The organism is Sandaracinomonas limnophila, assembly GCF_004005965.1.
GTDB classification, from domain to species: Bacteria; Bacteroidota; Bacteroidia; order Cytophagales; family Spirosomataceae; genus Sandaracinomonas; species Sandaracinomonas limnophila.
Window position 1 is genome coordinate 749,730 of the sequence record NZ_SACY01000001.1, and the last position, 51,636, is coordinate 801,365.

Annotated in this window: 44 protein-coding genes and 1 rRNA gene (1 of these 45 cut by a window edge); 17 read left to right on the top strand and 28 right to left on the bottom strand. The window is 35.2% G+C overall.

The annotated features are described in order from the left end of the window. The 3 genes in view from lipA to metK are tightly spaced (at most 30 nt apart) and all read left to right on the top strand, a layout consistent with a single transcriptional unit that may run on beyond the window. On the top strand, positions 1–253 hold the final stretch of the coding sequence (gene lipA, locus EOJ36_RS03310) for a lipoyl synthase (RefSeq protein WP_127802589.1). It extends 617 nt beyond the left edge of the window; the window shows 253 of its 870 coding nt (coding positions 618–870); its start codon lies off the left edge, out of view; the stop codon is at positions 251–253. Positions 254–255: 2 nt separating this feature from the next. Beyond that, positions 256–1,437, top strand: a complete 1,182-nt coding sequence (locus EOJ36_RS03315; RefSeq protein ID WP_127802590.1) for a lycopene cyclase family protein — start codon at positions 256–258, stop codon at positions 1,435–1,437. 30 nt (positions 1,438–1,467) lie between these two features. Further along, on the top strand, positions 1,468–2,724 hold the full coding sequence (metK, locus tag EOJ36_RS03320) for a methionine adenosyltransferase (protein WP_127802591.1): 1,257 nt from the start codon (positions 1,468–1,470) through the stop codon (positions 2,722–2,724). 33 nt (positions 2,725–2,757) lie between these two features. Here the strand turns inward: metK and EOJ36_RS03325 are convergent, their stop codons facing one another. After that, positions 2,758–3,090 carry an HPF/RaiA family ribosome-associated protein gene (locus tag EOJ36_RS03325; RefSeq protein WP_127802592.1) on the bottom strand — a complete coding sequence of 111 codons (333 nt, stop codon included), beginning with the start codon at positions 3,088–3,090 and terminating at the stop codon, positions 2,758–2,760. Positions 3,091–3,173: 83 nt separating this feature from the next. Then, entirely contained in the window at positions 3,174–4,853 is a 1,680-nt protein-coding gene (locus EOJ36_RS03330; RefSeq protein WP_127802593.1) for a VRR-NUC domain-containing protein, read from the bottom strand. A gap of 130 nt (positions 4,854–4,983) precedes the next feature. Between EOJ36_RS03330 and EOJ36_RS03335 the strand changes: the two genes are divergently transcribed. The 4 genes from EOJ36_RS03335 (at position 4,984) to EOJ36_RS03350 (ending at position 9,994) form a co-directional block, all read left to right on the top strand. Further along, the gene (locus EOJ36_RS03335; protein WP_127802594.1) at positions 4,984–6,171 is read left to right on the top strand and encodes a phosphoglycerate kinase; all 1,188 of its coding nucleotides are present in this window, start codon (positions 4,984–4,986) and stop codon (positions 6,169–6,171) included. A gap of 240 nt (positions 6,172–6,411) precedes the next feature. Continuing rightward, positions 6,412–8,847 carry a bifunctional UDP-N-acetylmuramoyl-tripeptide:D-alanyl-D-alanine ligase/alanine racemase gene (locus EOJ36_RS03340; protein ID WP_127802595.1) on the top strand — a complete coding sequence of 812 codons (2,436 nt, stop codon included), beginning with the start codon at positions 6,412–6,414 and terminating at the stop codon, positions 8,845–8,847. Positions 8,848–9,281: 434 nt separating this feature from the next. Next, positions 9,282–9,638 (top strand): ArsR/SmtB family transcription factor, encoded by a 357-nt coding sequence (locus EOJ36_RS03345; protein WP_127802596.1) that lies wholly within the window; start codon positions 9,282–9,284, stop codon positions 9,636–9,638. Positions 9,639–9,658: 20 nt separating this feature from the next. Next, the gene (locus EOJ36_RS03350) at positions 9,659–9,994 is read left to right on the top strand and encodes a hypothetical protein (protein ID WP_127802597.1); all 336 of its coding nucleotides are present in this window, start codon (positions 9,659–9,661) and stop codon (positions 9,992–9,994) included. A gap of 76 nt (positions 9,995–10,070) precedes the next feature. Here EOJ36_RS03350 and fumC read toward each other — a convergent pair whose 3' ends face one another. Continuing rightward, positions 10,071–11,474 (bottom strand): class II fumarate hydratase, encoded by a 1,404-nt coding sequence (gene fumC, locus EOJ36_RS03355; RefSeq protein WP_127802598.1) that lies wholly within the window; start codon positions 11,472–11,474, stop codon positions 10,071–10,073. Positions 11,475–11,552: 78 nt separating this feature from the next. Between fumC and EOJ36_RS03360 the strand changes: the two genes are divergently transcribed. After that, positions 11,553–11,903: a Spx/MgsR family RNA polymerase-binding regulatory protein gene (locus tag EOJ36_RS03360; RefSeq protein ID WP_127802599.1), complete on the top strand. Its 351-nt coding sequence runs from the start codon at positions 11,553–11,555 to the stop codon at positions 11,901–11,903. On the opposite strand, the gene EOJ36_RS03365 is transcribed toward EOJ36_RS03360, so the two are convergent. From EOJ36_RS03365 to rsfS, 8 genes are all read right to left on the bottom strand, one after another. After that, the gene (locus tag EOJ36_RS03365) at positions 11,900–13,225 is read right to left on the bottom strand and encodes an ABC transporter permease (RefSeq protein ID WP_127802600.1); all 1,326 of its coding nucleotides are present in this window, start codon (positions 13,223–13,225) and stop codon (positions 11,900–11,902) included. The two genes, EOJ36_RS03360 and EOJ36_RS03365, sit on opposite strands and share 4 nt — an antisense overlap. Before the next feature lie 4 nt (positions 13,226–13,229). Next, positions 13,230–14,120 carry an ABC transporter ATP-binding protein gene (locus EOJ36_RS03370; protein WP_127802601.1) on the bottom strand — a complete coding sequence of 297 codons (891 nt, stop codon included), beginning with the start codon at positions 14,118–14,120 and terminating at the stop codon, positions 13,230–13,232. Between the two features lie 112 nt (positions 14,121–14,232). Further along, on the bottom strand, positions 14,233–14,571 hold the full coding sequence (locus tag EOJ36_RS03375; protein WP_127802602.1) for a hypothetical protein: 339 nt from the start codon (positions 14,569–14,571) through the stop codon (positions 14,233–14,235). Between the two features lie 93 nt (positions 14,572–14,664). Next, positions 14,665–15,207 (bottom strand): TrmH family RNA methyltransferase, encoded by a 543-nt coding sequence (locus EOJ36_RS03380; protein WP_127802603.1) that lies wholly within the window; start codon positions 15,205–15,207, stop codon positions 14,665–14,667. Continuing rightward, positions 15,204–16,721, bottom strand: coding sequence for a glycoside hydrolase family 32 protein (locus EOJ36_RS03385; RefSeq protein WP_127802604.1), 1,518 nt, complete (start codon positions 16,719–16,721; stop codon positions 15,204–15,206). Before EOJ36_RS03385 ends, EOJ36_RS03380 begins: the two co-directional genes overlap by 4 nt. Then, on the bottom strand, positions 16,684–17,490 hold the full coding sequence (locus EOJ36_RS03390) for a UDP-2,3-diacylglucosamine diphosphatase (RefSeq protein ID WP_127802605.1): 807 nt from the start codon (positions 17,488–17,490) through the stop codon (positions 16,684–16,686). Before EOJ36_RS03390 ends, EOJ36_RS03385 begins: the two co-directional genes overlap by 38 nt. Before the next feature lie 39 nt (positions 17,491–17,529). Continuing rightward, positions 17,530–19,647, bottom strand: coding sequence for an ATP-dependent zinc metalloprotease FtsH (ftsH, locus tag EOJ36_RS03395; protein WP_127802606.1), 2,118 nt, complete (start codon positions 19,645–19,647; stop codon positions 17,530–17,532). Between the two features lie 52 nt (positions 19,648–19,699). After that, the gene (gene rsfS, locus EOJ36_RS03400) at positions 19,700–20,083 is read right to left on the bottom strand and encodes a ribosome silencing factor (RefSeq protein WP_127802607.1); all 384 of its coding nucleotides are present in this window, start codon (positions 20,081–20,083) and stop codon (positions 19,700–19,702) included. 84 nt (positions 20,084–20,167) lie between these two features. Between rsfS and EOJ36_RS03405 the strand changes: the two genes are divergently transcribed. The 3 genes from EOJ36_RS03405 to EOJ36_RS03415 are packed head-to-tail and all read left to right on the top strand — an operon-like array spanning position 20,168 to position 24,045. Then, the gene (locus tag EOJ36_RS03405; RefSeq protein ID WP_127802608.1) at positions 20,168–20,944 is read left to right on the top strand and encodes a biotin--[acetyl-CoA-carboxylase] ligase; all 777 of its coding nucleotides are present in this window, start codon (positions 20,168–20,170) and stop codon (positions 20,942–20,944) included. A 17-nt stretch (positions 20,945–20,961) separates the two neighbouring features. Next, a complete protein-coding gene (locus EOJ36_RS03410) occupies positions 20,962–22,611 on the top strand; it encodes an AMP-binding protein (protein ID WP_127802609.1) in 1,650 nt (549 codons plus the stop codon). A 39-nt stretch (positions 22,612–22,650) separates the two neighbouring features. Next, positions 22,651–24,045, top strand: coding sequence for a BamA/TamA family outer membrane protein (locus EOJ36_RS03415; RefSeq protein WP_127802610.1), 1,395 nt, complete (start codon positions 22,651–22,653; stop codon positions 24,043–24,045). A 47-nt stretch (positions 24,046–24,092) separates the two neighbouring features. On the opposite strand, the gene lpdA is transcribed toward EOJ36_RS03415, so the two are convergent. From lpdA to EOJ36_RS03435, 4 genes are all read right to left on the bottom strand, one after another. Beyond that, entirely contained in the window at positions 24,093–25,499 is a 1,407-nt protein-coding gene (gene lpdA, locus EOJ36_RS03420; protein WP_127802611.1) for a dihydrolipoyl dehydrogenase, read from the bottom strand. 48 nt (positions 25,500–25,547) lie between these two features. Continuing rightward, positions 25,548–27,080, bottom strand: coding sequence for a 2-oxoglutarate dehydrogenase complex dihydrolipoyllysine-residue succinyltransferase (gene odhB / locus EOJ36_RS03425; RefSeq protein WP_127802612.1), 1,533 nt, complete (start codon positions 27,078–27,080; stop codon positions 25,548–25,550). Between the two features lie 12 nt (positions 27,081–27,092). Further along, positions 27,093–29,828, bottom strand: coding sequence for a 2-oxoglutarate dehydrogenase E1 component (locus tag EOJ36_RS03430; RefSeq protein WP_127802613.1), 2,736 nt, complete (start codon positions 29,826–29,828; stop codon positions 27,093–27,095). Between the two features lie 240 nt (positions 29,829–30,068). Then, on the bottom strand, positions 30,069–31,088 hold the full coding sequence (locus tag EOJ36_RS03435) for a type IX secretion system membrane protein PorP/SprF (protein ID WP_127802614.1): 1,020 nt from the start codon (positions 31,086–31,088) through the stop codon (positions 30,069–30,071). Between the two features lie 57 nt (positions 31,089–31,145). Here EOJ36_RS03435 and htpG point away from each other — a divergent pair, with 57 nt between their 5' ends. Beyond that, positions 31,146–32,957 (top strand): molecular chaperone HtpG, encoded by a 1,812-nt coding sequence (htpG, locus tag EOJ36_RS03440; RefSeq protein ID WP_127802615.1) that lies wholly within the window; start codon positions 31,146–31,148, stop codon positions 32,955–32,957. An 11-nt stretch (positions 32,958–32,968) separates the two neighbouring features. Here the strand turns inward: htpG and EOJ36_RS03445 are convergent, their stop codons facing one another. Then, entirely contained in the window at positions 32,969–33,400 is a 432-nt protein-coding gene (locus EOJ36_RS03445; protein ID WP_127802616.1) for a T9SS type A sorting domain-containing protein, read from the bottom strand. An 82-nt stretch (positions 33,401–33,482) separates the two neighbouring features. Beyond that, the gene (locus EOJ36_RS03450; protein ID WP_127802617.1) at positions 33,483–34,991 is read right to left on the bottom strand and encodes an OstA-like protein; all 1,509 of its coding nucleotides are present in this window, start codon (positions 34,989–34,991) and stop codon (positions 33,483–33,485) included. Positions 34,992–35,046: 55 nt separating this feature from the next. Between EOJ36_RS03450 and tilS the strand changes: the two genes are divergently transcribed. After that, positions 35,047–36,384: a tRNA lysidine(34) synthetase TilS gene (gene tilS / locus EOJ36_RS03455; RefSeq protein ID WP_127802618.1), complete on the top strand. Its 1,338-nt coding sequence runs from the start codon at positions 35,047–35,049 to the stop codon at positions 36,382–36,384. 67 nt (positions 36,385–36,451) lie between these two features. Here the strand turns inward: tilS and porD are convergent, their stop codons facing one another. The 8 genes from porD to EOJ36_RS03490 form a co-directional block, all read right to left on the bottom strand. After that, positions 36,452–37,354 (bottom strand): type IX secretion system protein PorD, encoded by a 903-nt coding sequence (gene porD, locus EOJ36_RS03460; RefSeq protein ID WP_127802619.1) that lies wholly within the window; start codon positions 37,352–37,354, stop codon positions 36,452–36,454. A 99-nt stretch (positions 37,355–37,453) separates the two neighbouring features. Further along, positions 37,454–37,768 carry a DNA-directed RNA polymerase subunit omega gene (locus EOJ36_RS03465; RefSeq protein ID WP_127802653.1) on the bottom strand — a complete coding sequence of 105 codons (315 nt, stop codon included), beginning with the start codon at positions 37,766–37,768 and terminating at the stop codon, positions 37,454–37,456. A 56-nt stretch (positions 37,769–37,824) separates the two neighbouring features. Next, positions 37,825–38,715, bottom strand: a complete 891-nt coding sequence (locus tag EOJ36_RS03470) for an outer membrane protein assembly factor BamD (RefSeq protein ID WP_127802620.1) — start codon at positions 38,713–38,715, stop codon at positions 37,825–37,827. 22 nt (positions 38,716–38,737) lie between these two features. Next, positions 38,738–40,507: an ABC transporter ATP-binding protein gene (locus EOJ36_RS03475; protein WP_127802621.1), complete on the bottom strand. Its 1,770-nt coding sequence runs from the start codon at positions 40,505–40,507 to the stop codon at positions 38,738–38,740. Continuing rightward, entirely contained in the window at positions 40,508–40,669 is a 162-nt protein-coding gene (locus EOJ36_RS11925) for a FeoB-associated Cys-rich membrane protein (RefSeq protein WP_164847828.1), read from the bottom strand. It lies immediately after the preceding gene. After that, positions 40,669–41,472 (bottom strand): inositol monophosphatase family protein, encoded by an 804-nt coding sequence (locus EOJ36_RS03480; RefSeq protein ID WP_127802622.1) that lies wholly within the window; start codon positions 41,470–41,472, stop codon positions 40,669–40,671. The genes EOJ36_RS11925 and EOJ36_RS03480 overlap by 1 nt, the downstream gene beginning before the upstream one ends. Next, positions 41,469–43,583, bottom strand: coding sequence for a carboxy terminal-processing peptidase (locus tag EOJ36_RS03485; RefSeq protein ID WP_127802623.1), 2,115 nt, complete (start codon positions 43,581–43,583; stop codon positions 41,469–41,471). The genes EOJ36_RS03480 and EOJ36_RS03485 overlap by 4 nt, the downstream gene beginning before the upstream one ends. A gap of 4 nt (positions 43,584–43,587) precedes the next feature. Further along, positions 43,588–44,346: an FKBP-type peptidyl-prolyl cis-trans isomerase gene (locus EOJ36_RS03490; RefSeq protein ID WP_317125894.1), complete on the bottom strand. Its 759-nt coding sequence runs from the start codon at positions 44,344–44,346 to the stop codon at positions 43,588–43,590. 231 nt (positions 44,347–44,577) lie between these two features. On the opposite strand from EOJ36_RS03490, the gene atpA reads away from it, so the two are divergent. The 4 genes from atpA (at position 44,578) to hflX (ending at position 49,198) form a co-directional block, all read left to right on the top strand. Further along, entirely contained in the window at positions 44,578–46,158 is a 1,581-nt protein-coding gene (atpA, locus tag EOJ36_RS03495) for a F0F1 ATP synthase subunit alpha (protein WP_127802624.1), read from the top strand. Between the two features lie 12 nt (positions 46,159–46,170). Continuing rightward, positions 46,171–47,052: an ATP synthase F1 subunit gamma gene (gene atpG, locus EOJ36_RS03500; protein ID WP_127802625.1), complete on the top strand. Its 882-nt coding sequence runs from the start codon at positions 46,171–46,173 to the stop codon at positions 47,050–47,052. 4 nt (positions 47,053–47,056) lie between these two features. Next, positions 47,057–47,881, top strand: coding sequence for a DUF2911 domain-containing protein (locus tag EOJ36_RS03505; RefSeq protein WP_127802626.1), 825 nt, complete (start codon positions 47,057–47,059; stop codon positions 47,879–47,881). A 63-nt stretch (positions 47,882–47,944) separates the two neighbouring features. After that, positions 47,945–49,198, top strand: a complete 1,254-nt coding sequence (gene hflX / locus EOJ36_RS03510; protein ID WP_127802627.1) for a GTPase HflX — start codon at positions 47,945–47,947, stop codon at positions 49,196–49,198. A gap of 65 nt (positions 49,199–49,263) precedes the next feature. Here hflX and EOJ36_RS03515 read toward each other — a convergent pair whose 3' ends face one another. From EOJ36_RS03515 to rrf, 3 genes are all read right to left on the bottom strand, one after another. After that, positions 49,264–49,842, bottom strand: a complete 579-nt coding sequence (locus tag EOJ36_RS03515; RefSeq protein WP_127802628.1) for a PepSY-associated TM helix domain-containing protein — start codon at positions 49,840–49,842, stop codon at positions 49,264–49,266. Between the two features lies 1 nt (position 49,843). Continuing rightward, on the bottom strand, positions 49,844–51,295 hold the full coding sequence (locus EOJ36_RS03520) for a DUF2271 domain-containing protein (protein ID WP_127802629.1): 1,452 nt from the start codon (positions 51,293–51,295) through the stop codon (positions 49,844–49,846). Between the two features lie 228 nt (positions 51,296–51,523). Then, positions 51,524–51,635, bottom strand: a 5S ribosomal RNA gene (gene rrf, locus EOJ36_RS03525). Between the last annotated feature and the right edge of the window lies 1 nt (position 51,636).

Sequence of the window (51,636 nt, forward strand, 5' to 3'; positions counted from 1 at the left end):
GGGATTAATGTTGGGACTTGGAGAAACGAAAGATGAGGTTTTGCAAGCTATGGACGATTTAGCAAAACATGGTTTGGATGTTTTGACATTAGGTCAATACTTACAACCGACTAAAATGCATCATGAGGTTATCGAATGGATACATCCAGATACTTTTGCATGGTACAAAGAAGAAGGGCTTAAAAGAGGATTTGATTACGTTGAATCAGGTGCATTGGTTCGTTCAAGTTACCATGCAGAAAGACATATTTAAAAATGAAAACAGGGAAAACTTCATTTGACTACATCATTGCAGGAGGCGGATTGGCTGGACTGAGCTTAGCTTATCACCTTTCTAATAGTCCCCTTAGTTCAAAGGACGTTCTGATAATTGATTCCTCAGCCAAAAATACAAATGATAAAACTTGGTGTTATTGGTCAGAAGAAGATGAAGATGATTTTTCCAAGATAGTTGAGAAGGAATGGTCGAAAATTGGCGTTCAAGGCCTAAATCAAGTCCAACAAGTTATTGAAATCGATCCCTACAAATACAAAAAAATCAAAAGTGAAGATTGGTATAAATTTATCAAAAACCATTTGAAAAATTTCCCTAATTTTCAATTTTTGCAAGCCGACATTGAAGACATTTTCTATGCTGGACTTGGCGTAATGGTCAATACAAGCAAGGGTAAATTTATGGCAAATCAAAAGGTTTTTGATAGCATAAGTCCCTTTCCTTTTGAAAATGAAAATCCAGATGATTTAAAACAACATTTTGTTGGATGGACGATAGAAAGTAATTTTCCTGCTTTCAAAGCAGATGTTGCCCAGATTTTTGATTTTAGAGTAGGTATGGGAATGGATGCAGAGTTCATCTATTTTTTACCAACCAATTCGCACACAGCATTGGTTGAACATACGCTGTTTTCAGGTGAATTGAAACCTAAAGATTATTATGAGGAAAAAATCAAAAATTATTTGTTGGCCAATTTTAATTTAGGAGAAGATGATTACCGTATCCTGGAAAAAGAGGAAGGAATTATCCCAATGATTGAATTGAATATTCCGCAAAATTTATACCAAAAATGGATTAAAATTGGAACTGCAGGTGGATTTGTTAAATCTTCAACTGGATATAGTTTCTATCAAACTCAACAAATTTTAAAAGAAATGGTTAAAAATTTAGCCTCGAAAAATTACAAGGCCGAACTTATTTCAAAACCTTTCTTTAAACGTTGGTTGGATGCTACCTTTTTAGACGTGATGGGAAATCCAACGATCGAATCTAATCCAATCCTTTTACAATTGTTTGAAAAAAATAATCCTCAGATACTTTTAAAATTTTTACAAGGAGATGGCGATAATTCAGACGACCTAAGCGTTATGCTGTCAGTTCCTAAACTAACTTTCATGAAAGCAGGTATATCCTCCCTTTTTAAAGTTTTAAAAAAAGCTTAAATTTGTAGCTTCTTAAAAAAATCACCTTATATGGCATATTTATTTACCTCTGAATCAGTTTCAGAAGGACATCCAGACAAAGTAGCAGATCAAATCTCTGATGCACTTATTGACCATTTCATGGCTTTTGACCCAAGTTCAAAAGTTGCTTGTGAAACTTTAGTGACAACCGGACAGGTTATTTTGGCAGGAGAAGTAAAAACGAATTCCTATTTAGACGTTCAAAATATCACACGTGAGGTAATTCGTAAAATTGGCTATACCAAATCTGAATATATGTTTGAGGCAAATTCTTGTGGAATTTTGTCGGCTATTCACGAACAATCTGCGGATATCAATCAAGGTGTAGAAAGAAAAAATCCAGAAGAGCAAGGTGCTGGTGACCAAGGAATGATGTTTGGTTTTGCAACTAAAGAAACTGACAACTATATGCCTTTGGCTTTAGATTTAGCTCATAAAATCTTACAAGAATTATCTTACATTCGTAACAACGAACCTAACTTAATTGGTTATTTGCGTCCAGATGCAAAGTCGCAGGTTACGATTGAATATTCTGATGACCACAAGCCTCAAAGAATTGATACCATCGTAGTTTCTACCCAACATGATGATTTCGGAACAGAAGCGGATATGTTGGCTAAGATCAACAAAGACATTGTTGAAATCGTTATTCCACGTGTAAAGGCAAAATTAAAGCCAGAATTACAAGGTTTATTCAATGATGCTATCACCTATCATATTAATCCTACTGGTAAATTTGTAATTGGTGGTCCACATGGAGATACCGGTCTAACTGGAAGAAAAATTATTGTGGATACTTATGGCGGAAAAGGCGCTCACGGTGGTGGAGCTTTCTCTGGAAAAGATCCTTCCAAAGTTGACCGTTCAGCAGCTTATGCAACTCGTCATATTGCTAAAAATTTGGTAGCTGCAGGTTTATGCGATCAAGTATTGGTTCAAGTTTCTTATGCAATTGGTGTGGCTAAACCATGTGGTTTGTTCATTGATACGTATGGAACAGCAAAAGTTGGCTTATCTGATGGAGAAATTGCTCGCAAAGTAGAAAGTATTTTCGACATGCGTCCATATTTCATCGAACAACGTTTGAAATTGAGAAACCCGATGTATGCGGAAACTGCTGCTTATGGACACATGGGAAGAAAGAACGAAGTAGTTACAAAAACCTTCCACGGTCCAAATGGCCAAAAAGTAACCAAGGAAGTTGAATTATTTACTTGGGAAAAACTAGATTATGTAGATGCTGTCAAATCAGCGTTTGGGATATAAAAGAAAAGGCTGCCAATTGGCAGCCTTTTTTATTTATTCTTCAATCAATTTCGTTCGAGATTTTGTTGATTGAATTACTTTTTCCTTGAATCGTTTAATTTGCTCAGCTAAGGCATTCAATGCCAAATCTAAGGCTTCTTCAAAGGATCTTGCTCTTTCTTTTACAAATAACACTGCACCTGGAACAGCCAATTTAATTTCTAATAATTTCTCTTTGACTTTCCCCTCTCCTTGCTCTAATTTTAAAAAAACATCCCCACCAGTGATTCGGTCGTAAAAAGTGTCTAATTTGTTCAATTTTGCTTGAATAACATCAATCAACTTAGAATCTGCACTAAAATGGATCGCATGAACTTGCACTTTCATAATATTAAAATTTAAATGGTGAAATAATTACGAAAATGTATAAATTAAAATTTGTCTTGTCAACTATTTTAACAAAATTTTAATCAGTTTTTAATCCATTTTATTCGAACAATTTTAGATTCAATTCCAACTTCATTCAAAAGTTCATTCCAAAAGAACTGTATGGGCGACAAATGGTCATTGGGCGACTTTACCTCTACAAAAAACAAATTGGTTTCACTCCAAACCATCAAATCAGGAAAACCTTTGGAATGGGTTGAAATATTTAACCACATTTGTTCTAAAATTGTAATTAATGCATCTGTTGGCAAACCTGTTAAAAATACTTTCAAAAGCTCCTCGTCCAAATCTTGCCAATCTAACAAAGGGTTTAAAGTACCTTCGTGCAAGGCTTTTAATTGATTGAAATCATCCCAAAAATGATTTAAATCTTGTAATAAATCCAATTTTTTGCGGAATTCGTGTAAAGAGTTCAATCCAAAATTCTCCAAACGATACTGAGAAGGTGCCATTTGAAATGGATGAGAAAAAGTTTGATTTTGCGCATCAAACAAAATATCCCATGCCAAAATTCCCATCAAGTTTTTCCAAATTCTGTTTTCTGTAAAGGCGGCTTGAAAACCTTCTGAAATGTAATAATTAGCAACCTGAGCCTCAACTGAAAGAGTAATATCTTGCTCAATTTCGACAATTTCAGCTTTTTTGAGTTTTTGAGTTACTTGTTTGATAACCTTTTCTTCTGAAAACTTTCCTAGAAAATCCTGATAAAAATGTCGATCATTTGGATGAGTAAACAATTCTAATCCCAATCGTGCATAGGTAATTGCCTCTTGAGTTCTTTTCAATTTCTGCAAAATACGAATTCTACGTTCCAAACTTTGGGAGCCTAGACCCCATTGATAAATTTCAAGTGCCTCTTCAGAAAATCCACTACGTTCTAAATTCCGACCCAAGGCCATTACAGAGCGCTCAAAACTGCCATAACTTAGTTCAGTCAATTCTTCCAAAAGAGGCAATATTTCTTCATTCCAGGACTGAATCCAGTAAATGGGATTAGCTTTTTGTTTAATGGCCAATAGGAAAGCCTCATTCCAATTGGATATTTTCCATTTTTCAATCGCCTCTTGTCGATTGGAAAAATAGGGAATTAAATCCTCCTCTTGAATTTCAAAAAATTGTCTGAATCCTAAATCTTTTACTACAAATTCGGTCAAATCTCTGGCCTTGCTACCGAAAAACAAGAATTGAAAGAAATCGAAATAAACTCTGTAATTCAACCTGAAAAGATCAGGAAACAGTTTTTCAAGTATTTTTTTGATGATATCAGATTCAATTTCAAGCAAAATTTGTAAAAAAGCCTCTTTGGAATAAGATTTTTTAACTCCTAAATCTTGTGGAAAATCTTTACAGATAAGAAACAATTCCTCCTTTGTCAATTCTTGAAATAATTGTTGTAAATCAATAGCATTTACATCCTTTATATATTGAATTAGATTCAAGGTCTTTAAATCCTCAAATGCTTGACTTAAATTTTCAATTTCGGAATAGTGTAATTTATTTTGCTGAAACCAATTCGGTTTCCGAGAGCCTAAACGAATCAGCAAGCATTGTGCAGTAAAAGGAAGACCTTCGTAAATTGATAAAAAATGAAGCTCATCTTCATTCAATAAATTGACATAATGCTTTTTAATAAAGTTTAATATGAAACCAAAATAATTCCAATAATAAAATTTTGGCAATTCATTCGGCTCAATTTTATCCATTATTTGTAAAAATTTGCATTATTTCAATATGCAATCGTTTAAATCGATACTAAAATTAGATTATTTTAATAATTACTGAAATTAATTTATATTTGTTAACATTAAATAATCCAAACGCAACAAAAATACTATGCAATCGGTTTCTAATTACAATTTTTCTGGCAAAAAAGCCTTAGTTCGTGTAGATTTCAATGTTCCATTAAACGATCGTTTCGAAATTACAGATGATACGCGTATTAAAGCTACTATTCCAACCATTGAGAAAATCTTAAAAGATGGTGGTTCAGTAATTTTAATGTCACATTTAGGCAGACCAAAAGATGGTCCAACTGAAAAATATTCATTGAAACACTTAGTTACTCCACTTTCTATTGTTTTTGGAGTACAGGTAAAATTTGCGACAGATTGTATTGGAGATGATGCAGTAGAATTAGCAGAAGCTTTAAAACCAGGAGAGATTCTTTTATTGGAAAACCTTCGTTTTTACAAAGAAGAAGAAAAAGGTGATGTTGATTTTGCTAAGAAATTAGCTCGTTTGGGAGATGTTTGGGTTAATGACGCATTTGGTACTGCACACCGTGCACACGCCTCTACGGCAGTAGTTGGACAATTCTTCAACGAAAAAGTTAGTGGTTATGTAATGCAAGCTGAACTTGACAATGCGAAGAAAATTTTAGAAAACGCAGAAAGACCATTTACAGCTATTATGGGAGGTTCTAAAATCTCAGATAAGATTTTAATTATTGAGCAGTTATTAGATAAAGTAGATAATTTAATCATTGGCGGAGGTATGACTTATACCTTTACTCTAGCCGAAGGTGGTAAAATTGGAAAATCAATTTGCGAGCCCGATAAGGTTGAATTAGCAAAATCATTACTAGAAAAAGCAAAAGCTAAAGGTGTAAAATTATATATGCCAGTTGATAATGTTTGCGCAGATGATTTCAACAACAATGCAAATCGCCAAACAGTTACTACAGGTGAAATTCCTGACGGATGGGAAGGTTTAGATATCGGTCCAAAATCAGTAGAATTATTCCAAAAAGTAGTTGCTGAGTCAAAAACAATCCTTTGGAATGGTCCAATGGGTGTTTTTGAATTCCCTAATTTCGCGATTGGAACCAACGCTATTGCAGATGCTGTAGTTAAAGCAACGGAAGAAAATGGCGCATTTAGCTTAATTGGTGGTGGCGACTCAGCTTCTGCAGTGAACAATGCTGGTTATGGCGACCGTGTTTCCTATGTTTCAACTGGCGGTGGTGCTTTATTGGAATACATGGAAGGTAAAGTATTGCCAGGGGTAGCAGCTTTGGAATAATTGTTAATGGTTAATGGTTAATTGTTAATTATTAATTGTTAATGGTTAATGGTTAATTGTTAATTATTAATTGTTAATGGTTAATGGTTTATAAAAAATAATTGTGAAAGTGGGGTATTTATGCTCCACTTTTTTTATTTACTATTAAATTAGGTAAATTGAATACCATAATTGTTAATTGAAATTCTTCAAAAACAATTAACAATTAACAATTAACAATTAACAATTAACAATTAGTAAATGCATCTCCTCTCCCGCTTCATAAGCTTAGATTCCCGACAAATAAATGACCCGGCACAAACGGCATTTTTTGCAATTAAGGGGATACATCACGATGGACATCAGTTTATTGAACAATTATACAAAAGAGGAGTTCGTGAGTTTGTGGTTGAGGAGGATTCATGGAATTCAAATCTGATCAAAAAGGCAGAAAAATGGCAAGGGGTTTCAATTTATGTAGTAGAAAATAGTATTCAAGCCCTACAACAAATTGCCAAAAATCATAGAGATCGTTTTCACATACCAATTGTAGGAATTACTGGATCTAATGGAAAAACCACAATTAAAGAGTGGTTAGGGCAAATTTTAGCCGTAAATTATTCGGTAATTAAAAATCCCAAAAGCTTTAATTCGCAAATTGGAGTTCCCTTATCTGTTTGGAATATTAAACCAGAACACAACATTGGGATTTTTGAGGCAGGTATTTCAAAACCTGGTGAAATGGCACATTTGGAAGAAATTTTACATCCGGAATGGGGAATTTTAAGCAATATTGGTGAAGCGCATGGCCAAAATTTCAAGTCTGAAAAAGAAAAACTTCAGGAAAAATTATTGTTGTTTACCAATTCAAAAAAATTAATCTTCCGAGATAAAAATGGCCTTAAAAACCAAATTAAAGACTTTTTCAAAGATAAAAATCCCGAATTAGAATTAATTAGTTGGAATACAGAAGATCCGCAAAATGGAATTTATGTCCATAGAAAATTAGAAAAAAATCTTTGTCATTTGCGCTTCAAAAAAGCCACTCAAACCGAGGTCTTTCTTGAACTGAGTATTCCATTTATAGATGAAGCATCCATTGAAAACTGCTGCCATTGTGCAATTTTGGCACATTATTTAGGATTAAATCAACAACAAATCCAACAACAATTCCGATTAATCAAATCCATTTCAATGCGCCTAGAGCTCAAAGAAGGACTTCGAAATAATCAATTAATTGATGATTCGTATAATAACGATTTAGATGGTTTCAAATTAGCTTTACCCCTACTTCAAAATACGCATAAAAAGAAAAAAGTTATTATTTTTTCTGACTTACTTGAATCAGGGCTAAAGGATGAGATATTATATGCAACCATTGCTCAACAGCTTTCAAATACTACGATAGATCAAATAATAGGCGTAGGTGAAAAACTATACAAATTTCAAAAACTATTTAAATCGATTAAAGTATTTCAAACAACCCAAGAACTCATTTCCAATGGCATTTTGAATCAATTACATGATTCAGCCATTTTAATTAAAGGAGCAAGAAAATACAGTTTTGAAAAATTAAGCAATCTTTTAGAAAAAAAGACTCATTGTACGCAACTTGAGATAAATTTAAATGCATTACAACATAATTTAAGGTATTACAAAGAAAGCATTGGACAAGAAACCAAATTGATGGGAATGGTCAAAGCTTTTGCATACGGCACTGGCTCTGTAGAAATAGCAGGAATACTTCAAAATCAAGGAATTGATTACTTAACAGTTGCGTACACAGATGAAGGCGTAGAACTAAGAAAAAATGGCATTTACACACCCATTATGGTGATGAATCCACAGGTAAACGACTTTGATGTGCTAACCGAATATGGTTTAGAACCAGAAATCTACAATTTTGGACTTTTACGAGCTATTGATGAGTATAGTACAAGTACAGGAAAAAACATAAAAGTCCATATAAAAATTGATACGGGAATGAAGCGATTAGGCTTTGACGAAGATCAATTCGAAGATTTATGTTACGAATTACAACAAATGCCACAAATATGGGTGGTAAGTATTTTAAGTCATTTAGTAGGTTCAGAAAGTGAAAAACATCGAGATTTCACCGAAAAACAAATCAATTTATTCCAAAAAGCAGGTAATTTAATAGCTCAAGCAATTGGTTATCAACCCTTGATGCACATTGCCAACTCTGCTGCAATACAGAATTACCCAAATGCGCGCTTTGATATGGTCCGTTTAGGTATTAGTTTATATGGTATTAGTTACAAAGAGGAAGAAAAAAAGATTTTAGAACCAGTTTTGAAACTAAAAACATACATATCACAGATAAAAAACATCAAAGAGGAGGAAACGATAGGCTATGGTAGAAGAGGAAAATTAGAAGGAGCGGGAAGAATAGCAACCTTAGCCCTAGGCTATGCAGATGGGTACTCGAGAAAACTCGGAATGGGTATTGGACACTTTGAAATTAATGGTATTTTGTGCCCAACTGTAGGGTCTATTTGTATGGACATGTGTATGGTCGATATTACTCATTTACCCAAAGTAAAAGAAGGTGATGAGGCCATTGCCTTTGGCGGAAAAGTACAAATTTATGATTTAGCAAAACAAGCTGAAACAATCCCCTATGAATTGATGACAGGAATTAGTGATCGGGTGAAGAGGGTGTATGTGAGGGAGTGAAAAGTGAAAAGTGGAGAGTTGAAAGTTGAAAGTGAAAAGTGAAAAATTAGTGGCAACCCTTGTGGTTGTCATTAAAAAAAATACAACCCTAGTGGTTGCTGAAAAATTTTGAGTTATGTGTTATGGTTCCAGAGCATGTTGAAGAATGAATAATTAGATCCCCGATAAATTACTATAAGTCTGAAAAGAAATTCAGACTTTTTTTATACCAAAATTATTATTTACCATTTTAACTAATTAATAATTTTTTATATTTAGCAAAAATACTAATTTAACATATTTATATTTAGCCAAAAAAGTAATTAATAATTTGAAATATGATTTAATCATCAAAGACTTCACCTATAACCCATAACCTATAATTCATAACTCATAACTCATAATTTATAATTTATAATTAATTTTCCCTATCTTAGCTAAATAGATAATTAGCTATGTCGATTGAACAAATAACAAAGGCAATTGGGGATGAATCTAGAAAGAAAATTCTAGATCTTCTGACAGTGGGCGAATTACCCGCCACTGCCCTATTTGAGCAATTTGAGTATGCTGCCCCTACCATTTCTCGACACTTAAGCGTGTTGAAGGAAGCAGGATTAGTGAATACCCGCAGGGAGGGGGTGTTTATTTATTACAGCTTAAACAAGGAGACATTTAAGGAGTTAGAGGAATGGCTAGAAGCTTTTGTTCCAGTTAAAATTAAAGTCAAGCAAGAACGTACAGAAAGAGCTACTTCTCCCCGACCTCCCAAAAAAGAAAATACTTTTGATAAATTTCAGAGCGAGTTCTGATATTAGAAAAATACAATTTTATGCAACGATTTGTTTTCATTATTCGAGGGCCTGTTAAAGGAATTTCTACAGAAGAAATTCTTGCCAATGAGCAGGAATTAGAAAAAATTAGGGAGTGGCTCAAGGGACTAAAACAAACCTACCAAGATATGCTTTTTCAAAAATTAGGTGCCCCTCAACAGGTGCTTAGTCAAAGCGGAACAATTGAAAACACTTTACTGAAAATTATAGATGGCGGAGAAATTTCTCAAATAGTTACGCTCATCTTACATTCTTGGGAAGATGCTCAAAAAATTGCACATTCCTTCCCATTTCCTAGTACTTATTACACATTAGAGCTACGAGAGCTCATTTAGATCAAAAAAAGGGCTTAAATCTAAGATTTGAGCCCTTTTGCTTGACAATCGACGAGAATCGATTATTCTGTACTTCTTATAAGTTAATTTCGCCTACCATATTCTCAGGACGTACCCACTGATCAAATTCTTCAGCTGTTAAATAGCCTAATGCGATGGCTGTTTCTTTTAAGGTAGATCCGTTCTTATGTGCAGTTTGAGCAATTTCAGCAGCTTTGTAATAACCAATCTTCGTATTCAATGCCGTAACCAACATTAATGAGTTATTTACGTGCTTGGTAATGTTTTCATACAAAGGCTCAATACCAACAGCACATTTATCATTAAATGCCACACAAACATCCCCTATCAATCGAGCTGAATGCAAGAAATTATAAATCATAACTGGTTTGAAAACATTCAATTCAAAATGACCGTTTGATCCACCAATATTAATAGCTACATCATTTCCCATCACTTGAGCAGCAACCATGGTCATTGCCTCACACTGGGTTGGATTAACTTTACCTGGCATAATGGATGAACCAGGTTCATTATCTGGAATAAAAATCTCACCAATACCTGAACGAGGTCCAGAAGAAAGCATGCGAATATCATTTCCAATCTTCATTAAACTAACCGCAACCGTTTTTAAAGCACCATGTGCCTCAACAATCGCATCATGGGCTGCTAATGCCTCAAATTTATTTTCAGCTGTACGGAAAGGCAAACCTGTCAAAGCGGCAATATGCTTTGCAACATTCTCAGAATACCCTTTGGGTGTATTGATTCCAGTTCCAACGGCAGTTCCACCCAATGCTAGTTCTGATAAATGCTCTAATGTGTTGTTTATTGCCTTTAAACCATGATTTAATTGCGAAACATAGCCCGAAAACTCTAGTCCTAAAGTCAATGGCGTAGCATCCATAAAGTGCGTTCTACCAATCTTAACAACATCTTTAAAGGCTTTTGCCTTCGCAGCCAGGGTATCACGTAATTTCGTAATTCCTGGAATAGTAGTTTCCATCAAAATCTTATATGCAGCAATGTGCATTGCTGTTGGAAAGGTATCATTAGACGATTGCGACTTATTTACATCGTCATTCGGATGAACAAATTTTGTTTCATCTAATAAATTCCCGCCGTTAATAACGTGAGCACGGTAGGCAATCACCTCATTACAGTTCATATTCGACTGTGTTCCTGAACCTGTTTGCCAAACCACTAATGGGAATTGATCTGCCCATTGTCCTTCTAAAATTTCATCACAAACCTGAGCAATTAAATTCTTCTTACTTTCCTCTAAAACACCTGCCTCAAAATTGGTAATTGCAGCTGCTTTTTTCAAATAAGCAAAGGCCTTAATAATCTCCTTTGGCATTTTATTGATATCCTGTGCAATTGGAAAATTTTCAATTGAACGCTGAGTCTGTGCTCCCCAATACACATGAGCAGGCACCTGCACCTTTCCCATTGTATCTTTTTCTATTCTATATTCCATGAATTATTTTTTCTATAATTTTGTAAAACACAAAATTACATTCAAAATCCCTATTTTACCCATAAAACCAAAAAAATAATGCTTAAAATTTACGGAATTGCCAACTGCAACACAATGAAGAAAACCTTCGATTATTTAAAGGAAAAAGGGATACCTTTTGAATTCCACGATTATAAAAAATTAGGTCTTGCAAAGGAGCAATTAGATACATTTATTAAGGTATTAGGAACCGAAGTTGTCCTAAATAAACAAGGTTTAACCTACAAACAGTTAGACGATGCGACTAAGCAATCTTTGAATGATTTAAATACCTTAAAAACATTTTTACTTACAAAAACATCAGCCATAAAAAGACCAATTTTAGAACAAAATGGGCAATTTATGGCTGGGTTTGATTCAGTAAATTTAGATAGTTGGCTAACTATCTAAATTTTATAAAACATCCATTTGCGTAATTCTTTCCAGGAGGCTTTTTTACCGTACATTAATATACCTACGCGGTAAATACGAGCGGAAATCCAAGAAATACCTAAAAACCCTATAATTAATAAGGCCATCGAAAGAATTAATTCCCAAACAGGAACACCAAAAGGAATACGAACAATCATATTCACGGGACTTGTTAAAGGGAAAATACTAGCCCAAAAAGCCAAAGTACTATCTGGCTCTTGCAGGGTAATTTGTGCTAAAAAGAAGGAAATGATAATAGGAATAGTAACAACCATTGTAAATTGCTGCGCCTCTGCAGGTGATTCAACAGCCGAACCAATGGCAGCAAAAATGGAGCTATACAACAAATATCCAAAGAGATAATAAAATAAAAAGGAAAACAAAACCAATGGAATATTGGTGTTATTCAGCACATTATCCACCACCTTCATTACGTCCAATGAATCTGAATTAGCCATTTCATTTTGAACAATTTGTTGCTTTTCTTTTGGCATACTTTGAATTACTGCCTGAGTTTTCGGGTTTGTACCATTTATCTGAGTAGCTATTTGAGAAAATGAAAAAGTCAAAACTGCCCACAATAAAAACTGAGTAATTCCGACCAATCCAAGTCCCAAAATCTTACCCATCATTAATTGAAAAGGCTTTACAGATGAAATTAGTACTTCGATAATTCGACTACTTTTCTCTTCAATCACTCCATTCATAACTTGGGAACCATAGATCAATACAGTCAGATACAGAATAAAACCTAAAATACCTGAAAGTATCATGATTCCTCCAGAACTAGAATCTTTTTCGGCTCCTTCCTCAGAAATTACGACAGATTTACTTTTTATTTTAACTTGGGTATTTTCATAAATAGTCTTATTGATACCTGCCTTACTGAGCAATTCTTGTCGAACCTTACTTTGTACTAAATCCTCCAAATTTTCTTGTAAAATTAGGCTCATAGGCTTTTGAGAATAAAACTGAAGGCCTGTATTATTTTGCAAAATATCCTTAGATATCCACATAATTGCGGAAACATCTTCTGGAATACCAGCTTTTTGAATTTGATTTTGCGACTTATTGACAAAGACAAATTCAAGTTCCCTATCTTTCAAATTCTCTTGATTAAATAAGCCACTTTGGTCTACCACCTCAATTTTCTTCACCTCCTTGTCGCGAGTGGCTAACCAAATGGGAATGGCATATATAGCAGTAAAAATCAAAGGAGTTAAAATGGAAGAAATCCAAAATGATTTTTTCTGAATTCGAGTTAAATATTCACGTTGAATAATGAGTAAAATCTTGTTCATTTGCTTAATTTTTAGGGTTAGAAACTACTTCAATAAAGATATCATTGAAACTTGGAATGATTTCGGCAAAAGCCAAAACTTCAACTTTTCCAATCAATTCTTGAAGCACTTGATTCGATGAAACACCTTGATTCATACGTATAGATGCGATTCCATTGAAATTAGACAACAATTCAAAGCTTGATCCGCTTTTCAATTCCCCTTTGTATTCAAGTTTATATTTGTGTTGTTTAAATTGATTTCGAATTTCATTTTTATTCCCAGACAAAACAACTTCCGACTTATTTATCAAGGCAATTTCATCACATAACTCTTCAACAGATTCCATACGATGAGTTGAAAATATGATACTTGTCCCCTTTTCTTTTAAGGTCAAAATTTCATCCTTTAATAAATTGGCATTAATTGGGTCAAATCCGGAAAAAGGTTCATCTAAAATCAACAATTTGGGTTCATGCACAATGGTACTAATGAATTGAATCTTTTGTTGCATGCCTTTTGATAAATCATCGACTGGCTTTTCCCACCAATCTTTGATATCGAACTTGATAAACCATTTTTTTAATTGTTCTGTGGCATGGGATTTACTCATTCCCTTCAATTGAGCCAAGTAAAGTAATTGCTCCCCTACCTTCATTTTTTTATACAGGCCTCGCTCTTCAGGCAAGTAACCAATTTGTTCAATATGGGAAGGATTTAATTCAACTCCATCAAATAGAATTGTCCCTATATCAGGCCCTGTAATTTGATTAATAATGCGAATGAGAGAGGTTTTTCCTGCACCATTTGGACCTAATAATCCAAATATTTTTCCCTGAGGAATTTCGAGATTAATGTTTTTTAAAGCAGTGTGGTTAGCGTAACTTTTAGAAACATCCTTAATTTTTAATATCATGGTTCTATTTTTTTCGCAAACAACACAAAAAAATTACGAAAATCAATTCTAAATGTTGAACGGCAAAAAAAAAGGACAGCTGAGCTGTCCTTGATATGATAATTTAACCTAATTATTTCTTTTTTGCTGGAGCTTTTGAAACTAGTTTGGCTACAATTGCAGGTTTATTTCCATCGACTACCAATTGTACCATTTCGTCTTTTTTCTTTTCCTTAGCCTCTTTAGAAATAGATTTTGCAATTTTCTCAGCAATTTTCCCTTCTTTTTTAGCTTTTTTAGCAGCTTCTTTAGCCAATTCCTTTTCTTGCTTTTTCACTAAATCATTAAATTCCTTAAACAATTTGCTCAAAGATTTCTTTGAAGATTTAACAATTTTTTTTGCATTTTTCTCGTTCAATCCTGCAAAAGATGGCAATAATTGGCCTAGGGCTATATCAACTGCTTGACTCATATTTTTGGTTATTTAAAACTGAAATGTAAACATATTTATTTTTTAAGAATAACAAGAATAAACTGTGTTAAATTTTAGCCAGACCTGAAAAATTTAATATTGACGATTCAATTTCAAAAAATAATCCCAAACAACTATCCCCATAGTAACGGAGACATTTAAGGAATGCTTGGTCCCAAATTGAGGTATTTCCAGAAAATAATCAGCATTTTCAATAAACTCTTCAGTAACTCCAAACACTTCATTGCCAAACACAAAGGCATATAATTCCTCAGAATTTACCTTAAAATCTTGTAACATCATGGAATCTTCCACTTGTTCTATAATGGCAATTTTAGCACCTAATCCATTCAAATATTCTATACACTCTTTTTGAGTAGAAAAATACCTCCATTGTACTGTTTCCTCTGCTCCCAAGGCCGTTTTATGAATTTCACGATGTGGTGGCTGGGCAGTAATACCTACTAAACAAATTTCCTGACAAGCAAAGGAATCGGCTGTTCGAAAAGCAGAACCGACATTGTTCATACTTCGAATATCATCCAAAACTAAGATGGCTTTTTGTTTAGGCGCATTTTGATACTCTTCTGCACTTAATCTATTTAACTCCTCTAATGCTAATTTTTTATGAATCATTTAAGTTCCCAAATTTTAATTTGTTGGATTTGCGTGTTTCCACCTTCGGAAATCAAATACACATTTTCTTCAATATCTAGGGGAAATCGTAAGGCAGAAATAGCCACTGTACCGTTTTGTGCTAAAAGTTCTACTGTTGAACGATCAATGACCACTTTGAAATTCTTAGGCATACCGTCAACTGCTGGAGCGACTTGTAGACCATCAAAAAAATCTGAAATTATTTTTCCGGAATGAGAACGGTCAATTTTCCATTTCATCGTTTTCTCATCAAAACCTATTTTTATCCACTCTTGCTCATTTGCTTTCCCTTTAATTAGTAGGCCCGAAAAATGAGATTTTGACCCTGAAATTTTAACATCAACGGCATAGGTTTTGTCTTTTAAAAACTTCATACCGCTAATTTGTTTAAACTTGGAATCTTTTACTACAAAATTAGAAGCCTCAAAACTTGGTGCCATTCGGTCAAAATCTGGAACAAATTTTTGTTGCAATCGCAAGCCCTGATTACTTTCGACCAAAGACAATTTACGCGCTAAAGACATTTGCCCTTTCCATGGAAAAGTAGGTTGTTCTTTTGCATACTTCCAAGAAAGCATCCATCCTAACCAAACATTTTGGTTTTTAGGCGCATTTGAAAAGGGAACTGCAGCGTAAAAATCTTTCCCAAAATCGACATACAATTTAGTGTCTTCATCGTTTTCATTCGTAAATTTCTTTCCATCAAAATCACCAATAAAATATTGCATCCCTACATAATCTTTATATGGACCTTGAGAACTTACAAACAACACCCATTTTTTTTGAGTGGAGCCTTCAATTGGTAGATATTGCAAAGAAGGACACTCCCAAATCATTCCTACATCACCTTGCTTACCAAACTCGCTTAATAATTCCCATTTGATAAGGTTTTTACTACCATAAAAACTAATCTTGTATTCAAAAGGTTTAGCAACCGCCATGATAAATTGCTTACTTTCTTCGTGCCAAAAGATGTTAGGATCCCGAAAATCTTTGTAATTGATATTTAATACCGGATTACCTTCATATTTAGTCCACGTAAGACCATCATCATTAGAAAAAGCCAGGTGCTGTTCCTCTCTAGTATAGGGATAATCTGCCGTATAAATGGCTATCAATAAATCTTTTTGAGGATTACCAAGTCCAGAAGCATGGTATTTATCCCAAACCACACAACCCGAGAAAATATATTCTTTTCCATTAGGAATGGCAACAGGCAATTCCTCCCAATGCAATAAATCTTTAGAACGAGCGTGTCCCCAGCTCATATTCCCCCATTCATTTCCCTTTGGATTGTGCTGAAAAAACAAATGATAATACCCTTTGAAATAAATCATGCCATTGGGGTCATTTGTCCAATTTTTTTGAGGGGAAAAATGAACTTTAGGTCTCCATTGCTCTGTAGGATGCTGGGCGTCCACAAGATTTGAAAACAAAAGAATTAAGCCTAAAATACTAAGCTTGAAAGTGTTTAAACTGGATAGTATTTTCATCAATTGAAAGATAATATGCGTTTTTATACTTGGGATTAAACCAATCGCCTAAGTTGTAATAAGTTGTCGTTGAATCAATGGGAAACTGAATAGGTAGGTGTCTGTGTCCAAACACATAGGTATCAATTCCTAAATTTTTCTGATCTAAAATTGGTTTAATTTCCTTTATGTAATTGACAATGAATTCGGTTTTTTCGTCAAAAGGATCCTCTCCTTTTGAAAGAGCCTTTTTCTTTCGAGTTTCAGACCAAAAATGCGCCAAAGCCATACCTAAATTTGGATGTAACCATTTAAACAGAAATTGTGCCAGCGGATTGGTAAAAACTTTTTTCAATAATTTATATCCAGCATCCCCAGGACCCAAACCATCTCCATGGCCTATCCATAAATTTTTTTCTGAATTGGGAAATAGAAGTTTTAAATGACAAGGTTCGCGATAGATTATGGCATTCATTTCCTTTTCAAAAAAATCCCACATCCACAAATCATGATTTCCAATGAAGATATGTAATTGAATACCGGCATCAGAAATCTGAGCCAATTTTCCCAAAAATCGGGTAAATCCAGCTGGTATTACCTTGCCATATTCAAACCAAAAATCAAAAATATCTCCCATCAAAAACAAATGCGATGCATCAGATTCAATTTTCTCCAACCATTTATTCAAATGCCTTTCACGATCTAAACTTGAAGCCGGATCTGGAAAGCCCAGATGAAAATCTGAAGCAAAATAAACCTTTTTGTTATTGGGAATTTGAAGCTTAATCATCAAAAAAAAGGGTGGAAAATCCACCCAATTTACAAATTATTATCCTTGTTGAGATGATTCTGCGTCTTTATTTTCAGCGGAATCTTCTTTCTTACTTTTAGTTTTTCGAGTAGTTTTAGGTTTTGCTTCCGCTACTTTTTCACTTTCAGCTTGAGCTCTTTCTTCTTTCGCGTCTTTTCTCTTTTTTTCAGTTTCGCCTTTGATAAACTCTTGATAAGTTGTCAATTGCTCAAACGGACGAGGACCAACTAAGGCTTCCAAATCATTTTGGAAAAGTACTTCTTTTTCCAATAATGCTTCTGCTAATGCGGTTAAGGATGCTTTCTTTTCGGTTAATAATTTCTTCGTACGCTTATAAGCCTCAGCAATTAATTTACGAACTTCTTCATCAATTTCACGGGCAGTTTCCTCTGAATACGGCTTATTGAATTGGTATTCTGAACCCTTTGAATCGTAGTAAGAAATATTTCCTAATTTATCATTCATACCGTAAATGGTAATCATGGAATAGGCCAATTTTGTGATACGCTCTAGGTCATTTTGAGCACCGGTAGAAATTTGTCCGAAAACAATTTCTTCTGCCGCACGACCACCCAAAGTCACACACATTTCATCCATCAATTGTTCCGTACGGTACAAAAACTGCTCTTTAGGAAGATATTGTGCATATCCTAAAGCGGCAATTCCGCGCGGTACAATAGTTACTTTAACCAATGGATTTGCATGCTCTAAAAACCAACCAGCAATAGCATGTCCGGCCTCATGGAAGGCTACAATTTTCTTTTCTTCAGGAGAAATCAATTTATTTTTCTTTTCCAAACCGCCAATGGTACGATCCATAGCCTCTTGGAAGTCATTCATATCAATTTCTTGTTTATTTCTTCTTGCGGCAATCAATGCAGCCTCATTACACACATTGGCAATTTCTGCACCGGCAAATCCAGGCGTTTGTGCGGCCAATTCTTTAGGATCAATATCTTTTCCTAATTTCAAAGGCTTAAGATGCACTTTGAAAATTGCTTCACGACCAATAATATCTGGTTTATCAATTGAAATTTGACGATCAAAACGACCTGGTCTTAATAAGGCTGGATCCAAAATATCTGGACGGTTAGTAGCCGCCATAATGATAATTCCTGAATCAGTTGCAAAACCGTCCATTTCAACCAATAATGAGTTTAAGGTGTTTTCACGCTCATCATTCCCGCCTGGCATTGAACCACGTCCACGAGAACGACCCACTGCATCAATTTCGTCTATAAAAATGATACAAGGTGCTTTTTCTTTGGCCTGTTTAAACAAATCACGCACACGAGCAGCTCCTACCCCCACAAACATTTCTACGAAATCTGACCCAGAAAGAGAGAAAAATGGAACACCCGCTTCTCCTGCAACAGCCTTTGCCAACAAGGTTTTACCCGTTCCTGGAGGGCCAACTAATAGAGCGCCTTTCGGTATTTTACCTCCTAAATCGGTAAATTTCTTTGGGAATTTTAAGAACTCAACAATTTCTTGAATTTCTTCTTTGGCTTCATCTAAACCGGCAACGTCATTGAAAGTAATACGAACTTTTGATTCCCCTTCAAACAAGGTCGCCTTGCTTCTACCGATGTTGAAGATTTGTCCTCCGGCACCGCCACCACCTCCCATTCGGAAGAAAAGGAAGTAGAAACTAAGTCCCATTAATATCAAAAATCCCCATTGAGAGAACCATTCTAGAGGACTTGTTCTATTTTCTGGTGTGGCCATTAATTGCTCATTTCTTGGAAAAGCTTTTTGTCTATCCTCTAAAAAATGCTCAAATCCTTCTTTTGAAATCACGTCAAATTCAAAATGTGGGCCCTTATTTGTTGTAGAAAGAGCAGGCGAATTGCTTTTGAAATACTTATTTACAAATTGAGGTTTTAAAGTCACCTCAACCGTTTTATCATTAACAATGGCAACCGAACCAACTTCTTTTTGAAGTAACATCGATTCAAATTGTTTTTGGGAAATCGTTTGTAAAGTTGGAGAATTAGAAAAGAATAGTCCGCTAACAATCACGATAATCAATCCAATGATCATCCAATTTTGGAATCCTGCTGGACCTTTTTTGGGCATTTTAGGCTGGAAGTTAGGTCTTTTGTTGTTTTTAGGCTGATTTGGTTGTTTTGCCATTAGTAAATATTTTAAGCGTATAACTCGATCGAAGTGAAAAAAGTTTCAATTCCTAATCAGGAATATTGGTAAATACGGCATCTCCCCACAAATCTTCTAACTTAAAGAATTCGCGTTTTTCTTTATGGAAAACATGCACAACTACATCATAATAATCCATCAAAATCCATTCTCTATTGGCTTTTCCCTCTACAACGTGTGGATTAATCTGCATTCCTTTCCAAACTTCCTCATCTACAGAATCAGCTATAGCATCAATTTGAGTATCAGAAGAACCCGAACAAATCACAAAGAAATCAGTAAACGCATTGGGAACTCCTCGTAAATCCAGAATGGAAATAGTTTGAGCCTTTTTTTCTTGCATTCCTTTTACAACCCATTTCACCAATTCCTCAGAAGTATTCTCTAGGGTTGATTTAGAATTTTTTTTGGCCATTTTTAATAAGTAAAGTATCTAAAATAAAAAGTATAACGATATTAACGTTAATTTTGTTCAATCTTATAAAATTACAAATAAAATTTGAACAAGTATCAAGCCCCGACAGAGTTTATTGGCCAACAAATCAAATATTTGGAAACTTGCGACTCAACCAATACCTTGGCTTTGAAAGAATGTTTGGAAGAGGATATTAAAGAAGGCTTTACTTGGATTGCAGACCATCAAACCCAAGGTCGAGGGCAGAGGGGTAACACCTGGTTATCTAAAAAGGGCGACAATTTACTGTTTTCCATTTATTTAAAACCCAAGCTTCAGAACCAACCTCATTTTTATTTCAGCAAGGCAATAGCTTGTGGAATTATTGAAGGGCTTCAAGTTTGGTCCAATGAAAGATTACCACTGCAAATAAAATGGCCCAATGATATTTATATTGGCGAGCAAAAACTGGGTGGAATTCTCATAGAAAATCAATGGGCTGGTAGCCAATGGACCCATTCGATAGTTGGCATCGGCTTAAATATTAACCAAGAAGAATTTGGTGACTTACGAGCAAATTCCCTCAAACAATTTCTAAATAAATCGGAGCATATTCCAAGAGAGCACGTTTTTCATGCAATTTGCCAATCGATAGAAAAATATTTCAAAATTTGTCAAACTCATCAATTCGAAGAGATTGAAACTTTTTATCATGACCATTTATTCCGATTGAATGAGTGGAATTTATACCAAGAAGTAGAAAGTAATCAAATTTTTGATGGTAAAATTTTACAAGTAAATGAGCAAGGATTATTGTTGATGGAAAAACAAAATGGATACAAACTCTATGATTTAAAAGAAATAATTTTTATTTTTCCATAAAAAAATAGTACAATTCTGTGATAAATACCTACCAAGGACACATTGAAAATTTTCTACATTGGGCAGAAAATACTCCTAAAAACATTTTTTTAAAGCAACCTAAGGGAAACCAATTCAAAGATTACACTTTTGCACAAGCTGCAGAGGAGGTTTCTAAAATGGGGACCTACCTAAGAAGAAATTTTAATGATGACAAAAAACACGTTGGAATCATTTCAAAAAATTGTGCACATTGGGTTTTGGCAGATTTGGCCATTTTATATGCAGGCGGAGTCTCCGTACCATTTTATCCAACATTAACGGGGGAGCAATTTAAAGATGTTTATATCCATTCAGATTGTCAAATTTTATTTGTTGGAAAATTAGATAATTGGGAAGAAATAAAGACATTTATACCGGAAGGCACAGTGGTGATTCACATGTCGGACCAACCCAATGAACAACAAAACACCTGGGAACAAATCATTTTAAAGGAGAAAAAAATAGTTAAACCTCACTCCTTTCAAAAAGATGAGGTAATTTCAATTATATACACTTCAGGAACCACAGGAACACCAAAAGGGGTTTTGATCACCTCAGGTTCGGTGTTAATTGGCCTAGAAGCAGCCAGAGAAATTGCCTTCTTAAACGAAAAAAACAATAGATTCATATCCTATTTGCCACTATCACATGTAGCAGAAAGGAATTTAGTAGAATTTGCAGCAACGGCATCTGGAGGAACTATTTATTTTGTAGAAAATTTACAAACCTTTGCGGCTAATTTACAAGCAGCCGAACCAACACATTTTTTGGCGGTACCAAGAATTTGGTTGAAATTTCAGGAGACCATCTTATTGAAATTTAAAGGCCAAAAGAATTTAGATCGAATAAAAAGCATACCCATTGTAGGCAAATTAGTTATTAAATTGATCGTCAAAAAATTAGGTTTATCGAAGGCCAAATTAGTTGTAACAGGCGCTGCACCCATTTCTGCTGATTTGTTACAGTGGTACCAAGGCATGGGCTTATTTATTCAGGAAGCCTATGGAATGACTGAAAATTTAGGATTAATTGCCGTAATGCCAAGAAATGAAATCAAATTGGGAACTGTGGGTAAACCATGGGACATTTGTGAGGTAAGAATTGAAGACAGCGAAATTCAAATAAAGTCAAAATACAATACCATTGGTTACTATAAAAATCCAAAAGCGACTCAAGAAATTTACACAGATGAATGGTTAAAAACTGGAGATTCTGGAGTATTAGATTCCGATGGATATTTGAAAATAATTGGTAGAATCAAAGATAATTTTAAAACCAGTAAAGGTTTTTATGTAAGCCCAGCCACTTTGGAAAATGAAATTCAAACCAGTCAATTAATTGATCAAGTATGTGTGGTTGGCGCAGACTTACCAGAGCCTATGGCCTTGATTATCCTTTCTCCATTGGCCTTAGAATTAGCAAAAGAGGATCTTGAAAAAGGAATTGAAGAAATCCATCAGGATTTAATTCCGAAGTTCAAACATTATGAAATGATTAAAAAATTCGTTGTACTTACTGAACCATGGACAGTTGAAAACAATTGCATGACACCTACCTTGAAAATCAAACGACTTGAAATAGAAAAAATTTATCAAAGGCATTTTGAAGATTGGTTTAAGCATAAAAATCTGATAATTTATTCTTAAAATAAAATCAAGCTCCTAAATTTTACGTATCTTCCAAGAATGTGGAAGTTCATTGCCAATTTCTTACTATTAATCGCCTTAGTTTCATTTAAAACAAATGTACTAACTGCTCAAAAAATTAGAGTGGATAGTATTGTATTTAAAGGAAATGATCGAACAAAAATTAGCATTTTAAATAGGGAATTAGACTTCTCAATAAAAGACAGTCTTTCCACTGAGGATTTGGACAAAAGATTGGAATTCAATCGGAGGAAATTGATGAATACTAATTTATTTATTTGGGTAAAATACGATTATCAAATAAATAAAAATGGAAATTTAATAGTTCAATTCGAGTTCTTAGAGCAATTATACACATTAGTTTTTCCTATTTTTTCTCTCGCAGATCGCAATTTAAGCGATTGGTTAAATAAAGGTGCCCCATCCCAGCGAATCATTTTTGGAATCAATGGGGTTCAAAATAATTTAACAGGAAGAAATGAAAAAATTGCCATTAATTTAGAAACAGGATTTACTCAACGAATAGATCTCTCATTTTCGAATCCATATATAGATGCAAAAAAGCGATTTGGCATATTCACTTCTTTCACCTACCAAACTAGCAAAAATCTTGCCTACAGCTCAAGAAACGACACCTTGTTATACCTGAATTCTAGTCAGGTTTTACGAGAACGCTGGTCGGGAGTAGTAGGTTTTCGAAAAAGAATTCGATTTTATGATTTCCAAAGCTTGGAATTGAGGTATCATAATATTAGAATCAATGATGAAGTTTTTGCACTAAATCCACATTATCTACCCAATAGAACTCAGAGAAGTGATTTCATTCAGTTAGGTTATCGGTTTTCGTATGATTTCAGAGATTTTGCGACTTATCCATTAAGGGGCAGAAAAGTGGATGTTTTGGTAAACTACACAGGATTAACGGGAAACCTAAAATTTAATTATTATGATTTTGGCATTGGCTATGAACGTTACTTTCCTTTGGGGAATAATTTTTACTTGAGCAGTACCCATAAATTAAAATTCACCCAATATGGAAAAGAAGTACCTTATTTTTTAACCCAAGGCCTTGGATATGGTTCCAATGTGGTACGAGGTTATGAATTAAATGTGATAGATGGAAATAACTTTTACATCAATCGAAACACTTTCAAATTCCAATTGATCAATAAAATTTACCATGTCCCATTTTTAAAATACAAACAAATTAATCAAGTTCCATTAAGTGTTTACCCTACTGCATTTATTGACTTTGGGTATGTAAATATTGGACAGGAAAACTATTTCAATAGTAAATTAGGCGGAAAACTCCTATATGGCTATGGTATCGGCCTCGATCTAGTCACTTATTATAATTTGGTAACCAAAATCATTTTCCCTGCCGGAAATGGCAATTTAAGTGGTATTCGAGTTAGTGTAGGAAGGGAGTTTTGAATTGTTAATTGTTAATTGTGAATTAACAATTAACAATTAACAATTATTTAAGCGTGTATCGCTCTCTTGGCCGTAGCTGCCAAACAAGCTTCTTTAATCGCTTCAGTGTAGGTTGGGTGAGCATGCGACATGCGAGAAATATCTTCTGCACTGGCACGGTATTCCATAGCAACTACTGCCTCCGCAATTAAATCAGCTGCGCGAGCACCAATGATGTGCACACCTAAAATTTCATCTGTATTGGCATCTGCAAGTACTTTAACCAATCCTGCCTCATCCATAGAAGCGATTGATCTTCCTAAAGCCTTGAATGGGAAAGAACCTTCCTTGTAAGCAATACCCGCATTCTTTAAATCTTGCTCTGTGGCTCCTACAGCTGCAACCTCTGGCCAAGTATAAACAACACCTGGAATTAAAGAATAATTGATATGCGGTTTTTGTCCGGCAATTGTTTCAGCAACAAATACACCTTCTTCCTCAGCTTTGTGGGCTAACATGGCACCACGAACCACATCTCCAATTGCATAAATACCGGAAACCTTTGTTTGAAGTGTATGATCATCAACATCTATTCGACCCCTCTCATCAGTTGCTAGACCCGCTGCGGCCAAATTTAAACCGTCTGTATAAGGTCTTCTACCGATACAAACCAAACAATAATCTCCTTTGATTTCAACCTCCTCACCTTTTGAATTAGTTGCTTTTACAACTACTTCCTTTCCGGTAGTTGAAGCACTTGAAACCTTATGAGATAAATAAAAATCAGCGCCTAATTTGGCAATTTCTTTTTGCAACTCCTTACCCATCGTTTTGTCCATGGTTGGAATCATTGAATCCGCAAATTCAACAAAGCTAACCTTAGCTCCTAATCGAGCATAAACAGATCCCAATTCAGCACCGATAACGCCAGCTCCAATCACAATCAAATGCTTTGGAATCTCTGACATTTTCAAAGCCTCTGTAGAAGTAATGATTCGTTTTTTATCTACTGGAATAAAAGGCAAATTAGTTGGCTTTGATCCTGTAGCAATTATGATGTTTTTACCAGCAATGATTTCTGAAGAACCATCTTCTTTAGTTACCTTAACTGTTTTAGCACTTTCAAAAGATCCTAAACCATTAAAAACGGTAACCTTATTTTTCTTCATCAAGTAGCTAATTCCTGCATTCAGTTTACTAACCACTCCTGCCTTACGCTCAATCAATTTAGCAATATCAACCTTAGGCTTCCCTACAGAAATACCATGTGCTTCAAAATTGTGAACCGCATTATGGAAATGTTCTGAGGAATCTAAAAGGGCTTTAGATGGAATACAACCCACATTTAAACAAGTTCCTCCTAAAACGGAATATTTTTCAATAATGGCTGTTTTAAAACCTAATTGCGCAGAACGAATAGCTGACACATATCCACCAGGACCTGAACCAATAACTACAACATCAAACTCTTGCATAATTTTATAAAAAAAAGAGAATAGGCCACTTGGGCCTATTCAAAATTGTTAAACATCTAATAATAATCTACTTGGATCTTCTAATAATTGCTTCAAACGAACTAAGAATGAAACAGACTCGCGACCATCAATAATTCTATGGTCATAAGAAAGAGCAAGATACATGATTGGTCGAACTACTACTTGTCCATCTACAACTACAGCACGCTCAACGATGTTGTGCATACCTAAAATGGCTACTTGTGGCGCATTGATGATTGGTGTAGAAAGCATAGAACCAAATACACCACCATTGGTGATTGTAAATGTTCCGCCCGACATTTCATCTAAGGTTAACTTGTTATCTCTTGCTTTTGTTGCCAAACGAACAACTTCTGCCTCGATTCCTGCTAAACTTAAATTTTCAGCATTTCTAATTACTGGAACTACTAATCCTTTAGGAGCAGAAACTGCAATGGAAACATCACAATAATCGTGATATATTATTTCTTCTCCATCAATTTGAGCATTAACTGCTGGATATTCTTTTAAAGCCACACAAACTGCTTTAGTAAAGAAAGACATAAAGCCTAAACCAACACCATGCTTCTCTTTAAACTTATCTTTGTATTTAGCTCTTAAATCCATCACTGGCTTCATGTCAACCTCATTAAAGGTTGTTAACATGGCAGTTTCATTCTTAACTGCTACTAAACGACGAGCAACAGTTTTACGCAAAGAAGTCATTTTCTCTCTTCTTTTTCCTCTTCCCTCACTTTCAACTCTCAACTGTCCACTTTCCACTTCCTTCCCACTTTCCACTTTCAACTGTCCACTCTCCACTTTCAGTGCATCTTCCTTCGTAATTCTACCTCCCACACCTGTTCCAGCAACCTGAGCGGCAGAAACACCTTTCTCGTCTAATATTTTAGCAGCTGCTGGCGACGGATGTCCCGCAGCGTAATTTCCTGAAACTGGAGCAGCCTCTATCTTTGGAGTAGTTGCAGCCTGAGCAACAGGAGCTGGAGTTGCTATTGCACCACCTGTTGTTAGAGTTGCTAATAAACCTCCAATCGGCACTACAGAACCTGGTTCTGCAACAATTTGTAAAACACCTGCAGCTTCGGCTGGCATTTCGAAAGTTGCTTTATCTGATTCTAATTCACAAAGTACTTCGTCCAATGCAACAGAATCTCCTGATTTTTTATTCCAATTCGCTACAGTTACCTCAGAAATTGATTCCCCAACAGGTGGCACTTTGATTTCCAAAACCTGACTTGGAGCAGATGAAGTAACTGGTGCTGGTGCAACAGCTTGTTCTTTTACTGGCTCAACTGCTGGAGCTGCGGATGCTGTCGCACTTGCACTAGAAGCCTCGATGGTACAAATGGTAGCACCAATTGGTAAAACATCTCCTTCTTTTGCCACAATTCGCAAAATACCTTCGGCTTCTGCTGGCAATTCAAAGGTAGCTTTGTCCGACTCTAATTCGCACAACACCTCATCTAATTTGACTAAATCGCCATCCTTCTTGTTCCAAGTGGCAACTGTAACTTCCGTAATTGATTCGCCTACGGCAGGCACCTTCATTTCTATGGCCATATTACTAGGCTTTTATTTGTTTAAATCAAACGCTTTATCAATAAGGGCAGCTTGTTCTTGCCCATGTACTTTCAAGAATCCAGTTGCAGGAGATGCCGATTTTTTACGAGCAAATAGCGACTTGAATTTATTGAATCCTGCCTCGCGTACTACATACGACCAATATCCCATATTTTCAGGCTCTTCCTGAATAAAACATACTTCTGCATTCTTATATTTTGCCAATTCCTTATCTAATTGCTTAGCTGGGAATGGGTGCAATTGCTCTAAACGAATAATTGCGACATCTTTACGCTTATCTTTTTCTTGGCGCTCTTCTAAATCATAAAAAACTTTACCGGAACATACCAAAACACGCTTAACTTTTGCCTTATCAGCAAATTCATCTCCAATAACCTCTTGGAATCTACCTTTTTTGAAATCAGCAATTGGTGAAACTACTTTCGGATGACGGAAAATAGACTTAGGAGACATAACAACTAATGGCTTTCTAAACTCCCAAATCAATTGTCTTCTCAATGCATGAAAAATATTGGCGGGTGTTGTAATGTTTGCAACCACCATGTTATCTTCAGCAGCTAATTGTAAGAAACGCTCGGGACGAGCATTTGAGTGCTCTGGACCTTGGCCTTCGTAACCATGTGGTAACAACATCACCAATCCATTTTGCGTACCCCACTTAGATTCGTGAGAACTTATAAACTGATCGATCATTGTTTGCGCTCCATTGGCAAAATCACCAAATTGCGCCTCCCAGATAACCAAAGCATCTGGATTAGCTAGAGCATATCCAAATTCATATCCTAATACACCATATTCAGAAAGCAAAGAGTTGTAAATACTAATCTTCTCTTGACCCTCCTCAATGTGGTTCAAATTGCAATAATTTTCATTGGTATTGGCATCATGTAATACGGCATGTCGGTGAGAGAATGTCCCTCTTTGTACATCTTGTCCCGATAAACGAACGATTTTCCCTTCGGTCAAAATTGAACCATAGGCTAATAATTCTGCTGTTGCCCAATTCAATTGTCCTTTATCAAAAAACACCTTACGATCTGCAACTACCTTTTCAATTTGCTTTAAGGCTACAAATCCTTTAGGTAAGGAAGTTAATGCCTTTGAAACCTTATCAATTACTTTTTGGTCAATTCCCGTTTCAGGTGATTGTTCAAAATCTTTCGCTTCAGCATAACGAAGCTCAGACCAACGATTATCCAATTTTAATGGAATATAAGGAGGGCGAACTTTTTGCTTCACCATATCCAAACGAGCTTGCAACTCAGCTTTGAAATTGCTATCCATTTGTTCAGCTAATTTCGCATCAATATCCCCTCTTTTAATCAAGGTTTGCGTATAAATCTCTCTTGGATTTGGATGCGTTGCAATATTAGCGTACAAGGTGGGCTGCGTAAAACGAGGCTCATCTGACTCGTTATGTCCATTTCTACGGTAACAAACCATATCCACAAACACATCACGGTTAAATTCCTGACGGAATTCAGCGGCCATTCTTGATACAAAAACTACTGCCTCTGGATCATCTCCATTTACGTGAAAAACGGGTGCATCAATAATTTTCGCAACATCTGTACAATATATGGCTGAACGTGCATCCTCAAAATCAGTTGTAAAACCTACTTGGTTATTGATAACAAAGTGAATGGTTCCACCAGTTTGATACCCTTTCAATTTAGCCATTTGAGTTACCTCATACACAATCCCTTGTCCAGCTACAGCTGCATCTCCATGTATTAAAATTGGTAAAACCTCATCATAATTTTCATTATACAAAGCATCTGCACGAGCGCGGCAAAAACCTTCTACTAATGGATTTACGGCCTCTAAGTGAGACGGATTGGGTGCTAACTTAATTGCTATTTCATGTCCTGAGGGAGAAACGTGTTTACTAGAATAACCTAAGTGATATTTAACGTCACCATCACCATGTATTTCATTTGGCACATTTCCTTCGAAACCATCAAAAATGGCTTCGTAAGATTTATGCATAATATTTGCCAAAACATTCAAACGACCGCGGTGCGCCATCCCAATCATTGCCTCCTTCACTCCACCTTCTGCCGCTTTATTGATAATTGCATCTAAACCTGCAATTGTACTCTCACCACCCTCTAAACCGAAACGTTTTTGTCCTAAATATTTTGTACCTAAAAAGTTCTCAAATACAACGGCCTCATTCAATTTTTGAAGAATTTGCTTCTTTTCGTCTAGGCTAGGTTGAAAAGAAAGTGCTTCCTTTTCGATTTTATTTCGCAACCATTCCTTTGCCTTCATTTCACGGATATACGAATATTCAAATCCGATCGAACCCGCGTAAATTTTGTTTAAAGCATCTACAATTTTTCGCAAACTAACTGGACCTAAACCCATAAAAGAACCTGCTTGGAAAACAGTATCCAAATCTGCATCGCTCAAAGCATAATCTTGAATGTTCAACCTTGGCTCACGATTTTTGCGCTCACGTACTGGATTTGTTTTGGCTAACAGGTGTCCACGTGAACGAAAAGCCTTAATTAAACTAATTACAGCCATTTCTTTTTGAACATGCGTTGCCTCCACATTCCCAACACCACCGCCCATAGCTTCTTGCCAGGTTTGTGCAAAATCAAAACCCTTAAAAAAGTCTCTCCAACTAGAATCAACTGAATTAATATCTTGCTTGTAGGCATCGTACAGGTCCGAAATAACCTGTGTATCTGCATTTGCTATAAAGGAAAATGAATCCATAAGTTAAAATCCTACCAGGTAGGAAAAGTTTCAAATGTTATAAATTGGGTTAAGAGTCTATCTTTCTAACTAAAATATCTTTGCAAGTTACAAAGCAAATATTATTTAACCATAAAAAAAACAATGCTTTTTTAAGAAAATAAGCACAAATTTCTCAGGTTTTAGGCTACACTTTTTGAATGCAATGCAAATCTTGAAAAAGGGAAATATTTTCTTTGATTAGTATTAAAAATAAACCTATTAAGGCCTAAAACCATTCGACTTTCCATTCCCTAAATCTATATCATAGCGAATACCAATTTGATGAAATCCAGAACCTGAATCATTTTGAGTAGAAGTTGACGAAACAATACTTGAACTACTACTCGAAAGACTTTTTCCTAAAAAGTCATAACCGTAGGTAAGCATAAAGTTTTTACTAAGTCCTATTTGTACAAGTCCCAGCAAGGCAGGATTTCCCATTTCTGCTCCCGTATTTTGAGACCAAATACCAAATCCAACAGTTTGCCTAACCCAATAAATTGCATAAACATCTGCTTTATACTCAGAAGTAGCTCCAAGCGACTGATACCTGAGCACTGAACCCACCCGCAATACTCCATCTCCTATTTCTTTCAAAAACTGCACCTGCCCATAAATAGGCACAGTTGAACTCGTACCAAAATAGGCACTCGGTCTTGAAATCCCCAACTGAAAAATAGGTGTTTGGTAATACAAACCTACCCCATAACTACCTTGCAAATCTGTATTGCCTGAACTGGTTATAACTGGAATTTGATTGGTTCCAATATTTGCCCCAACAAACAACTCTCTATCATCTGAGTTCCATACTCGTTTGGAAACAACTACCGCCAAACCTAGATTAGAAGCAATACCACCAGATGTTCCATAGGTATTTCCATTAAAACCCAAAAATCCAATCCCCCAATTTTCATCATTAATGGGCATATCAAAACTCAAATATTGCTGAGAAAAATTCGACAAGCCAGGCACCGTAAACAAGGGCTTCTTTCTATAAAATCCCGTTACCGACGCAACCTTACTTGCTCCTGCCCTTGCCGGATTTATACTTAATGGCATATTGGGATACATCATCCGCAAAGATTCTTGTTGAGCGAGTGAGGGATGAGGGATGAGGTAAGAGGTAAGAAGTAAGAGGTAAGAGGTAAGAGGTAAAAGCCGGTGCCTGAGGCCGAGCGAAGCAAGGAAACTCGAAGTCGAGGCTATTTTATTTTTTTTCATTCTGACAATATGACACATTTTTTTGGCTTGGTATTTAATTTGTTATAAGGAACCAAAATTATAATAAAAAATCAAATGAAAGAAACAGGTAACATTTCCATTCACACCGAAAATATTTTCCCAATCATTAAGAAATTTCTTTATTCAGATCATGAAATCTTTTTGAGAGAATTAGTTTCTAATGCAGTTGATGCCACTCAAAAAATCAAAAGATTAAACTCTATTGGAGAATTTTCTGGAGAATTAGGAGAATTAAAAGTAAAAGTAAGTTTCGACAAAGAAGCCAAAACCATCACCATTTCAGATAAGGGTATTGGTATGACTGCCGAAGAAATTAAAAAATACATCAACCAAATTGCTTTCTCTGGAGCCACTGAGTTCGTTGAAAAATACAAAGACAAAGGAGATGAGCAAGCAATTATCGGACACTTTGGCCTTGGTTTTTACTCTGCCTTTATGGTTGCCAAAGAAGTTGAAATCATTTCCAAATCTCACCAGGAAGGCTCAGAAGCAGCTCGCTGGATTTGTGACGGCAGTACGCAATTTGAAATCTCCTCAGCTGAAAAGGCTGATAGAGGAACTGACATCATTTTACATATTGCAGAAGATTCCGAAGAGTTTTTAGAGGAATTCCGCCTAAAATCTATCCTAGAAAAATATGGCAAGTTCTTACCTGTTGAAATTGAATTTGGAGATAAAATCATCAATAACCCGAGTCCACTTTGGACACGTAATCCTGCCGACTTAACAGATGAAGATTATTTGAAATTCTACGATGAATTGTACCCATTCCAAGAAAAACCTTTATTCTGGATCCACTTAAATGTAGATTATCCTTTTAATTTAACGGGTATTCTCTATTTCCCTAAAATCAAAAACGAATTCCAGGTACAAAAAGAGAAAATCCAATTGTATTCTCGACAAGTTTTTATTACCGACGAGGTAAAAGACGTAGTTCCAGAATTCTTAATGTTATTACACGGAGTAATTGATTCTCCAGATATTCCTTTGAACGTTTCAAGAAGTTTCTTGCAGTCTGATTCAAATGTTAAGAAAATTACTGGGCATATAACCAAAAAAGTTGCTGATAAATTACATGATTTATACAAAGCAGACCGTGCAGGTTATGAGGAAAAATTTGATAACATTGGCTTATTTGTAAAATATGGCCTTATTTCGGATGAAAAATTCTATGAAAGAGCTAAAGACATTTGTTTAGTACAAGATACCGATGGCAAATATTTTACCTTGCAAGAATATGAAGAATCAATTCAAGCGGCTCAAACCGATAAAGACAACAAGAAAATATTCTTATATGCTACCGATATTCAGCAACAAGATGCCTTTATTCAATCCGCCAAAACAAAAGGTTATTCTATTTTAAAAATGGATTCTATGATTGATAGCCATTTTATTAATCAATTAGAATACAAAAATCAGGACATCCAATGGAAACGTGTAGATTCTGACGCATTAGACAAACTAATTGATACTGGAAATAAATTAGAAATTTTATTATCTAAAAAACAACAAGAAGTTGTAAAATCAACTTTTGAATCTGTTTTAGCAGATCCAAGTAAAGTTGTAGCTATTGAAGGTATGTCGGCAGAGGAATTACCTGCAATCGTTACCCAAAACGAGTTCATGCGCAGAATGAATGAAATGCAGAAAAATGGAGGAAATGGGATGTTCGGAGGAATGCCCGCAACATACAACATCACCATCAATGGCAATCACCCAGTTGTAGAAAAATTAGCTAAAGAATCTGATGAAGAAAAACGAAATGCTTTAGCTAAACAAATTGCTGACTTGGCCTTGTTATCTCAGAATCTTTTGACTGGTGCAGAGCTAACGGCGTTTATTAAGAGAAACGTTAATGAATTGTAAATTGTAAATTGTTAATTGTTAATTATTAACTTTTTAGTTACCAAAGACCTGCCATCAAGCACTAATTGGTATGGATACATCCCAGGGTTGAGATCTCTTAGGTTGATACGCTGGGATTTTTCATTTGGGTCTAATGAAACAGTCTTTACTTCTTGACCAATGATGTTAAAAATAACTAATTTCAAATCTTGTAGGTTACCAGTTGACCTCACATCTATTTGAACATAGTCACTCGCTGGATTTGGATACAATTGACTAACAGTTAAGCGGTCGTTACGGAACAAATAAGTTTCTTCCCCAGGATTGTTTTCATATTTTAAATTAAAGGCGGATTGAATAGCATGAGAATAGGCATTTTGCTTTCCATGCGTTCCTGCAAGTGCAGAAGTTGTAGCTATAACAACAAATAAACTAGTGGCAATATGCAAGATTCTTTTTCTCATAAATCGATGAAACGAAATTACAAGCAAAAAAGTATATCAGAAAATGAAAATAGTCGAACTAGCTATTTTCTGGGACAAATGGCTATTTTTTAAGAACTTTTAACTTTTCTGTAAGCAAAGGCAAGGTAATTTTCTCCTTTACTCGGTAATTAAACCCATCCAAATTCTGCAAATCATCTTTCCATTCTTTGGGTGGCACAAACTTGGCTTCAGGTCGGGTAATAAACTTTATTTTCTTAACCTGGTTGTCCACCAAAAATAAATTCATCCGACTACATTCCACTCGATTCAATCCTGTTGTTTTCTTTTTATCATCCACTACATAATAAACACTTTCCCCATTGCCTTCCACAATCGCTTGTTCCAGTTTAGATTCAGCTTTAAAATGTAAATTCATTCTTCTCCCTTTCATTTGATTGAATTGTCCCAAAGAATCTACTGAAATAACAAACGAATGTCCCCTTAATCGCATTTGTTTAACACTTTGGTTTGCCATAAAAATAGAGATAGAATCAGCAGTAGATTGCGAATCTGGCGTCCAAAGAATTGGCTTTTGGTAAAAATGAATAACGGAGTCTTTCACATCATACCCCAAAGAATCACATTTCCCTGAGAGATCAGATTTATATATAAGGACGTTTTTATACGCATAAAGTTTCCTTACAGAGTCTTTTTTTGATTCGTAAGAAACCAATGTATCTGCAGTTAAATAAAGTGTATCTTTTTCTAAAATGTTTCGCATCAGTGCCCGACCAAACACTCGGGTTATTCCTGATTTGCCTGCATATCGACCATGATCACCGGTTAAAATTACTTTATCTTTCTTACTTACAAATTCAACATTTCCCCTAGCAACACCAATTTTGGTAGGGGAATCATAAAAAAGAGTATCCCCAGTTAATGTAAAATCCTCCATAATTGCGGTGGATCTACCCGTAAAATTGGAAACTTTAGTTTGAGTATTGTAAAATCCTGAGGAAGTATAAACTGTGTCTTTTTTATTAATAATTTGAGTCGGACAAATGAAATAGGCTTCTTTTGATAATGTATTGTATTTCAAAGAATCAGCTTTCAACAATCCCCCTTCTTTATCCCAAACACGCACATTTTTCTTGAATGTAAAATTTTTAGATACGGTATTATAAATTCCTTCTCTACTCGTTAAGGTCGATTTTTTATCTAAAATTCTTGCACCCGCATCATAAGTTGCAAAGCGAGAATTTAAATCATAATTGAGCTTTGGGGTATTTAGGACAATTGTGTGGTCATCTAATTTCACCTTCCCAGACACGAATGCCTGCCTCATATCCCCATTGTAAACTGCGGTATCACCAGTAATTGTAACAGTATCGGCTTGGATAATTTTTACATTACCGTATGCGAGCACATTATTAGTTAAACTATTAAAAATAGCCTGTTTACAATGTAAAATGGTTGTTCCTTGCTGCAAAGAGACCCTTCCCATTAATTCTTTAAACTCATTATTTCCTTTCAAACTATCCGAATGGATAATAAAAATCTGGTTTTGAGCAAAAATGCCCAAACTGCTAAAAATAAAAATCAGAAGGAATATTATCTTTTTTAAGGTCATTCCAAAGGCGAATTTGTAATTTCGCAAAAATATTAGTCTGCAAGTTACCAATTTTATGCTGGAAGATTTCAACCAATTTATTGAAAAACATCAATTATTTACAAAGGAAGACAAAGTCCTACTCGCTGTTAGCGGAGGAATGGATAGTATGGTTATGGCCAAATTGTTTTCTTTGACCTCCTTTTCCTTTGGAATTGCCCATGTAAATTTTGGACTTCGAGGGGAGGAATCGAGTGCGGATGAACAATTTGTCAGAAAATTTGCTAAGTCATTAAAAGTACCTTACCATACCATCACCTTCGAAACCAAGGCCTTTGCTGAAAAGGAAAAAATTAGCATTCAACAAGCCGCACGCATGTTGAGGTATCAATGGTTTGAAGAAATTGCTCATAAGGAAAACTACCAGAAAATTGCAACTGCACACCACTTAATGGATAGCGCTGAAACTGTTATTTTAAATTTAAGTCGTGGTACAGGCATTGCTGGATACCATGGCATCCCAATTTCAGCAGGTAAAATCATACGTCCTTTGGCATTCGCAAGTCAGGATCAATTGTTTGACATCATTGTTCAATACAAAATGGCATGGAGAGAAGATTCTAGTAACCAATCCACTAAATATGCACGTAATTTTATTCGACATGAAATTATGCCCAAATTGATGGAATTAAATCCCTCTATCGACCAAACGATAGCTGAGAATGCAAAAAAAATCATTGATATTGAAAACTGGATTGAGGCAGAATATTCAGAATGGCTTAAAAATTCTGTAATTCCTGACAATGAAGAATCGGAAAACATTAAAGACCCGCAAATAAGTTCACCCAAAAACAAAGTATTAATTGCAAAATATTTAGCAGGCAAGCATTTTCACTTTGATCAAATTGAGCAAATCAAGGAAGCTACTAAAATAAATGCAGTCGGAAAAATCTTTGAATCTCCTACCCATGTTTTGAATATCGACCGAAATCAGTGGATTATTAAGTTAAAAAATCAACAAGATTTTAGGCCCATACTGATTGAGGAAGAAATGGAGGAGGTACAATTGAGTTCCCAAACAATTAATTTATATTTTGAGGAAAAAACGGAAGATTTTGAAATTCCTAATTCACCTAAAATTGCATGTTTGGATGCCGAAAAATTAGAATTTCCTTTAGAAATTAGAAAATACCAAGAAGGTGATTGGTTTTGTCCACTTGGCATGAACCAAAAGAAATTAATATCTGATTTTTTAACCGACAAAAAAGTCCCGCTACTCAAAAAACAAGAAACCTACGTTTTGCTCTCCAAAGGTTCAATAGTATGGGTTATAGGGCATCGAATTGACAATAGATTTAAGGTGACGGATAAGACTGAGGAGGTGTATATACTTGAGTTAATAGGTAAGAGGTAAGAGGTAAGAGTTTATATTTTCCCTATTCCCTATTACCTATTCCCTATTACCTCTTACCTATTACCTATTACCTAATCAGCTTCCTATACATCTCCGTCTTCCCTGGATCCAACATACTTAAATAAGCAAAAGATTGTTGGCGAAGTGTGGCAGAAGCCTCGTCCATGATGCTATAGATTTCATCTCCTTTGGATTCAAAAAATAATCGGATAGTAGCAGAACCTGGGCGCATCTGATTGATTTGTCGAAGGTTTAAAAACATTTCTACAATTCCTTCGCGTGCTTCGTCGGGTTTGTCTTTAAAGGTATCTAACAATAATCGATGATAGGTATAGGTTGCTTCCCTAATTCCCTTTAATTGTTGATTCATGAGTGCCTCTGCTATACCAACTTTACTTCGAATATCTGTTGCAGTACCCCATCCACCAGCATTCGTTTGTGCCAAATTAGTTAAATTGTAAAGCTTTTGGGCATACATATCTCCTCCCAATTTTCCAAAAGAATCATAGCTATAAACCAAGGATAAATTAGCGTAATAGGCCAAAAGAGATCCTAAGTTTTCAATATAACTATTGTCGTTGTAGGTAATAGGTGTACCCGATTGATACTTGAAATTAAAAGCCTTATCAATCACATTCAAAAGCACTGTTTCATAACTTGTTCCAAAAACAGGACGGAATACTTGTATGCGTGCATTAGATTCAAATTCGCCTTGAGAAGTGGCCTTTGTCAAAATCAAATTGATGTTCATTTTAATTTTTTCTTCAGAAGTATAGGTATCATTTGTCCATCTTCTTCCGTTGATAAAATCTTGCATGACTTTTTGTAATTCCTGATAAATTTGCCCCCCTCCTCTTTGTTGATCAATTTGTAATTGTTCTGTATTAATACTCACTGTACAATTAATTTCTTGCGCAGATGCTATTTGAAAACTTATAAAAAAGACAAAAGTGGCAATTATGTATTTCATGAGGAATTTTAAAGACTAAAACGAAATTATTTGATTTTCGTATATAAAAAAAATCCCGACTCCTAAATTTAGAAATCGGGATTTTTTTTGAATGCTATTTTATTTAGAAGACTCCTCTTCTCTTTCTCTAAAATCAACCTTGTCTGCCATAAATTCATCAATTGCTAATGAAGTTGGCTTAGGTAAACGCTCATAATATTTAGAGATTTCAATTTGCTCACGGTTCTCAAAAATCTCCTCTAAATTATCTACTGAAGAAGCAAATTCAGATAATTTACCTGACAATTCTTCTTTCATTTTACTAGAAATCTGACGAGCTCTTTGAGCTATAATTGAAATAGATTCATACACATTACCAGTCTTAGCGGCAATCTTATCAGAATCTCTTGTTATAATCGAAGGATTTGTTTGAATCTTTGACATCGTCTCTTTATTTTTTTTGCAAAGTTACTTATTTTTTTTGAATAAAACTATTTAGGCTCAGCCGCAACTTTGGAAGTATTTGATTTCTCTTTTTCTTGCAAAGCCTTGTATTCAGCCTCTAATTTGGCAATTCTTTCTGCCTCTTTCTGACTTTCTGTATAAATTTTTTCTGCGTCAGTTAGGTAATTACTCTTCGGAAATTTATCTAACAATTCTAAATAAAATTTACCAGTTTCTTCATAGCGTTCTCTTTGTTTAGACTCTATGGTAGATTTTGCCAAGGCAAATTGCGATTGCAACTTTAAAAAGGCAACCTCCTCATTAAAATCGGAATCTGGAAAATCTCTTTGGAAATTAGTTGCTTCGATCACTGCAGATTTCAACGCGGCAACATTAAATGGAGATGTCTTATAATATAACCTTGCTTTCTCAAAAGCTTTTTTCTCAAGCTTCTGACGCAGTTTTTTAATCATATTGGTACATTCTTCCCTAAATTGAGATTCTGGATAATTATTAAGATATCCTTGCAATTCATTGATTGCCGACAAAGTACCTGTTTGATCCAAATTATAGTTTGGTGAATCTTTAAACATGGAATATGCTGCCATATAGATCGACTCTTCTGCCAATTCTGAGCGGGAAAAAATCTCTGCAAATTTCTTAAAATGAGAACCGGCCAAAGTATAATTCCCTAATTCAAAATCACATTTAGCTTGGTAAAAAGTGGCTATTTCCTGCGTGGAATCGCCTTTCATCAAAGGTAAAATCTCATCAAATAAGATACCTGCCTTATCAAAATCTTTTTTCTTATAATAATCAACAGCCGCTTTGTATTTGGTAGGCAAATTGGCCGATTTTCTAAATTTCTCAAACTTCCCGCAGGAACCTAAAGCAAAAATCAAAAATAGACCTAAAACAAAAGAATAATTTAATTTCATATTCGCAAAGATAAGCAATTAATTAAGCAATCAACTGCTTTGAAAATTGTAATTCGTGTAATTGTGCGTATAAACCTTTTTTTAATAATAATTCATCATGTGTACCTCGTTCCTTTATTTCTCCCTTATCCATCACCAAAATTTGATCTGCATTTTTGATGGTAGATAATCTGTGGGCGATAACTATAGATGTCCTTCCCTTCAACAAGGTTGAAATTGCTTTTTGGATCATCAACTCAGATTCTGAATCAACAGACGATGTGGCCTCGTCTAAAACAATAATTTTTGGGTTTCTAACTAAGGCCCGCACAAAGGAAATCAATTGCCTTTGTCCAACACTTAGCGTAGAACCTCTTTCCATTACTTCATAAGAATAAGCCCCAGGCAGGGACATAATAAAATCATGAATTCCAACCGCCTTTGCCGACTTCTCTATCATTTCTTGAGTAATCGAAGAGTCTCCTAAATGTATATTATATGCAATGGAAGAGCTAAACAAAAATACATCTTGCAAGACAACTGAAATATTTTTCCGCAAACTATGAATATCGTATTGTTTAATTTCGACCCCATCTACAAGGATTTCACCAAATTGTGGCTCGTAAAATCTATTCAATAATCCGATTACAGACGATTTTCCAGCACCCGTGGCACCCACTATGGCCAATGTTTTTCCCTTTTTCAATTCAAAATCAATGCCCTTTATTACGAATTCAGGTTCTTTGTAGGCAAATTTCACATGTTTAAATTCTACATTTCCATTTAAATCTTCCGCAAGAACAGTACCATTATTTAGTATATAATCTTCAGAATCCAATAAATCAATAATTCTTTCCGTGGAAACAATTCCCATTTGAAGTGTATTAAATCGATCTGCCAACATTCGAATAGGTCGGTAAAACAAATTAATAAACATCAAAAATGCAGTTAAAGTACCTACAGATTGTTGCTCTTTTAAGATAAAAGTAGAAGCTGCCCAAACCACCACTCCAGTACCTACTGCAGAAATCACATCAGCCACAGGAAAATAGATAGAGTAGGCTAAAATACCTTTAATATTTGCATCTCTATGCTCTTTATTAATTTGAACAAATTTATCATACTCTCTTTTTTCGGCATGAAATAATTGAACAATTAGCATTCCAGTTATGTGCTCTTGTACAAAGGTGTTCAAATTGGCTACCGCCAAACGAACTTCATTAAATGACTTTTTAATATGTTCTTTAAATATGTATGTAGAAACCAACATAAAGGGAACAGTAGCCAAAATAATCAAAGTAAGTTTCCAATCGGTCACAAACATGACAATGATGATTAGAAATAATTGCAAAATATCACCCGCAATTGAAGCCAATCCTTCCGAAAATACATCATTCAACGTTTCTATATCTGAAACAGTACGAGTCACCAATCGACCAATAGGTGTATGGTCAAAAAAGGCTAATTTCAATTTTAAAATTTTATCAAAAAGGATGACACGGATATCCTTGATTACAGTTTGTCCCAATTGTCCTGCCAAATAACTGGTAGAAAATTGTAATCCTGTTTGCATCAACAACACGCCCATCATAATGGCAAACATTCTAATTAAATCTTGATAGTATGCAAAACTCACATAATGATCAAGTGTGTAACGAATCAATAAGGGAATCATTGGGGAGGCACCGGCTTGACAAAGAATCAAAAATACCAGAAACCAGAATTGGGTTTTATAGGGTTTGGCAAATCCATACAATCGGCGAATGATTCGCCAATCCATAATTTTCCCAGAATTTGATTTTACGTTGGACATTTATTTTTGTTTCAACAAATCAGTAGAATCTGTCATGTTAGAACATGCACCACCGCAACCTTTTGCACAACCTACTTTTTTGCCCCAAAATTGATTATAAACCAATCGAATTAAATAAAAAGCAGAAACTAAAAAAACAGCAAAAATGATGTAATTTTCCATTATTTTTCGTTGAACCAATGCAATTGTAATTCTTCTAAAAATTCTTTAAAAATTGGACCAGCGCCAATTATTTCTCCCTTAAAAACAACATCTGTTCCACCTGAAAAGTTCGTTACAGTTCCTCCCGCCTCTTCCAAAATTATTTTTCCTGCTGCAACATCCCAAGGCTTTAAATTATACTCAAAAAAACCCTCAAATCGGCCACAAGCCGTATAGGCCAAATCAATTGCAGCAGCACCAATGCGACGAAGTCCATGACTTTTTTTCATTAAATTCTTTAACAAATTCAAATATCGATCTTGATAGGTGAAATCATGATACGGAAATCCGGTGGCCAATAGTGCTTTTCCCATATCTTCCTGTGGAGAAACCGAAATGTCGTGACCATTTAAAGTTGCCCCCAAACCCTTTGCTCCACAAAATAATTCATCTCTATTGGGTTCGTAAATCATCCCCAAAACAGGTTGCTTGTTGAGGATTAAACCAACAGAAACAGCGTATGCTGGCAATTGATGTAAAAAATTAGTTGTTCCATCGAGTGGATCAATCACCCAATAATATCCTTCACCAATCTCTGAGTAATCGTTTGCTGTTTCTTCTGCAATAAATTGAGCTTCAGGTAAGAATTTAGCTAATACATCCTTCAAACGGGCTTCGGCTTCTCTATCAACATAAGAAACCAAATCGTTTTTACCTTTATATATAATATCCTTCTGATCAATCGTTTTCACCACAGATTGAATCCACTGTCCGGTTTCTCTAACTAAAGGTCCTGCTTGTGCCAGGAGTAAGGCGTAATTCATTTTTTGGTAATAGCTTTTTGTGGTTTATTGCCCAACAATTGTAACCAATCTGCCACAATTTGTTTTGATTCTTTTAAATAAACATCTTTTGCATGCTTATCTTCCTTTTTTGCTAAAGCTGTTTTTGTTGAATCTGAATCAATTTGCGCAGCACCTCCCATGGCCTGAACGATAGATTCTGTTTCATCGGGCTGTTTTTTCAATTCTTCTAATTCCTTTTTACGCTTATCCCATTGCAAACTGATGATATTCTTTTCTTTGAATTTTTTAAATTTCTCGGTGTCAGTTTTTAACTTCACCAATTCGGCATTAGTTTTTAGTCGAACCTGGAAATTTGCATTCAATTTATTCAATAAAGTTGAGTTTACATTTTGTAAAACTTGGAAATTAGAGGTTGAGATTTTATCCCAAGGCAAAGCTGATTTTTGAGAACTTTCTCCGTATTCTTCAGCAGTAAATGCAGAAGGTAATGAGAAATCCGGACTAACTCCTTTGTGTTGAGTAGAACTACCCGTAATTCGATAGAATTTTTCTAAAGTAATTTTCAATTGTCCTGCAGGCTCATTTCCACCCATGTAGCGAGTTAAATCAACAACCGATTGAACAGTACCTTTTCCATAAGATTGTTCTCCTATGATAATACCTCTTTTATAATCTTGAATAGCTGCAGCAAAAATTTCTGAAGCAGAAGCTGAGAAACGATTTATCATTATTGCCAAAGGGCCATCATAAGCCACTTCAGCATTCCTGTCCTCTTCCGTTGAAATCTGACCTTCGGAGTTTTTTCTTTGAACAACAGGACCTTTCGAGATAAACAAACCTGTTAAATCAATAGCTTCTAATAAAGAACCTCCACCGTTATTACGTAAGTCAATTAATACAGCATCTACTCCCCCTTCTTTTTTAAACTCATTTAAGAATTTCTTGACATCTCCTGAGGTTGATTTAAAATCTTGTTCTTTACTTCTTGCTCCTTCAAAATCTCGATAAAACATTGGAATGGTAATCAAACCAATTTTTGTTGTTCCTTGGGTAATTATTTCCTTTTTAGCAGTCTGCTCTTCAATTTTAATTTTTTCACGTACTAAACGTATTTCTATTGGCGGAGTACCTGTTGCCGCCCCACCTTTAAGAATTTTCAAACGCACTACAGTTGCCTTAGGTCCACGAATTAATTTCACCGCATCGTCTGTAAACCAACCAATAATATCTGTAAATGCTCCCTCATCACCTTGTGCTACTCCAACAATGCGATCCTTAGGAGAAATAAGTTTCGAACGAAATGCAGGACCGCCAGGTATCAACTCCATAATGGTCACATAATCTCCTTCTAAACGAAGTGTTGCCCCAATTCCTTCAAAACTTTGTGCCATGTCTTTGTTAAACTCTGAGGCAGTTTTAGGAATCATATAGGAAGTATGCGGATCTATACTTTCTGTGTAGGCGTTCATAAAAGCTTGAAAAACATCCTCAGATTTTGCTCGAGTCATGTATTTTTCAGAACGCTTGAAACGGTCTTTTAATTCTCGAACAATGGTAGTATCTGCTTTTTTTGTATTAATTTTTTCGTCTAAAATTTGACGTTTCAAATCCTTTCTCCAATAATCATTTAAGGCTGAAACATCCTCTGCCCAGTTTAATTTGTCCCGATTCGGAGAATAAGAATCGTCCGCAGTAAAATCTTGTGGTGAATCGAGAACCGATTTAACATATTCAAATCGTTCCTTTAATCTCTTTTGGTAGGTATTATAAATGCTAAAGGCGGCAGTTAAGTCGCCCTTAGCTAATTCATTATCAATTTCGAACTTAAATTGATCAAAATTCTTAATATCTGATGCAATAAAATATGCCTTATTGGGGTCAAGATTTTTGATATATTCCTCCAAAATTCGCTCAGAAAGAGAATCATTTACGGGGACTTTACGGTAATGGTAATTACTTAAAATATCAAAAACTAGCCTTTCAACCTTTTTCTGCAAATCAGTTGGAGTAATATCTCCTTCTTGTACAGCAACAGAACTATCTTGTAAAAAAGACACACGCTCTCTGCCATGCAATAAAATAACGGCAAAAAAGGTGAATGGTATTAAAAAAGGCAATATTTTCTTCATCGTATTATTTTTCAATTGAAAGCAATTCTACTTCAAAAACTAAGGCAGTATAGGGCTTAATTTTTTCTCCTGCTGCTCTAGCACCATAGGCTAAATTCTGCGGGATATACAATTTCCACTTCGAACCCACTGGCATTAATTGTAAAGCCTCAACCCAACCTGGGATCACGCCACCTACAGGAAAAGTAACAGGCTCCCCTCTATTTACCGAAGAATCAAACACTGTTCCATCAATTAAAGTTCCGTGATAATGTGTTTTAACCTTATCGTTTGCAGTAGGTTTTGGACCATCACCTGCTTTAATAATCTCATATTGCAAACCAGAAGCTGTAGTTACAATCCCTTGTTTTTTAGCATTTGCGGCTAACCACTTTTCCCCTTCTAAACGATTTGGTTCAAACTTTTTAGCTTCCTCTGCTTGCATCTTTTCCTGATTTTTCATCATAAAAGAATTCACAACAGACTGGCAAGTATTTACATCCATCAACTGAGCAGAATTTTTCATTACAGATTCAAATCCTTTCGCTACTTGTTCATGATTTAAGGTAACCTGCTGGGACTTAAAATTCTGAGCCACTAAAACTCCTACTGCATAACTTACAGAGTCGATATTTGATGATAACTTGACTTCTTTTTTTGCCTGAATTGCAACAGGGCTTTTAACAGTTGATACTTTAGGTTTTGCTTTGGTTTGTGCCATACCTGTCAAGGAAACAGCCGTTAACACAAGCACACCGCCAATTTTTGAAATTGAATTTTTCATTTAATTTTTGTTAGTAGTAAAATAAACTTCGAATATACACAAATTTGCGTTTCAAAGGTTATTTTAACGTTAATTAACAAGGCAGTTAATTTCCCCGAGGTCAATTCTAAAAAAAGTCTTACAAATTGAGCGATTTTTTGCAAAAGTTATGGGAATATTCAAATTTCCTGACTAATTTTGCACCCGAAATTTAATCAAACTATAATCATATTTCAGTAAATCCATTCATATATGGCATCAGTAAGACCCGATGAAGTTTCAGCGATTTTGAGAGAGCAATTATCTCAAGCTAAAACTCAGGCAGAATTAGAAGAAATAGGCACTGTACTACAAGTTGGTGACGGTGTGGCTCGTATTTACGGACTTTCAAACGTACAAGCAGGTGAATTGATCGTTTTCGAAAACGGTTTAAAGGCATTGGCTTTGAACTTAGAAGAGGATAATGTAGGAGCTGTATTATTAGGCGATTCGAACCTTGTAAAAGAGGGAGATACCGTTAAAAGAACTAATTTAATTGCCTCTGTTAAGGTGGGTGATGGCATTTTAGGTCGTGTGGTTAACACTTTAGGTGAGCCTATCGACGGAAATGGTCCTATTACTGGAGATTTATATGAGATGCCATTGGAGCGTAAAGCACCAGGTGTAATTTTCCGTGAGCCAGTAACTGAGCCAATGCAAACAGGTATCAAGGCGATTGACGCAATGATTCCAGTTGGTCGTGGACAAAGAGAGTTGGTTATTGGTGACCGTCAAACTGGTAAAACAGCCGTTTGTATCGATACAATTATCAATCAGAAAGAGTTTTACGATAAGGGAGAGCCTGTTTTCTGTATTTATGTAGCCATCGGACAAAAAGCATCAACGATTAAGCAAGTAGAACAAACTCTGCGTAAAGCTGGTGCAATGGAATATACTGTTATCGTTTCTGCTTCTGCATCAGATCCTGCTCCAATGCAGTTCTATGCACCATTTACAGGAGCTGCTATTGGTGAATTCTTCCGCGACACAGGTCGTCCGGCTTTAGTAGTTTATGATGACTTATCAAAGCAAGCTGTAGCATACCGTGAGGTATCTTTATTACTTCGTCGTCCACCAGGACGTGAAGCATACCCTGGAGACGTTTTCTATCTTCACTCTCGTTTATTAGAGCGTGCCGCAAAGGTTAACTCTTCAGATGAGATTGCAAGAAACATGAACGATTTACCAGAATCAATCAAAGGAATTGTGAAAGGTGGCGGTAGTTTAACTGCACTTCCAATCATTGAAACTCAAGCTGGAGACGTTTCTGCTTATATTCCGACTAACGTGATTTCAATTACAGACGGACAAATTTTCTTAGAGACTAACTTGTTCAACGCAGGTATTCGTCCTGCCATTAACGTAGGTATTTCAGTATCACGTGTGGGTGGTAACGCGCAAATCAAGTCGATGAAGAAAGTAGCAGGTACATTAAAATTAGATCAAGCTCAATTCCGTGAATTGGAGGCATTTGCTAAGTTTGGTTCTGATTTGGATGCTTCTACGAAATTAACGATTGAGCGTGGTCGTCGTAACCTAGAAATGTTAAAGCAACCTCAATTTGCTCCACAAAGAGTTGAAGACCAAGTTGCAATGATTTATTTGTCAACTCAAGGAGCATTGGATAAAATTCCAGTAAATAAAATTCGTGAGTTTGAAAAAGATTTCATCAATGTATTAAAAGCAACTGAAGCGAGTACCTTGGTTGATTTATCTAAAGGTAAATTTGATGATACATTAACTGCAACAGTTAAGCGTGTTGGTAAAGAAGTAGCTGCTAAATACGAAGTTTAAAATTAAGAATTTATGGCTTCCTTAAAAGAAGTAAGAAATAGAATCACATCTGTAAACTCTACACAGCAAATCACAAAAGCCATGAAAATGGTTTCTGCGGCGAAATTGCGTAGGGCTACAGATGCGATTGTTCAAATGCGTCCATACGCTCAGAAATTAACTGAAATGATTTCTACAGTTTCTTCTAAAACAGAAGCTGGAAAAGAAAATCCATTTACTGAAGCAAGAGAAGTTAAAAACGTATTAATCGTTTCTATTACTTCTGACCGTGGATTATGTGGTGCTTTCAATGCGAACATTGGTAAAGCAACTATCGCTTTGATTCAAGAAAAATATGAGGCTCAAAACCAAGCAGGAAATGTTACAATTTTAACACTTGGAAAAAAAGGTGCAGAATATTTAGGAAGAAGAGGCTATAAAATAGACGGTACGCATACTGAAATTTTCTCTAAATTGAATTTCACAAATGTTCGTTCAATTGGGGAAGAAGTATTGAATGCGTTCGCTAGTCAACAATACGATGTAGTTGAAGTGGTTTTCAACGAATTTAAAAACGTAGCGACGCAAATAATTCGTACAGAACAATTATTACCTTTAGCTGAGAAAGATTCAGATGCATCTACAGCATCTTCAGTTGATTATATTTTTGAGCCTAATGAAGCCGAAATTATCAACGAATTGATTCCAAAATCTGTTAAATTATCTTTGTTTAAGTCTTTATTAGAATCAAATGCTTCTGAGCATGGTGCACGAATGACTGCAATGGACAAAGCAACTGATAATGCAGGCGAATTATTAAAAGCATTGAAATTAGAATACAACAGATCTCGTCAGGCAGCAATTACCAAGGAAATCCTTGAAATTGTAGGTGGCGCAGAGGCTTTAAATAATTAACTAAATGAAAAAGGTTTTTCTACTAATTGGTTTTGTATGTTTGAGTTTTTTAGGAACTTCCCAAGGAGTGAAAACCCCTGCTCCTAGTCCATCCCAGACTATTAAACAAGACTTTGGTTTAGCAAGTGTTGAAATTAATTATTCAAGACCTGCCACAAAAGGTAGAAAGATTTTTGGAGATATAGTTCCCTTCGGAAAACTTTGGAGAACAGGAGCAAACTCTCCTACTAAAATTACCTTTGGAGAAGATGTTAAAATTGCAGGAAAAGACCTTAAAGCTGGGTCTTACCAAGTGATGACAATTCCAAACAATGGGAATTGGGAGATATTGTTCAATAAAGGTAAAGATGGTGTTTTCAATTACCATCCGGAAGAAGATGTTTTAAAGGTTTCAGTTGCTAGTCAAACTATTTCCAATTCAATTGAAAATTTCACCATTCAGTTTGCGAATATTTCAGCAAATAAAATGGACATTCAATTATCTTGGGAAAAAACACTTGTAAATATTCCAGTTGAAGTAGATATTGATTCAAAAATAATATCTTCTATAGATAAGGCTATGAGTGTTGACACTAGACCTTATTTTGAAGCTGCAAGTTATTATTTTGAAACAGGTAGAGACTTAAATAAAGCCCTGGAATGGGTCAATAAAGCAAATACTGCAAATCCAAATGCCTATTGGCAATTCCATTTAAAAGCAAAAATTCAAGCTAAATTAGGTGACAAAGTTGGTGCAAAAGCAACAGCTTTAAAATCAATTGAATTAGCGAAAGCTGGAAAAAATGATGATTATGTGGCTTTAAATGAAAAGCTAATCAATAGTTTGTAAAAGTATTCAAACGAAATGAAAAGCCTTTCTTTACGGAAAGGCTTTTTTGTCTTATATTAGAACGTGCATAGTACAGATAAAGAACAAGAGACCGCCGTATTAGTTGCGGTAAGTACCCAAAAGCAAGGGACAGATAAAACCAAAGAATATTTGGACGAATTAGCCTTTTTGGCTAGTACATCAGGTGTAATGACCTTAATGAGTTTTACCCAAAATCTTACTCGTCCAGACAATAAAACTTACGTAGGCAAAGGTAAATTAGAAGAAATCATTTCTTATGTAATCATGAAAGATGTAGACATGATTATTTTTGATGACGATTTAAGCCCTTCTCAAGTACGAAACATCGAGTTTGCTATCCAAGAGTACAAAAAAGAAATAAAGGTCTTAGATCGAAGTTTATTGATCCTAAACATCTTTGCACAAAGAGCACAAACAGTTCAAGCGAAAACTCAAGTTGAATTGGCTCAATACCAATACATGTTACCACGATTAACCAGAATGTGGACCCACCTTTCCAAACAACGTGGTGGTGTGGGTATGCGTGGCCCCGGGGAAAAAGAATTAGAAACAGACCGCCGTATAGCTAATGACCGAATTGCCTTTTTAAAAGACAAATTGGTAGCAATTGACAAGCAATCATTTACACAAAGAAAAAACAGAGACCGTTTGGTTAGAGTTTCATTGGTAGGATATACCAATGTAGGTAAATCGACACTTATGACCAAACTGTCTAAAACCGATGTATTTGCCGAAAACAAACTTTTCGCGACAGTAGATTCAACCGTAAGAAAAATATCTTGGGAAGGTATTCCATTCCTTTTAACGGATACAGTAGGTTTCATCAGAAAACTCCCTACTCTATTAATTGAATCCTTCAAATCAACATTGGATGAAGTAAGGGAGGCTGATATTTTATTGCATGTGGTAGATATTTCTCATCCCAATTTTGAAGAACAAATTGAGGTGGTTCAAGGGATTTTAAATGAGATGGGTATTGGCGACAAACCTACTATTTTAGTTTTCAACAAAATAGATTTATATAACGTAGAAGACGTCTTTTTTGAAGGAAGTCATATAGATGAAAACGGAGAAATTCAAAAAAGTAAAATTGAACGAGTTACTGAATTCTTAAAAAATACCCACTGGCAAACGAATACCCCAAAAACAGTATTCATCTCCGCAGAACAAAAGTCTAATTTGGAGGAACTTAGATCTGTTTTATTAGAATTAATCAAGGAAAAACATTTTACCATTTTCCCAAATTGGCAAGATGGCAACAATCACTTGTTGAATTATTCGGATGGAGTTGTTTAATTTATAATTATGAATTAGGAGTTATGGGTTATGAGTTATGGGTTATGGGTTATGAGTTATTAATTTTAAATAAAAAAATATAAAATTATTCCTCCAATTAGTAATAATATCAAACCCATTAATCGTTTCTTTTTCAAGAATAACAATAAAATTAATCCACTTAGAGAAATTACAATTAAAAAAATTGCAGACAAGTCAATTACCCATTTCCATGATTGGGTAGTATCTCTTCCCTTGTGTAAATCATTTAAAAGGGCAATTGCACCCATTTCATTTGTTGTCAATTCATATTTTCCAGTTAAACGATCAATATAAGCATCTGCTGCATAACCAGGGCCTTGGAACGAAATTGAAATTTCAGAATCATCAATTCTAAAATCATTTACGAGCCCTTTGACTTTATTCTTTTCTCGTAAAAATTCAACAATTTTCAGCTTATCAATTTTTGATGTATCAGAAATATTCACCCAATTAGATGCTATATTACCTTTCAATTCAGTAATAACCTCTTTCTCTGGAAACCATTCCAAATGATTAAGCGTAAGTCCTGTTACTGAGAAAAAAAGAACTACAATAAAGCTAAACATGGAAAGATAGATGTGGATCCATCTAGACCAAGAAGCTAATTTTGTTTTCAACTTCATCTTATTTATTTTTTAATACCAATGAAGCGGACGAAATTTCACCATTCGGCTGATAGGCAACTGATTTAAATTTATCATCACATTTTACAACTTGCTTCATTAATTCATACGGACCGTGTTCACGTGCAGATTCAATAAAAACTGTATAATTCCCTTGAGGTACAAACTCTCCTTGATCATTCTTACCATCCCAAATTAAATTATATTGTCCAGCTGATCGCGTTGCAGAAGTGATAGAATACACATCCATATTTACATCTCGTAATGAATTAGAGAATTCTCTTAAATCTGGAAGCCATCTTGGTTTACGGTACCACACCGCTAATCGACGAACCGGCTTATGATCCTCATCCTCTACCCAAATTGCAACATAAGGTCGACGAGCATAACCTCCTAAATCAGCTAATTCCAAATTAATTTGAAGCACTAAGTTGGGGTTCCAAGATTTCTCTTTCAAATTCACAAAAGAAATAGAAGATGACACATTTTCAGTCTTTGCATTCCAATTAGTACTTGTAATAATATTACCATCTTTTTCGGCTAGTAAATATTCTACTTCACCTATCGATTTAGCCAATTCTTCAGTTTCCTGAGGACTCATCACGTTTGCTGCTGTTGCTATAGCTCCAGCTGTAATTGCATTTTCATGAATTATAGTAGAACCAATAATTTGATCTGCTGGATAACCCGTTTTTGGATCAAAAATATGTGAATAATGAACTCCATTGATATCAAAACCATCCTTATAATTACCACTACTTGCAATAGCTTGATTTTTTAATTCAACTACACCTAAAGAGGTTGAATTTTCTTCAGAATTAGAAGGATTGGCAATTTTCACAAACTCTGACATATCGCCTTTGACCAAAATATCACCACCAATATTCAAAGAGATTCCCGTAACACCATTTATAGAAAGCGCAAATTCTGCAGCTTTTTCTAATACGTAACCTTTGGCCAAACTATGTAAACGAATATCACCTGCAGCTAACTTAGAAACATATTCACCATCAAACTCCCATGCATTTGAAGAAATTGAAGCTACTACATTTTTTAAATCTGTTTCAGAGGGTAAAATTTGTTTCTCTTCAGCAGAAAGCCATAAATTCTTCAATGAATTTGTTTGTGAAGCAATTGTTCCATTAGTTAACTCCGACCAATTATCAAAAAGAACCATTACTTCCTTCAAATCATTATTCACAATTTGTTTAGAAGAACTATTATTAAATTCATATAAACCTTGGCCAGGCAAAAAACTTCCCAAATTATTTTGAAGTTGCTTGACGTAATCAATTATTTGCTCTTCGGCATGATCTGCCATTAACTGATTATCAGCTTTAATTTTAAGCGAAAGAGAAGTACCCAACACATTTTCAAAATGGGAAACAAGAGTTCCTGATTGATTGTTTACAAGATTAAGCAATGAAGCTGCTAATAAAGCGAAATTTGTCATAGAATTAGAAATTTACCAAATCTAATAACATAAAACTTTGAATACGAAAATAATAGACGAAAGGCAGGAATTTAGAGGTATGGGAAAGGAATTGTTAATTGTTAATTGTTAATTGTTAATTGTTAATTGTTAATTGTTAATTCTCCGATTCCTCAATTCTCCGATTCCTCAATTCCTCGATTCTATAAACACAAAAAGCCAACCCTTTCGGATTGGCCTTGAATAATACTTTGGAGCTTACTTACTTTCCCGGGTTTGATCCCAGTATCATCAGCGGTGCGGGGCTTAACTTCTCTGTTCGAGATGGGAAGAGGTGAACACCCGTCCTATCGGCTCCATAA

What these genes read in the sequence shown, in the direction of transcription:
- EOJ36_RS03435 (WP_127802614.1), bottom strand. Translation starts at nt 31,088, where the DNA reads ATGTGTCATATTGTCAGAATGAAAAAAAATAAAATAGCCTCGACTTCG.
- EOJ36_RS03490 (WP_317125894.1), bottom strand. Translation starts at nt 44,346, where the DNA reads ATGAAAAATTCAATTTCAAAAATTGGCGGTGTGCTTGTGTTAACGGCT.
- EOJ36_RS03315 (WP_127802590.1), top strand. Translation starts at nt 256, where the DNA reads ATGAAAACAGGGAAAACTTCATTTGACTACATCATTGCAGGAGGCGGA.
- atpA (WP_127802624.1), top strand. Translation starts at nt 44,578, where the DNA reads ATGGCATCAGTAAGACCCGATGAAGTTTCAGCGATTTTGAGAGAGCAA.
- EOJ36_RS11925 (WP_164847828.1), bottom strand. Translation starts at nt 40,669, where the DNA reads ATGGAAAATTACATCATTTTTGCTGTTTTTTTAGTTTCTGCTTTTTAT.
- EOJ36_RS03480 (WP_127802622.1), bottom strand. Translation starts at nt 41,472, where the DNA reads ATGAATTACGCCTTACTCCTGGCACAAGCAGGACCTTTAGTTAGAGAA.
- metK (WP_127802591.1), top strand. Translation starts at nt 1,468, where the DNA reads ATGGCATATTTATTTACCTCTGAATCAGTTTCAGAAGGACATCCAGAC.
- EOJ36_RS03375 (WP_127802602.1), bottom strand. Translation starts at nt 14,571, where the DNA reads ATGAGTCAAGCAGTTGATATAGCCCTAGGCCAATTATTGCCATCTTTT.
- htpG (WP_127802615.1), top strand. Translation starts at nt 31,146, where the DNA reads ATGAAAGAAACAGGTAACATTTCCATTCACACCGAAAATATTTTCCCA.
- EOJ36_RS03390 (WP_127802605.1), bottom strand. Translation starts at nt 17,490, where the DNA reads ATGATTAAGCTTCAAATTCCCAATAACAAAAAGGTTTATTTTGCTTCA.
- EOJ36_RS03415 (WP_127802610.1), top strand. Translation starts at nt 22,651, where the DNA reads ATGTGGAAGTTCATTGCCAATTTCTTACTATTAATCGCCTTAGTTTCA.
- EOJ36_RS03430 (WP_127802613.1), bottom strand. Translation starts at nt 29,828, where the DNA reads ATGGATTCATTTTCCTTTATAGCAAATGCAGATACACAGGTTATTTCG.
- rsfS (WP_127802607.1), bottom strand. Translation starts at nt 20,083, where the DNA reads ATGGCCAAAAAAAATTCTAAATCAACCCTAGAGAATACTTCTGAGGAA.
- atpG (WP_127802625.1), top strand. Translation starts at nt 46,171, where the DNA reads ATGGCTTCCTTAAAAGAAGTAAGAAATAGAATCACATCTGTAAACTCT.
- tilS (WP_127802618.1), top strand. Translation starts at nt 35,047, where the DNA reads ATGCTGGAAGATTTCAACCAATTTATTGAAAAACATCAATTATTTACA.
- EOJ36_RS03345 (WP_127802596.1), top strand. Translation starts at nt 9,282, where the DNA reads ATGTCGATTGAACAAATAACAAAGGCAATTGGGGATGAATCTAGAAAG.
- EOJ36_RS03365 (WP_127802600.1), bottom strand. Translation starts at nt 13,225, where the DNA reads ATGAACAAGATTTTACTCATTATTCAACGTGAATATTTAACTCGAATT.
- EOJ36_RS03520 (WP_127802629.1), bottom strand. Translation starts at nt 51,295, where the DNA reads ATGACAAATTTCGCTTTATTAGCAGCTTCATTGCTTAATCTTGTAAAC.
- lpdA (WP_127802611.1), bottom strand. Translation starts at nt 25,499, where the DNA reads ATGCAAGAGTTTGATGTTGTAGTTATTGGTTCAGGTCCTGGTGGATAT.
- EOJ36_RS03325 (WP_127802592.1), bottom strand. Translation starts at nt 3,090, where the DNA reads ATGAAAGTGCAAGTTCATGCGATCCATTTTAGTGCAGATTCTAAGTTG.
- porD (WP_127802619.1), bottom strand. Translation starts at nt 37,354, where the DNA reads ATGAAATACATAATTGCCACTTTTGTCTTTTTTATAAGTTTTCAAATA.
- EOJ36_RS03475 (WP_127802621.1), bottom strand. Translation starts at nt 40,507, where the DNA reads ATGTCCAACGTAAAATCAAATTCTGGGAAAATTATGGATTGGCGAATC.
- EOJ36_RS03335 (WP_127802594.1), top strand. Translation starts at nt 4,984, where the DNA reads ATGCAATCGGTTTCTAATTACAATTTTTCTGGCAAAAAAGCCTTAGTT.
- EOJ36_RS03450 (WP_127802617.1), bottom strand. Translation starts at nt 34,991, where the DNA reads ATGACCTTAAAAAAGATAATATTCCTTCTGATTTTTATTTTTAGCAGT.
- EOJ36_RS03360 (WP_127802599.1), top strand. Translation starts at nt 11,553, where the DNA reads ATGCTTAAAATTTACGGAATTGCCAACTGCAACACAATGAAGAAAACC.
- ftsH (WP_127802606.1), bottom strand. Translation starts at nt 19,647, where the DNA reads ATGGCAAAACAACCAAATCAGCCTAAAAACAACAAAAGACCTAACTTC.
- odhB (WP_127802612.1), bottom strand. Translation starts at nt 27,080, where the DNA reads ATGGCCATAGAAATGAAGGTGCCTGCCGTAGGCGAATCAATTACGGAA.
- fumC (WP_127802598.1), bottom strand. Translation starts at nt 11,474, where the DNA reads ATGGAATATAGAATAGAAAAAGATACAATGGGAAAGGTGCAGGTGCCT.
- EOJ36_RS03470 (WP_127802620.1), bottom strand. Translation starts at nt 38,715, where the DNA reads ATGAAATTAAATTATTCTTTTGTTTTAGGTCTATTTTTGATTTTTGCT.
- EOJ36_RS03350 (WP_127802597.1), top strand. Translation starts at nt 9,659, where the DNA reads ATGCAACGATTTGTTTTCATTATTCGAGGGCCTGTTAAAGGAATTTCT.
- EOJ36_RS03380 (WP_127802603.1), bottom strand. Translation starts at nt 15,207, where the DNA reads ATGATTCATAAAAAATTAGCATTAGAGGAGTTAAATAGATTAAGTGCA.
- EOJ36_RS03370 (WP_127802601.1), bottom strand. Translation starts at nt 14,120, where the DNA reads ATGATATTAAAAATTAAGGATGTTTCTAAAAGTTACGCTAACCACACT.
- EOJ36_RS03505 (WP_127802626.1), top strand. Translation starts at nt 47,057, where the DNA reads ATGAAAAAGGTTTTTCTACTAATTGGTTTTGTATGTTTGAGTTTTTTA.
- EOJ36_RS03485 (WP_127802623.1), bottom strand. Translation starts at nt 43,583, where the DNA reads ATGAAGAAAATATTGCCTTTTTTAATACCATTCACCTTTTTTGCCGTT.
- EOJ36_RS03515 (WP_127802628.1), bottom strand. Translation starts at nt 49,842, where the DNA reads ATGAAGTTGAAAACAAAATTAGCTTCTTGGTCTAGATGGATCCACATC.
- EOJ36_RS03385 (WP_127802604.1), bottom strand. Translation starts at nt 16,721, where the DNA reads ATGAAAATACTATCCAGTTTAAACACTTTCAAGCTTAGTATTTTAGGC.
- EOJ36_RS03445 (WP_127802616.1), bottom strand. Translation starts at nt 33,400, where the DNA reads ATGAGAAAAAGAATCTTGCATATTGCCACTAGTTTATTTGTTGTTATA.
- EOJ36_RS03340 (WP_127802595.1), top strand. Translation starts at nt 6,412, where the DNA reads ATGCATCTCCTCTCCCGCTTCATAAGCTTAGATTCCCGACAAATAAAT.
- EOJ36_RS03330 (WP_127802593.1), bottom strand. Translation starts at nt 4,853, where the DNA reads ATGGATAAAATTGAGCCGAATGAATTGCCAAAATTTTATTATTGGAAT.